Here is a 53333-nt window from a genome sequence, read left to right as displayed (position 1 = left end):
GCCGAGCAGACGGTGCAGCCACATTCGTGCAAGATGGCTCCCCTCTGATCCTTTCGGATCTGCTGGAGTGGGGATTTCCATGCGTCAAGTGATTGCCGATCTGTCGGCATCTCGCATCCGTGAAGTGGCCAATGCGGGCCTGGGCCGCAGCGATGTGCTGGCCTTCTGGTTCGGCGAGAGCGACGAGATCACGCCGATGGGCGTGCGCGATGCCGCCGTGACCTCGATCGAGGCGGGCGAGACGTTCTACGCCCACAACCTCGGGTTGCCGGCGCTGCGCGAGGCGCTGTCGGGCTACATCTCCGCGCTGCACCGACCGGTGGGTGTCGAACGCATCGCTGTCACCTCGTCGGGTGTCAGCGCGCTGATGCTGGCGCAGCAGGCGCTGGTGGACGCGGGCGACGAGGTGGTGGTGGTCGTGCCGGTGTGGCCGAACCTGACTGCGCAGCCGGCGATCCTGGGTGCGCGGGTGCGGCGGGTCAGCCTGCGGGCTGAAGCCGGTGCGTGGCGGCTCGACCTGGACGAGCTGCTCGCAGCGGTGACGCCGGCCACGCGGGTGCTGGTGCTCAATGCACCGAACAACCCGACCGGCTGGACGCTGACCCGCGCCGAGCAGCAGGTGATCCTGGACCACTGCCGCCGCACGGGGACCTGGATCCTGTCGGACGAGGTGTACGAACGGCTGTACTACCCGGACGCTGCGCCCTTGCCGGGGCAGGTCGTCTGCGCGCCGAGCTTTCTCGATCTGGCCGATCCCGATGACCGGCTGGTGGTCGTCCACAGTTTCTCGAAGTCCTTCCTGATGACGGGCTGGCGGCTGGGTAATCTGGTGGCGCCGGCGTCGCTCATCGAGCAGCTCGGCAAGCTCATCGAGTTCAACACCTCGTGCACGCCGGTGTTCGTGCAGCGGGCCGGTCTGGCGGCACTGGCGGATGCGCCGGTGTCGGTGCCGGCCTTGCAGGCGCGGCTGCGGGTGTGCCGGGACACGCTGATCGGCGCGCTGCAGACGCTGCCGCGGGTCGAGGTGGCCACGCCGCCGGGGGCGATGTATGCCTTCCTGCGCATCGACGGCGAGCGCGACGCACTGTCGCTGGCCAAGCGGCTGGTGTCCGACCATGGGCTGGGGCTGGCGCCGGGCACTGCCTTCGGTGACGAGGCCGAGGGCTGGCTGCGCTGGTGTTTCGCGTCCCGCCAGCCGCAGCGGCTGCTTCAGGGAGTGGATCGGCTGGCGCGCGCCTTGGCGCTATAATCGCCGGCTTCGCTGCTGGTTCTGGTGGCGATGACACGCGCATCGGCGCGTACACGGCGCGGGGCGGTTTCCCCCACGGCCGCAAGTGAACCTCGAAACCCAAGGAAATTTGACATGTCCGAAATCAACAAGGCAGAAGTCGTTGCCGCCAACGCCCGCGGCGTCGCCGACACCGGATCGCCGGAAGTCCAGGTCGCCCTGCTGACCGCCCGCATCAACCACCTGACCCCGCACTTCAAGACCCACAAGAAGGACCACCACGGTCGCCGCGGTCTGCTGCGCATGGTCAGCCGCCGCCGCAAGCTGCTGGACTACCTGAAGGACCGTGACGCCAGCCGTTACCTGTCCCTGATCCAGAAGCTGGGCCTGCGCAAGTAACACCGGCAAGCATGCAAAGAGCCTGTCTGGACCCTCCAGCACAGGCTCTTTGTTTTTGAGCCACCGTGCTCACCACCCTGTTTTTCCCCGGCCACGCGTGGGCGCTGCTGTGTCATTCCATCAAGATCCGACAGACCGGGTCTTGATGGAATGGCATCCCGCCGCGGTGACCGATAACCCCAGACGGAGATTTCCATGAGCCTGTTCAACAAAGTTACCAAGACCTTTCAATGGGGTCAGCACACCGTCACGCTCGAAACCGGTGAAATCGCCCGCCAGGCCAGCGGTGCCGTGATCGTCAACATGGACGACACCGTGGTGCTCGCCACCGTCGTCGCCCGCAAGGAAGCCAAGCAGGGCCAGGACTTCTTCCCCCTGACGGTGGACTACATCGAGAAGACCTACGCCGCCGGCAAGATCCCCGGCAGCTTCTTCAAGCGTGAAGCCAAGCCGAGCGAGCTGGAAGTGCTGACCAGCCGCCTGATCGACCGCCCGCTGCGCCCGCTGTTCCCGGAAGGCTTCTACAACGAAGTTCAGGTCGTCATCCACGTCCTGTCGCTGAACCCGGAAGCCTCGGCTGACATCGCCGCGCTGATCGGTTCGTCCGCCGCGCTGGCCATCTCCGGCATCCCGTTCAACGGCCCGGTCGGTGCCGCCCGCGTGGGCTACATCAACGGCGAATACGTCCTGAACCCGGGCCCGACGCAGCTCAAGCAGTCGTCGCTGGATCTGGTCGTCGCGGGTACCGAAGCCGCCGTGCTGATGGTCGAGTCCGAAGCGCAGCAGCTCACCGAAGAAGTCATGCTGGGTGGCATCGTGTACGGCCACGAGCAGGCCAAGGTCGCCATCGCCGCGATCAACGAGCTGGTGCGTGACGCCGGCAAGCCGGAATGGACCTGGCAGGCCCCCGCCAAGAACGAACCGCTGATCGCCAAGATCGCCGAGTTCGGTCAGGCCAAGATCGAAGCGGCTTACCAGATCCGTTCGAAGCAAGCCCGCACCGACGCCTGCCGCACGGCCTTCGCTGAAGTCAAGGCCGCACTGAAGGCCGATGGCGTCGAGTTCGACGGCGTTGAGGTCGATAACCTGCTGTTCGAGATCGAGGCCAAGACCGTTCGCGGCCAGATCCTGGCCGGCGAGCCGCGCATCGACGGCCGCGACACCCGCACCGTGCGCCCGATCGAGATCCGCACTGGCGTGCTGCCGCGCACCCACGGCTCGGCGCTGTTCACCCGTGGCGAAACGCAAGCCCTCGTCGTCGCCACGCTCGGCACCGACCAGGACTCGCAGCGCATCGACGCGCTGGCCGGCGATTTCCGCGACACCTTCCTGTTCCACTACAACATGCCCCCCTTCGCCACCGGCGAAGCCGGCCGCATGGGCACGCCGAAGCGCCGCGAAACCGGCCACGGCCGTCTGGCCAAGCGCGCCCTGGTGCCGCTGCTGCCGAACCGCGAAGACTTTGCCTACACGATCCGCGTCGTCTCCGAGATCACCGAGTCCAACGGCTCGTCGTCGATGGCCTCCGTCTGCGGCGGCTGCCTGGCGCTGATGGACGCCGGTGTGCCGATGAAGGCGCACGTCGCCGGCATCGCCATGGGCCTGATCAAGGACGGCAACCGCTTCGCCGTGCTGACCGACATCCTGGGTGACGAGGACCACCTCGGCGACATGGACTTCAAGGTGGCAGGCACGACCGTCGGTGTGACCGCCCTGCAGATGGACATCAAGATCCAGGGCATCACCAAGGAAATCATGCAGGTCGCGCTGGCGCAGGCCAAGGAAGCGCGTCTGCACATCCTGGGCAAGATGACCGAAGCGGTCGCGGGTGCCAGCACCGAGGTGTCGGACTTCGCGCCGCGCCTGTATACGATGAAGATCAACCCGGAAAAGATCCGTGACGTCATCGGCAAGGGTGGCTCCGTCATCCGCGCCCTGACCGAAGAGACCGGCTGCCAGATCAACATCGACGAAAACGGCACCATCACGATCGCATCCACCGACAGCGCCAAGGCCGATGTCGCCAAGAAGCGCATCGCCGACATCACCGCCGAAGCCGAGATCGGCAAGGTCTACGAAGGCCCGGTTGTCAAGATCCTGGACTTCGGCGCCCTGGTCAACGTGCTGCCGGGCAAGGATGGCCTGCTGCACATCAGCCAGATCGCCCACCAGCGTGTCGAGAAGGTCACCGACTTCCTGACCGAAGGCCAGATCGTCAAGGTCAAGGTCCTGGAGACGGACGAGAAGGGCCGCATCAAGCTGTCGATGAAGGCGCTGCTGGAGCGTCCGGAAGGCATGGAAGAAGAGCGTTTCGAACGTGCGCCGCGCCGTGAATTCGGTGATCGCAATGACCGTGGCGACCGTGGTCCGCGTCGCGAACGCGCACCGCGCAGCGAGCAGTCGGCCGCCGATGCGGCTGCGCCGGTTGCCGCCGCGCCGGACGCTGGTTCGGAGCCGTCGCAGTCTTGATCCGTCGCTGAACCGCTCAGAGGATTCCGCACATGAAAGCCATTGAAATCTCTCGCCCGGGTCCACCAGACGTGCTGATGCTGGTCGATCGTGCGGACCCGGTGCCGGGGGCAGGCGAGGTGCTGATTCGCGTGGCGGCCAGCGGGGTGAACCGCCCCGACGTGCTGCAGCGCATGGGTGCGTACCCGCCGCCGCCGGGTGCTTCGGATCTGCCGGGGCTGGAGGTGGCGGGGGTCGTCGTCGCGGGTGATGCCGCGGCGATGGCGTCGGCTGGGTTGTCCATCGGGCAGCGCGTCTGTGCGTTGACGCCGGGTGGTGGCTACGCCGAGTTGTGCGTGACCCCCGCGGTCCAGTGTCTGCCTGTGCCGGACGGTCTGAGTGATACCGAGGCGGCCAGCCTGCCCGAGACCTGCTTCACCGTGTGGTCGAACGTGTTCATGCGCGCGGCGCTGCAGCCGGGCGAGACGCTGCTGATCCAGGGTGGCACCAGCGGCATCGGTGTCACCGCCATCCAGATGGCCAAAGCGTTCGGCGCCACGGTGATCGCCACGGCGGGCAGTGATGCCAAGTGCCAGGCGTGCCTCGACCTCGGCGCTGACCACGCGATCAACTACCGCACGGCCGATTTCGCTGAAGAGTCGCGCCGGCTCACGGGCGGGTGGGGCGTGGACGTGATCCTCGACATGGTGGCCGGTGACTATGTTGCCCGTGAAGTGATGGCGCTGGCCGAAGACGGTCGGCTGGTCATCATCGCGGTGCAGGGTGGCGTGAAGGCGCAGTTCGACGCCGGGCTCGTGCTGCGTCGACGCCTGACGGTCACGGGCTCGACGCTGCGGCCGCGCCCGGTGGCGTTCAAGGGGGCCGTGGCGACCGCGCTGCGCGAGCGGGTGTGGCCACTGATCGGATCGGGGCGCATCCGGCCGGTGCTGCACAGCGTGTTGCCTGCCGCCGAGGCGGTGCAGGCGCATGCCCTGATGGAGTCCAATCAGCACGTCGGCAAGATCGTGCTGACTTGGTGACTTGGTGAGATGACCTAACTTGATCGAAGAGCAATCATCATGACGACACGTCACAAGCTGGTGGTGGGTAACTGGAAGATGCACGGCAGCCACGCGGCGAATGCCGAGTTGCTGCAGGGCATCCTGGCGGCCCGGCCCTTCGTGGCCGAAGTGGCGGTGTGCGTGCCGTTTCCCTACCTGTCCGAAGTCGCGGTGACGCTGTCCAACGGCAGCGTGGCCTGGGGTTCGCAGGATTGTTCCGCTCACGCGCAGGGTGCTTACACCGGTGAGGTGTCGGCGGCGATGCTGGCTGAATTCGGTTGTCGCTATGCGATCGTCGGACACTCCGAGCGCCGCGCCTTGCATGGCGAGTCTGATCAGCTCGTGGCCGACAAGGCCAAGGCCGCACTCGCCAAGGGGATCACGCCGATCGTCTGTGTCGGCGAAACGCTGGCGCAGCGCGAGGCTGGCGAAACCGAGGCGGTCGTGAAGCGGCAGTTGTCGGCTGTCATCCACACGCTCGGGCAGTGCATTGGTGAAGTGGTCGTGGCCTATGAGCCGGTGTGGGCGATCGGCACTGGCCGAACCGCTTCACCAGAGCAGGCGCAGGCGGTTCATGCCGTACTGCGTGCGCAATTGGCGGCGGCAACACCACGCGCCGGTGACATGAAGCTGTTGTACGGGGGCAGCGTCAAACCTGACAACGCCGCAATTCTCTTTTCTCAGACCGACATCGACGGTGGCTTGATCGGTGGCGCGGCACTCAAGGTGGCGGATTTCGTCGCTGTGGTCCGCGCGGCGAGCTGATCCGCGTCAGGTCGGTCCAGTCGAGTTCCTACGGAGTTTTTCCAATGCAAGTGATGATGAATCTGGTGCTGCTGTTGCAGCTGGTGACGGCCATTGTGATGATCGGGCTGGTCCTGATGCAGCACGGCAAGGGTGCTGACATGGGTGCAGCCTTCGGTGGAGGCTCGTCTGGCAGCTTGTTTGGCGCGACTGGTAGTGCCAACTTCCTGTCACGCTCGACGGCCGTTGCTGCAACGTTGTTTTTTGTCTGCACACTGGCGTTGGCCTACTTCGGCAACCTGCGCAGCGCCGGGGGCTCCGGTGGCAGCATCCTGGACCGAGCGGCTGCGCCTGTCGCGGTGGCCAGCGGTCCCGCTGCAGCCCAGATTCCGGGGTTGGTGGCGGCGCCTGCAGCGTCGGCCATCGCCGCTTCGGCGCCTGCCTCGCGCTGAATTGCGCGAAAAATCAGGCTGGGTACTTGAGGCAAACCCTCATTGGCATTAGAATTCAAGGCTGTGCTGCAAGGGCTTTCCTGCGGTAGATCAGCATAAACAGGGTCTTAATCAGGTCCAGCTGCAGAGATGTGGTGTGAATGCTGGTTGTAGAATGATGGTTTGCACGTGCCGACGTGGTGAAATTGGTAGACACGCTATCTTGAGGGGGTAGTGGCGAAAGCTGTGCGAGTTCGAGTCTCGCCGTCGGCACCATACAAAATGACATGTGGATCAAATTCTCCTTGGGGGTTTGATTCGGCGCCCTGGCAATATTAGGCGCAGGAAGCAGGTGGGCGCGCTAAGCACGCGGTTAAGCACGAAAGTGGTTTCCCGGGCGGCGCGCTTTATTTTTGCCGCATGAGGGGCTGACAAGTCGATTGACATGAATCTGGAACAATACCTCCCCGTCATTCTGTTCATTCTTGTTGGCGTCGGCGTCGGCGTTGCGCCTCAGTTGCTGGGCGCGCTGCTGGGGCCGCATCGGCCCTACGCGGCCAAGAACTCCCCCTACGAGTGCGGCTTTGAAGCGTTCGAGGATGCGCGCATGAAGTTTGATGTGCGCTACTACCTGGTGGCGATTCTCTTCATTCTGTTCGATCTTGAAATCGCGTTCCTGTTTCCGTGGGCGGTGTCGCTGCGTGAAATCGGGGCGACAGGTTTCTGGGCGATGATGATCTTTCTGGGCATTCTGGTGGTCGGATTCGTGTACGAATGGAAAAAAGGCGCCCTCGATTGGGAATGATTCGGTCCAGACCACGAGAGCCACTGAAAGCACACCATGGGCATTGAAGGCGTACTCAAGGAAGGTTTCGTCACGACCAGTGTCGATACCCTGATCAACTGGTCCAAGACCGGATCACTCTGGCCGATGACCTTCGGTCTGGCCTGCTGTGCTGTCGAGATGATGCATGCGGGTGCCTCCCGCTACGACATCGACCGCTTCGGCATGCTGTTCCGACCCAGTCCGCGCCAATCCGATCTGATGATCGTGGCCGGCACGCTGTGCAACAAGATGGCGCCAGCCTTGCGCAAGGTCTACGACCAGATGGCCGAGCCGCGCTGGGTGTTGAGCATGGGTTCCTGTGCCAATGGGGGCGGCTACTATCACTACAGCTACTCGGTGGTGCGGGGTTGTGACCGGGTTGTGCCAGTCGACGTCTATGTGCCGGGCTGTCCGCCCACGGCCGAGGCACTGCTGTACGGCATCCTGCAGTTGCAGGCCAAGATTCGCCGCGAAAACACCATCGCCCGCTGAGCAGGTGCATCCGACATGACGCAGAAACTCGATACCCTGCAGGCCGCGCTGGAGCGTGTGTTCGCCGATCGCCTTGTGAGCTTGGTGCGCGCGCGTGGCGAAATCACGGTCACCGTCAAGGCGGCTGACTCCTTGTCCATTGCCAAGACGCTGCGCGATCACCCGGATCTCGGGTTCGAGCAGCTGATCGATCTCTGTGGTGTCGATTACAGCGGCTACCGGGACGCTCCGTACGAAGGTCTGCGCTATGCAGTGGTGACCCATCTGCTGTCGGTGCGTCTGAACTGGCGCCTGCGCCTCAAGGTGTTCGCGGCCGACGATGACTTCCCCGTCGTGCCGGCGTTTACCCCGCTGTGGTCCTCGGCCAACTGGTTCGAGCGCGAGGCATTCGACATGTATGGCATCGTGTTCGACGGGCACGACGACCTGCGCCGCATCCTGACCGACTACGGTTTCATTGGACATCCGATGCGCAAGGATTTCCCTGTCACGGGTCACGTCGAGATGCGCTACGACCCCGAGCAGAAACGTGTCATCTACCAGCCGGTCACCATCGAGCCGCGCGAGATCACGCCGCGCATCATCCGCGAAGACAACTATGGCGGCCTGCACTGAGCTGGCGCAGCGCCGAACCTGAGGTTGATCCATGGCTGAAATCAAGAACTACACCCTGAACTTCGGTCCGCAGCACCCGGCTGCGCACGGCGTCCTGCGGCTGGTGCTGGAGCTGGACGGCGAAGTCATCCAGCGTGCCGATCCCCACATCGGTCTGCTGCACCGCGCCACTGAAAAGCTGGCCGAGAGCAAGACGTTCATCCAGTCGCTGCCCTACATGGACCGTCTCGACTACGTGTCGATGATGTCCAACGAACATGCCTACTGCTTGGCGATCGAGAAGCTGCTGGGTGTGGATGTGCCCATTCGGGCGCAGTACATCCGCGTGCTGTTCAGCGAGATCACCCGTCTGCTGAACCACCTGCTATGGCTGGGTTGCCACGGCATGGACTGCGGCGCCATGAACTTGCTGATCTACTGCTTCCGCGAGCGGGAAGATCTGTTCGATATGTACGAGGCCGTGTCCGGCGCACGCATGCACGCGGCCTACTTCCGTCCGGGCGGTGTCTACCGTGACCTGCCGGACACGATGCCGCAGTACAAGTACAGCAAGATCCGCAACGCCAAGGCGATGGCGCGTCTGAACGAGAATCGCCAGGGTTCGTTGCTCGACTTCATCGAAGACTTCACCACCCGCTTCCCGACGCTGATCGACGAGTACGAGACGCTGCTCACCGACAACCGCATATGGAAGCAGCGCACGGTCGGCATCGGTGTCGTGTCGCCGGAGCGGGCATTGAATCTGGGCTTCACCGGTCCGATGCTGCGTGGTTCTGGCATCGCCTGGGACTTGCGCAAGAACCAGCCCTACGAAGTCTATGACCGCATGGACTTCGACATCCCGCTGGGTGTCAACGGCGATACCTACGACCGCTATCTGGTGCGTGTCGAGGAAATGCGCCAGTCCAACCGCATCATCAAGCAGTGCGTCGATTGGCTGCGCAAGAACCCCGGCCCGGTCATCACCAGCAACCACAAGGTCGCACCGCCGTCCCGCGTCGAGATGAAGACCTCGATGGAAGAGCTGATCCACCACTTCAAGCTCTTCACCGAAGGTTTCCACGTGCCCGAAGGCGAGGCGTATGCCGCCGTCGAGCACCCGAAGGGCGAGTTCGGCATCTACCTGATCAGCGACGGTGCCAACAAGCCCTACCGCATGAAGATTCGCCCGCCTGGCTACGTGCATCTGGCGGCGCTCGACGAAATGTCGCGTGGTCACATGATCGCGGATGCGGTGGCCATCATCGGCACGATGGACATCGTGTTTGGCGAGATCGACCGCTGAACCACTGCGGCTACCCGGAAGCGACCACATCCATGTTCAGTGAAGCCACCCTGGCGCGCTTTGCGCGCGAAGTTGCCAAATATCCCGCCGACCAGAAGCAGTCGGCTGTGATGGCTTGTCTGTCGATTGCCCAGCAGGAGCTGGGCTGGATTTCGCCCGAGGCTGAAAAGGCCATTGCCGGTGTGCTCGGCATGGCACCTGTCGCAGTGCGCGAGGTCACGACCTTCTACAACATGTACAACCAGCGTCCGGTCGGACAGTTCAAGCTGAACGTCTGCACCAACCTGCCGTGCCAGTTGCGCAACGGGCAGCAGGCAATGGACTACCTGTGCGAGAAGCTGGGTGTCGAAGACGGTGGCACCACCGCCGATGGCCTGTTCACCGTCCAGAAGTGCGAATGCCTGGGCGCTTGCGCCGATGCGCCGGTGATGCTCGTCAATGACCGCCAGATGATCAGCTACATGAGCAACGACCGACTCGACGATCTGGTCGCCACGCTCAAGGCCCAGTCCAGGGCTGCGGCCAACTGAACCCAGGGGCGGACAAGCACATGACTCTTGATCTCTCCAAATTCCAGGCAACGGGCTTCGAAACCTGTTTCCATGATCGGCACATCGATCCGCAGATCCTTGCCGGCCTGAACGGCAGCAACTGGCGTCTCAAGGACTACGAGGCGCGTGGTGGCTACCAGGCGCTGCGCAAGATCCTGTCCCAGGGTGAAGGCGAGGGCATGACGCCGGACCAGGTGGTCGCGGATGTGAAGGCCTCGGGCCTGCGTGGTCGAGGTGGTGCGGGATTCCCGACCGGCCTGAAGTGGAGCTTCATGCCGCGCGCGCTGCCGGTGCAAAAGTATCTGGTCTGCAACTCCGACGAAGGTGAGCCGGGTACGTGCAAGGACCGCGACATCCTGCGCTTCAATCCGCACATCGTCATCGAGGGCATGATCATCGCGGCCTACGCGATGGGCATCTCGGTGGGCTACAACTACATCCACGGTGAAATCTTCGACGCCTACGACCGCTTCGAGGACGCACTGGAAGAGGCACGTGCCGCTGGTTATCTGGGTGCCAGCATTCTGGGCAGCAAACACAGCTTCCAGCTCCACGCCTTCCACGGTTTCGGCGCTTACATTTGCGGCGAAGAAACCGCGCTCCTGGAGTCGCTTGAAGGCAAGAAAGGCCAGCCCCGCTTCAAGCCGCCGTTCCCCGCGAGCTTCGGTCTGTACGGTCGTCCGACAACGATCAACAACACCGAGACCTTCGCGGCCGTGCCCTGGATCATCCGCAACGGTGGTCAGGCTTACCTGGAATGCGGCAAGCCGAACAACGGCGGTACCAAGATCTACTCGATGGTCGGCGACGTCGAGCGTCCCGGCAACTACGAGATCCCGATGGGTACGCCGTTCTCGAAGCTGCTGGAACTTGCTGGCGGTGTCAAGGGTGGAAAGAAGCTCAAGGCGGTGATCCCTGGTGGCTCGTCATCGCCGGTGCTGCCGGCGGATGTGATGATGAACTGCACGATGGACTATGACTCCATCAGCAAGGCTGGTTCCATGCTGGGTTCAGGCGCCGTCATCGTGATGGACGAGACCCGCTGCATGGTCAAGAGCTTGCAGCGTCTGTCGTATTTCTACGCGCACGAGTCGTGCGGTCAGTGCACGCCGTGCCGCGAAGGCACCGGCTGGCTGTCGAAGATGGTCGATCGCATCGAGACCGGCCGCGGCCGTCCGGACGATCTGGCCCTGCTCGACAACGTGGCCGAGAACATCATGGGCCGCACCATCTGTGCGCTGGGGGATGCGGCAGCGATGCCGGTACGCGGCATGCTCAAGCATTTCCGCGATGAATTTGTCCACCACATCGAACACAAGACCTGCATCGCCGGGACGAACGAACATGGTTGAAATCGAACTCGACGGCAAGAAGGTTTCGGTGCTCGAAGGCAGCATGGTGATGCATGCCGCCGAAGCCGCTGGCACCTACATTCCGCACTTCTGCTACCACAAGAAGCTTTCGATCGCCGCGAACTGCCGCATGTGCCTCGTGGATGTCGAGAAGGCGCCCAAGCCCATGCCGGCCTGCGCCACGCCGGTGACGCAGGGCATGATCGTGCGCACCAAGAGCGAGAAAGCGCTGAAAGCCCAGCAGTCGGTGATGGAGTTTCTCCTCATCAACCACCCGCTGGACTGCCCGATCTGCGACCAGGGCGGCGAGTGCCAGTTGCAGGATCTGGCCGTGGGCTACGGCAAGTCCGCCTCGCGCTATGAAGAAGAAAAGCGCGTCGTCTTCCACAAGGAGGTCGGTCCGCTGATCTCGATGGAAGAGATGAGCCGTTGCATCCACTGCACGCGCTGCGTCCGCTTCGGCCAGGAGATCGCTGGCCAAATGGAGCTGGGCATGCTCCAGCGTGGCGAACATGCCGAGATCACGACCTTTGTCGGTCAGACGATCGACTCCGAGCTGTCTGGCAACATGATCGACATCTGCCCGGTCGGCGCGCTGACGAGCAAGCCTTTCCGCTACAGCGCCCGCACCTGGGAGCTGTCGCGCCGCAAGAGCGTCAGCCCGCACGACTCGACGGGTGCGAACCTGGTCGTGCAGGTCAAGAACCACAAGGTGCTGCGCGTGGTGCCGCTGGAAAACGACGCCGTCAACGAGTGCTGGATCGCTGACCGCGACCGCTTCAGCTACGAGGCGCTCAACAGCGACGCCCGCCTGACGCAGCCGATGCTCAAGCAGGGCGGCCAGTGGAAGCCGGTGGACTGGACCACGGCGCTCGAATACGTCGCCAACGGTCTGAAGCAGATCAAGACGCAACACGGTGCTGCCTCGATCGGTGCGCTGGTCTCCGCCACCAGCACCAGCGAAGAGCTGTTCCTGCTGGGTGAGTTCATGCGTGGCCTGGGCAGCCAGAACATCGACCACCGCCTGCGTCATGCCGACTTCCGCACGGAAGCTGGTGCCGTGCGCTGGCTGGGTCTGCCGATCGCGGAGCTGTCCACGCTGGACCGTGCGCTGGTGATCGGTTCCTTCCTGCGCAAGGACCACCCGCTGTTTGCACAGCGCCTGCGCCAGGCGACCCGCCGCGGTGGCCGCGTCATGCGCATCGGTGCGATGTCGGACGATTGGGCCATGAACGTTGCAGGCGAGATCATCGCGGCGCCGTCGGACTGGCTGTCGGTGCTGATTGAAGTGGCCGCTGCTGTGGCTACCGCCAAGGGTGTGACCGCACCGCTGTCGGTGACGCCGGGCGAGCAGGCACAAGCCATCGCCAACGCACTGTTGTCGGGTGAGCGCAAGGCCGTGCTGCTGGGCAACGCCGCCGCCGCGCACCCGCAGGCGGCCGAACTGCTGGCCATCGCTAACTGGATCGCCGAGCAGGCGGGCGCCCGTTGCGGCTACCTGGGCGATTCGGGCAACGGCGTCGGCGCGCAACTGGTCGGCGCGCAGCCGGGGCAGGGTGGTCTGGACGCGGGTCAGATGCTGACCAAGTCGCTCAAGGCGTATCTGCTGTTCAACACCGAGCCGGTGCTGGACGCTGCCAACGCCACGCAGGCCGCCAAGTCGCTTCAGACCGCAGAAATGGTTGTCGCGTTCAGCCCGTTCCAGGCGAATGTCGAGTTTGCCGACGTGATGCTGCCGATCGCACCGTTCACCGAAACCGGTGGCAGCTTCGTCAATGCTGATGGCCACGTGCAGAGTTTCCACGGTGTCGTGCGTCCGCTGGGCGACACCCGCCCAGGCTGGAAAGTGCTGCGTGTGCTGGGTAACCTGCTGGGTTTGGACGGCTTCGCGCAGGAGTCGGTCGAGGACGTTCGCGCGGCCGCCGGTCTGAACGACGCTGGCCAAATCGCTGCACGGCTGTCCAACACCAGCAATGCCACTCCCCAGATCGTGGCGGCACCGGATGGTCTGCAACGCATCGCCAACGTGCCGGTCTACGCCACGGACTCGACCGTGCGCCGCGCTCCGTCGTTGCAACAGACGGCAGATGCCAATGCGCCGCTGGTCGCGCTCAACGCTGCACTCTGGGCGCAACTGGGTTTGCAGGACGGTGCCAAGGTGCGGGTCCAGCAGGGCGAAGGCAGTGCCGTGCTGCCGGCTTCACTGGATACCACGCTGGCGGCCAACACCGTCCGAGTGAGCGCCGGGCATCCCTCCACCGCTGCGCTGGGCGCCGTCTTCGGCAGCCTGAGCATCGAACGCGCCTGAGCCGCAGAAGGACCGAATGATGCTGGACACCCTGCAAACCATTGGCGCCTCCACGCTGGGCGTCACTGCCTGGGCCGTAGTCTGGACGCTGCTCAAGATCGTGGCCGTGCTGCTGCCGCTGCTCGGTTGCGTGGCCTACCTGACGCTCTGGGAACGCAAAGCCATCGGTTGGACCCAGATCCGTCCCGGCCCGAACCGCGTGGGTCCGTGGGGCCTGCTGACGCCCATCGCCGACGCCGTGAAGCTGATCTTCAAGGAGATCATCGCTCCGACCGCCGCGAACAAGGGCCTGTTCTTCCTCGGCCCCGTCATGACGATCATGCCGGCGCTGGCCGCGTGGGCGGTTGTGCCATTCGGGCCGGAAGTCGCGCTGGCCAACGTCAACGCCGGCTTGCTGTTCCTGATGGCGATCACCTCGATGGAAGTCTACGGCGTGATCATCGCCGGCTGGGCGTCCAACTCGAAGTACGCCTTCCTGGGTGCCATGCGTGCGTCGGCCCAGATGGTCAGCTATGAAATCGCGATGGGCTTCTGCTTTGTTGTCGTGCTGATGGTCGCAGGCAGCCTGAACATGACCGACATCGTGGTCAGCCAGACCAAGGGCCAGTTCGCCGACATGGGCTTGAACTTCCTGTCCTGGAACTGGTTGCCGCTGTTCCCGATCTTCATCGTCTACTTCATCTCTGGCTTGGCTGAGACCAACCGCCACCCCTTCGACGTGGTGGAAGGCGAAGCGGAAATCGTGGCCGGTCACATGATCGAGTACTCGGGCATGTCGTTCGCCATGTTCTTCCTGGCCGAATACGCCAACATGATTCTGGTGTCGATGCTGGCCGTGCTGCTGTTCCTCGGCGGCTGGGATGCGCCGATCGGTGCGCTGTCCTTCCTGCCGGGCTGGATCTGGTTGGGCATCAAGACCTTCTGCGTCGCGACCATGTTTCTGTGGGTGCGCGCGACCTTCCCGCGCTACCGCTATGACCAGATCATGCGGTTGGGCTGGAAGATCTTCATTCCGATCACGCTGGTGTGGCTGGTGGTGGTGGGTCTGTGGATCCAGTCGCCCTGGAACATCTGGAAATAACCCGAGCGAGCGAGGAAAACAACCATGTCCGCCGTGGCCAGTGTCAAGGATTTTGTCTCCAGTTTCATGCTGCTTGAGTTGCTCAAGGGCATGAAACTGACCGGGCGTCACTTCTTCCAGCGCAGTGTGACTGTGCAGTTCCCGGAAGAAAAGACGCCGCTTTCACCGCGTTTCCGCGGTCTGCATGCCCTGCGTCGTTACGACAACGGTGAAGAGCGCTGCATCGCCTGCAAGTTGTGCGAGGCCGTCTGTCCTGCGATGGCGATCACCATCGAGTCGGACGTCCGTGCCGATGGCAGCCGTCGCACGACGCGCTACGACATCGATCTGACCAAGTGCATCTTCTGCGGTTTCTGCGAAGAGAGCTGCCCGGTCGATTCGATCGTCGAGACCCACATTTTCGAATACCACGGCGAAAAACGCGGTGACCTGTACTTCACGAAGGACATGTTGCTGGCCGTCGGTGACCGCTACGAAAAAGAGATTGCAGCCAACAAGGAGGCGGACGCCAAGTACCGCTGATGCCGGCCAATCTGCCGGTCCACCGCGTACCCGACCACGACATGGACACCACCTCCGCGCTTTTTTACGTCTTTTCCGCCGTGCTGCTGCTCTCGGCTTTCCGAGTCATCACGGCCAACAGCCCAGTGCATTCCGCGCTGTTCCTGGTGCTGTCCTTCTTCAGCGCCTCGTGCATCTGGATGATGCTGCACGCCGAGTTCCTGGCGATTTCACTGGTGCTGGTGTATGTCGGCGCCGTCATGGTGCTGTTCCTGTTCGTCGTGATGATGCTCGACATCAACATCGAACTGCTGAAGCAGGGATTCTGGAAACACTTTCCCCTGGCCGCACTCGTTGGTGTCGTGATTGCACTGGAGATGGCCTGGGTGCTGCAGCGGGGCTTCAATACCTCCGTGGTCAAGCCGATGGAAGGCACTGTCGGCATGCCCAACACCAAGCTGCTGGGTATCGAGCTGTACACCGATTACCTCTATCCGCTGGAAATCGCTGCGGTGCTGCTGCTGGTGGCGATCATTGCGGCCATCGCGCTGACGCTGCGCCGCCGCAAGGATGTGCGCGGGCAGAACCCGTCGGAGCAGGTCAAGGCGAAGAAGGCCGATCGCCTGCGCATCGTGAAGATGGAGCCGGTGCGCGAGTTGGCCTCCGTGCCCGCTGTCGCACCCGCCAGCGACGCCGCCCCGAAAGGAACCGCATGATCTCGCTCGGACACTACCTGACGCTCGGCGCGATCCTGTTCGCGATCTCCGTGGTCGGCATCTTCCTGAACCGCAAGAACCTGATCGTGCTGCTGATGGCCATCGAGCTGATGCTGCTGGCGGTCAATCTGAATTTCGTGGCCTTCTCCCATTACCTGGGTGACATGGCCGGCCAGGTGTTCGTGTTCTTCATCCTGACGGTGGCCGCGGCCGAGTCTGCGATCGGTCTGGCCATTCTGGTCGTGCTGTTCCGCAACCGCGCCACGATCAATGTCGATGAGCTGGACTCGCTGAAGGGCTGACGCCAAGGGGAACAACAGAAAATGTCTCAGCTCTCGCAATCGATGCTGTTGGCCGTGCCGCTCGCGCCCCTCGCGGGTGCCGTGCTGGCAGGCTTCTTCGGCAAGTCCATCGGCCGGACGGGTTCGCACGTCGCCACCATCCTGGGCGTGCTGATCGCCTTCATCCTGTCGGCCATCACGCTCAAGGCCGTCGCCCTCGAAGGCGCGCGCTACAACCAGACCGTCTATGAATGGATGGTGCTGGGTGGCATGAAGATGGAGGTCGGTTTCCTGATCGACGGTCTGACGGCGATGATGATGTGCGTGGTGACCTTCGTGTCGCTGATGGTGCACATCTACACCATCGGCTACATGGAAGAGGATCCGGGCTACCAGCGCTTCTTTTCCTACATCTCGCTGTTCACGTTCTCGATGTTGATGCTCGTCATGAGCAACAACTTCCTGCAACTGTTCTTCGGCTGGGAGGCGGTGGGCCTGGTGTCCTACCTGCTGATCGGTTTCTGGTTCAAGAAGCCGACCGCGGTGTTTGCCAACATGAAGGCGTTCCTGGTCAATCGGGTCGGCGACTTCGGTTTCATCCTGGGCATCGGCCTGATCGCGGCCTACGCGGGCACGCTGAGCTACACCGAGACCTTTGCCAAGGCGGGCGAACTGTCGAAGATCGTCTTCCCGTATGACACCTGGGGTGGCGACTGGATGCTGATCACGGTGATCTGCATCTGCCTGTTCATCGGCGCGATGGGCAAGTCGGCGCAGTTCCCGCTGCACGTCTGGCTGCCCGACTCCATGGAAGGCCCGACCCCGATCTCCGCGTTGATCCACGCAGCGACCATGGTGACGGCCGGCATCTTCATGGTGGCGCGCATGTCGCCGTTGTTCGAGTTGTCGGACACCGCACTGAACTTCATCCTGGTCATCGGTTCGATCACGGCGCTGTTCATGGGTTTTCTGGGCATCATCCAGAACGACATCAAGCGCGTGGTCGCCTACTCGACGCTGTCGCAGCTCGGCTACATGACGATGGCGCTGGGTGCCTCGGCCTACTCGGTCGCCGTGTTCCACCTGATGACGCATGCGTTCTTCAAGGCGTTGCTGTTCCTGGGTGCCGGCTCGGTGATCATCGGCATGCACCATGACCAGGACATCCGCAACATGGGCGGGCTGCGCAAGTACATGCCCCTTACCTGGATCACGTCGCTGCTGGGTTCGCTCGCGCTGATCGGCACGCCGTTCTTCTCGGGCTTCTACTCGAAGGATTCGATCATCGAGGCGCTGCACGCCAGCCACCTGCCGGCTGCACCGTGGGCGTATGCGGCTGCGGTCATCGGTGTCTTCGTGACAGCGTTCTATTCGTTCCGGATGTACTTCCTGGTCTTCCATGGCAAGGAGCATTTCCACCACAAGCCTTTCCCTGGCGAACACGATCACCACGAAGAAGATGGTCACGGCCATGGGCACGACGCCCATGCCCACACGCCGCACGAATCGCCCTGGGTCGTGACCGTGCCGCTGCTGTTGCTGGCGATTCCGTCGGTCGTGATCGGCTACCTCACCATCCAGCCCATGCTGTATGGAGACTTCCTCAAGGACGCGATCTCCGTGAATCTGCACGCGCATCCGGCGATGGAGGAGCTGGCGCATGAATTCCACGGTGCGGCGGCGATGGCGATGCATGCGTTCAGCACGCTGCCCTTCCTGCTGGCTCTGGGTGGCGTCGTGACGGCTTACGTGTTCTACATGCTGGTTCCGGCGGTTCCGGCGTTCTTCGCCCGGGTGCTGGCACCGCTGGTGACGGTGATGGAAAACAAGTACTACATGGACTGGATCAACGAGAACATCCTCGCTGCAGGCGCCCGGATGCTGGGACGCGGCCTGTGGAAGATCGGCGACGTGGCGATCATCGACGGACTGGCCGTCAATGGCTCGGCGCGCCTGGTGGGCTGGATCGGCTCGCTCGTGCGGCTGTTCCAGACCGGCTACATCTACCACTACGCACTGGTCATGCTTGTCGGCGTCTTCGCGCTGGTGACGTGGTTCGTGTGGCTGCATCGCTGAGCGGAGGTAACACCCCATGGCATACCTCTCTCTTGCAATCTGGATCCCCATCGCCTTCGGCGTGCTGCTGCTGGCGATCGGACGTGACGACCAACCCCAGGCGGCCCGCTGGATCGGCCTGATCGGCGCGCTGATTGGCTTCGCAGTGACGCTGCCGCTGATCGGCGGTTTCGACAGCACCACGGCTGCCCTGCAGTTCCAGGAAAACATCGCCTGGATTCCGCGCTTCAACATCCGCTACCACCTGGGTGTCGATGGCATCTCGGTGTGGTTCGTGCTGCTGACGGCCTTCATCTCGATCATTGTCGTGCTGGCGGGCTGGGAAGTCATCACCGACCGCGCGCACCAGTACATCGGGGCCTTCCTGATCATGTCGGGCCTGACGGTCGGCGTGTTCTCGGCCGCCGACGGCATGCTGTTCTACGTGTTCTTCGAAGCGACCCTGATCCCGATGTACATCATCATCGGCATCTGGGGCGGACAGCGCCGTGTCTACGCCGCGATCAAGTTCTTCCTGTACACGCTGGCCGGCTCGCTGCTGCTGCTGCTCGCGCTGATCTTCCTGTACTACAAGTCGGGGGGCAGCTTCGACATCCTGACCTGGCACAAGCTCCCGCTCCCGGCCGATGCGCAGACGATGCTGTTCTTCGCATTCCTGGCGGCGTTTGCGGTGAAGGTGCCGATGTGGCCGGTGCATACCTGGTTGCCGGATGCCCACGTCGAAGCACCTACCGGCGGCTCCATCGTGCTGGCGGCCATCATGCTGAAGCTCGGCGCCTACGGTTTCCTGCGTTTCTCGCTGCCGATCGCTCCGGACGCCGCGCACGAATGGTCCGGCCTGCTCGTCACGCTGTCGCTGATCGCGGTGGTCTACGTCGGGCTGGTCGCGATGGTGCAGACCGACATGAAGAAGCTGGTCGCGTATTCGTCGATTGCGCACATGGGTTTCGTCACCCTCGGCTTCTTCATCTTCAGCGAGCTGGGCATTTCCGGCGGACTGGTGCAGATGATCTCGCACGGCTTCGTCTCCGGCGCGATGTTCCTGTCGATCGGTGTCCTGTACGACCGCATGCATTCGCGTGAAATTGCCTCTTACGGCGGCGTGGCCAACACGATGCCCAAGTTTGCTGCCTTCGCGGTGTTCTTCGGCATGGCCAATGCGGGCTTGCCGGGCACGGCGGGGTTCATCGGTGAGTGGATGGTGATCCTGGGTGCTGTGCAATTCAACTTCTGGATTGGCATGCTGGCGGCGTCGGCACTGATCTTTGGTGCGGCTTACACGCTGTGGATGGTCAAGCGGGTCTACTTCGGCGAGATTGCCAACGACCACGTGCGCGAACTCACCGACATCAACGCCCGCGAGTACCTGCTGCTGGCCGTGCTGGCGGTCTGTACCCTCGCGATGGGCCTGTACCCCAAGCCGTTCACCGACGTGATGCACGTGTCGGTGACCGAGCTGATCCGCCATGTTGGCGTGTCGAAACTGTGATCCTGGAGCGCTGCACCCCATGACTGCAATGAATTGGCTCGCGGTGTATCCCGAGATCTTCCTGCTGGTGATGGCCTGCGTGGTCGCGCTGGCCGACCTGTTCGTCACCGACCCCAAGCGCACGCCGACCCATGTGCTGTCCCTGCTGACTCTGGTCTGCCTGGGTGCCATGCACTGGGTGTCGTTCAACGAGGGGCAGACCTACTACGCGATGAACCGCATGGTGGTCACCGACCCGATGGGTCACCTGCTGGCCCTGTTCGCAACGATCGCGGTTGCTGTGACGCTGGTCTACGCACGGCCCTACGCCGAGAGCCGCGAGATGCTCAAGGGCGAGCTGTACTCGCTCAGCCTGTTCTCGCTGCTGGGCATCTCGATCATGGTGTCGGGCAACAATTTGCTGACGCTGTACCTCGGCCTCGAAGTGATGAGCCTGTCGCTGTACTCGCTGGTCGCGCTGCGCCGTGACCATGCGCAGTCCACCGAAGCGGCGATGAAGTACTTCGTGCTCGGTGCGCTGGCGTCGGGCTTCCTGCTCTACGGCATGTCGATGATGTACGGCGCCACCGGCTCGCTCGATCTGGGCAAGATCTTCGACGCCATCGGCAAGGGCGAAGTGAACCGCCAGGTGCTGGTGTTCGGGCTGGTGTTCATCGTTTCCGGTCTCGCGTTCAAGCTGGGTGCTGTGCCGTTCCATATGTGGCTGCCAGACGTGTACCAAGGCGCGCCGACCGCTGCGACGCTGCTGATCGCCGGTGCGCCAAAGATTGCTGCCTTCGGCATGACGATCCGCCTGCTGGTGGACGGCATGCTGGGCCTCGCGGTGGACTGGCAGCAGATGTTTGTCGTGCTGGCCGTGTGCTCGCTGCTGGTGGGCAACCTGGCCGCCATCGCGCAGACCAACCTCAAGCGGATGCTGGCCTACTCGACCATTGCGCAGATGGGCTTTCTGCTGCTGGGTCTGCTGGCGGGTGTGGTCAACGGCAACACGCTGTCGGCCGCCAACGCCTACAGCTCGGCCATGTTCTACATCATCACCTACGTGGTGACGACGCTGGGCACCTTCGGCCTGATCATGCTGATGGCCCGTGCCGGCTTCGAAGCGGAAGAAATTGCCGACTTGGCGGGTCTGCACCGCCGCAGCCCCATGCTGGCGGCCGTGATGGGCATCTTCATGTTCTCGCTGGCGGGCGTGCCGCCGATGGTCGGCTTCTACGCCAAGTTGGCCGTGCTGCAGTCGCTGATCTCGACCAATGACGGCATGCACCTGCAACTGGCCATCTTCGCGGTGGTGATGTCGCTGATCGGTGCCTTCTACTACCTGCGCATCGTCAAGGTCATGTACTTCGACGAGCCGACCGACACGTCCCCGATCGTCACACCCACCGGTGCGCGCACGGTGCTGTCGCTGAACGGCGCGGCCGTCCTGATCCTTGGCATCCTGCCGGGTGGCCTGATGGCGATGTGCGCCCAAGCCATCGTCAAGGCGCTGGCGACCTGATGTCGGCGGCGGCGTCGGTCTGGCTGGTGTTGCTGCTCGCAGCCGTACTGGCCAATCTGCCGTTCTTCAACGAACGGCTTTTTGCCTTCGGACCCCGCAAGGTGCACAAGGGCATCGCGTTGCGCCTGGTGGAGTTGATGCTCTACACCGCGTTGACGATCGGACTGGGGCGCTGGCTGGAAGGCCGCAACAGCCAGATGGCCGAGCAGGGCTGGCAGTTCTATGCGGTGCTGTCCTGCGTGATGCTGACGCTCGCTTTCCCGGGATTCGTGTGGCGGCATCTGCGCCGGCAGCACTGAACGACGCATGCCTATGCCCATGGTCTTGCCGGAACTGAACAATCTGCCCGCGGACGACGCCCATCTGCGCGAGGTCTGCGTGCAGTCGCGCGAGGTCTACTGCGGGCGTTTCCTGCAGGTGCGCCAGGACGACGTGTCTCTGCCCGACGGTAGCACCTCGTACCGCGAGTACATCGTTCACCCCGGCGCGGTGATGGTCGTGCCGGTTCTGGACGATGGGCGTCTGGTGATGGAGCGGCAATACCGCTATCCCACGCACCGTGCCTACCTGGAGTTCCCCGCCGGCAAGCTCGAAGCTGGCGAGCCGGGCATTGTCTGCGGTGTGCGCGAGCTTTTCGAGGAAACCGGATTCCGTGCTGCCGAGTGGGCGTATGCGGGCGAACTGCACAACGCGATTGCCTACTCCAGCGAGCGGATCGAGGTCTGGTTTGCGCGCGGGCTGGTCGCCGGAGAGCGGCAACTGGATGCCGGGGAGTTCCTCGACGTGTTCGTTGCGTCCGAAGAAGAACTGTCGAACTGGGTGGCCGATGGTTCCGTCACCGACGCCAAGACCATGATCGCCTTGCTCTGGCTGCAGCAATGGCGTGCCGGCCGTTGGGCTTTGACCTGGAAACCTGCGGACGCCTGGGGCTGCGACCGATAATCGTTCGGTCATGAAAGTACTCAACCTGCAGTGTGCGGCGGGCCATCCCTTCGAGGGCTGGTTCGGCTCGGAAGACGACTACCAGTCGCAGCAGTCCCGCGGACTGTTGACCTGTCCGGTCTGCGGGCATGTCGATGTCGTGCGGCTGCCGTCGGCACCCCGTCTGAATTTGTCCGGTGCCAAGGCGCCGGCATTGGTTGCGCCCGTGCCAGCAAAACCGGAGACTCCTCGGCCCACCGTGTCACTGACGCCCGAGCGCGCGCAGGCCGAGGCCGTGCTGTTGCAGGCCATGCGCCATGTGCTGGCCAACACCGAAGACGTCGGGCCGCACTTCGCCCAGGAAGTCCGCCGCATCCACCACGGCGAGATCGATCACCGCAACATCCGTGGGGAAACCACGCCCACCGAAGCACGGGCCTTGCGCGACGAGGGGATCGAAATCTTCCACCTGCCGATCCCCGACGGACTCAAGGGACCGTTGCAGTAGGGTCGCCGGGGTCCAGCATCCGGCCGGGGTTCATCCGCAGACCGGGATCCAGCGCCCGCTTGATCGCCCGCATTAGCGACAGCGCAACCGGTGACTTGCGCCGTGCCAGTTCCTCCCGCTTCAGTGCGCCGATGCCGTGCTCGGCCGAAATCGATCCGCCGTGTGCCTGTACCGCGTCATAGACCAGCGCATTGACCGCGTGTTCATGCTGCGCCAGAAAATTCGCCGCAGATCCACCGACCGGCACCTGCACGTTGTAGTGCAGGTTGCCGTCGCCCAGGTGTCCGAAGTTGACGAGCCGCGCGCCCGGAAACGCCTGCTCCAGCGCCGCATCCGTGCTGGCGACGAATGTGGGGATGCGCGAGACGGGCAGGGCGATGTCGTGCTTGATGTTGAGACCTTCCTCGGCCTGCGCCATCGAGATCGATTCGCGCAGGTGCCACATCGAGCGCGACTGCGCGACAGACGAGGCCACCGCTGCGTCCGTGATGACACCGGCCTCCAGCGCCGCTTCCAGCAGACCCTCGAAGATCGTCCGGGCGTGGTCGGCGCTTTCGGCATCCGAGATTTCCAGCAATACGGTCCACGGCGAAGGCGGCAGCGGCTGCGGGATCTGCGGAAAATGCTTGCGGACCAGCGACAGCGCGAAGTCGCTCATCACCTCGAACCCGGTCAGCGAGGCCGCGGCACGGGCCTGTGCCAGTTGCAGCAGCGCCACGCACTGGTCCACCGACTCGCAGACTGCCAGCGCCGTCATCGACGCGGCCGGTTGCGGATGCAGGCGCATCACCGCTGCGGTGATCACGCCGAGCGTGCCTTCGCTGCCGATGTAGAGGTGACGCAGGTCGTAGCCGGTGTTGTCCTTGCGCAGGCCGCTCAGACCTTCCCAGACCTCGCCGTGCGGCGTCACTACCTCCAGCCCGAGGCAGAGTTCGCGTGCGTTGCCGTAGCGCAGCACCTGCGTGCCGCCTGCGTTGGTCGAGAGGTTGCCGCCGATGGTGCAACTGCCTTCCGCTGCCAGACTCAGCGGCAGCAGCAGGCCAGCCGCTTCGGCCGCCTCCTGCGCCGCCTGCAGCACGCATCCGGCTTCGACCGTCATCGTCAGATTGGCCACGTCGATGGCGCGGACCCGGTTCATCCGTCCCAGGTTCAGCAGCACCTGCGTGCCCGTGTCGTCCGGCACCGAACCGCCGACCAGCCCGGTGTTGCCGCCTTGTGGCACCACCGCTACGCCGTGGCCTGCACAGGCGCGCAGGACCGCAGCCACTTCGGCCGTGCTGCCGGGTCGCACCACCGCGAACGCGCGGCCGTGCCAGCGTTTGCGCCAGTCCCGTTCGTAGGCGCTCAGGTCACCGCCTTGCAGCACATGGGCTTCGCCAACGGCGGCGCGCAGATCGGCCAGCAGCGTGGGCAGGGTGGACGCATTGAATGGCATGGTGGACACGCTCCGTTTTCAGGCCGCAGCGGCTGCCGCCGGTGCTTGGCGACCGGCCGCGAGTCGCGCCCGCACATGCCAGGCGCAGGCCGTGAACAGCAGCACCGACAGCACGATCTCGGCGCCCGCCAGCAGCACTTCCCGGCCGGGTGCGCTGTTGATACGCACAGCCCCTTCGGCCGCGTAGAGCCAGACCGCCAGACTCAGCCAGCGGTAGGTGTAGAGCTTCATGCGCCACAGGCCGGGCAGGGCGAACACCAACGGAACGACCTTGATGGCGAGCGTGCCGGCGCCCGTGCGTGCCAGCGACAGCTCCCAGAGCAGGCCCAGCACGAGCAGCGCCAGGCACGTGCCGAAAGAGAGCCAGCGGCTGCGCTGCACGGCGGAGGTGGGGACTTGGGCAGAAGGTTCGGTCATCGTGAGGGGTTCGGTTCAGCTTTGGCATGATAGCCACATGAATCCACTCAGCAGTCGCTGGGCCGCCTTTCAGCGCTGGCCCTGGCTCGACACCCTGCGCACCTTGCGCCAGCGTTTCCGCGAAGACCGCCTCGGCATCACCGCTGGCAGCCTGACCTTCACCACCATGATTTCGCTGGTGCCACTGGCCACGGTGACCTTCGCGCTGTTCACGGCGTTTCCGATGTTCGCGAGCTTCCGCAAGGCGCTGGAGGTGTATTTCCTGCAGAACCTGGTGCCGGACGCCATCGCCCGCCCGGTGCTCAAGCAACTGACGCTGTTTGCCAGCAAGGCCAGCCAGGTCGGGGCGGTGGGTCTGGTGGTGCTGGTGTTGACGGCCATTGCGCTGCTGCTGACCATTGACCGCTCGCTCAACGCCATCTGGCGCGTGCGTCAGACGCGGCCACTCGCGCAGCGGGTGCTGGTGTACTGGGCGACGGCCACGCTGGCGCCGTTGGTGCTCGGGGTCAGCCTGTCGATGACCTCGTACGCCGTGTCGGCCTCCAGCGGCCTGGTCCAGACCTTGCCGGGCGGGGTGTCCTTCCTGCTCGGGCTGGTCGAACTGGGCTTGATGGCGGCGGGCATGTCGGCACTGTTCAAGTTCGTGCCCAACACGCAGGTGCGCTGGAGCCACGCGGCGCTCGGCGGTGTGTTCGTGGCCATCGGGTTCGAGCTGGCCAAGCGCGGTCTGGCCTGGTACCTCGGCCTCGCACCCACCTACACCACGATTTACGGCGCCTTCGCCGCGCTGCCGATCCTGCTGAGCTGGATCTACCTCGGCTGGGTGATCGTGCTGCTGGGCGCCGTGGTCGCCGCCTACGCACCGAGCCTGCAGATGCGCGTGGTGCGCCATGCGGTCACGCCGGGCTGGCGCTTCATGCTGGCGCTGACCGTCCTGCGCGAGCTGGCACAGGCGCAGCAGAGCCCGTCGCGTGGCATTGCATTGGTCGAGTTGTGCGAACGCCTGCGCCTTGATCCCTTGCAGGTCGAGCCTGTGGTCGAGCAACTGCAGCGCCTCGACTGGGTCGGCGCGCTGGCGGAGCCAGGGCTGGCGCGGCATGTGCTGCTGGTCGATCCGGCCTGCACGCCGGTGGCGCCGCTGGTGCAGGCGCTGTTGCTGGCCGCGCGCTGGCAGGACGAGCCGTTCTGGCAGCACGCGGGCCTCGCAGACATGCGTCTCGCGGACGCACTTGGGTCGGCTGCGCCAGCGATTCCTTGAAACCCCCAGTGTCGATGCCGAACAACTGCATTTAGTCGGCTGTTTTGCGCAGTTCGTGTTGGCCCGGACTCTCTAACCTCTCGCCAGACCGTCAACCGACGGAATTGAGCCAAGCGTGTTACCGGGGGGTATCGAATGCGCAGCAACTTGCCAGTCACCCAGGCTGAATATCCTTTTCCGGCAGGACGGGCACTGGTGTCGACCACCGACCTGCAGGGCCGCATCCTCTATTGCAATCCGGCGTTCATCGAGGTCAGCGGCTTCGTTCGCGAGGAACTGCTCGGACAGCCGCACAACCTGATCCGGCACCCCGACATGCCCGAGGAGGCCTTCCGCGACATGTGGGCCACGATCGCCGGCGGCGAGCCATGGTCCGGGATGGTGAAGAACCGCCGCAAGAACGGCGACCACTACTGGGTGCTGGCCAACGTCACGCCGCTGCTGGACGGTGACCGGCCAGCCGGCTACATGTCGGTGCGCACCGAAGCCAGCCGGCAGCAGATCGAGGCGGCCGAGCAACTCTATGCATCGATGCGCGAGGGTTCGGCCTCGGGCGGTCCGCCCCGGCTTCACCTCCAGAGTGGCCGGGTCGAGCTGGACACCTGGTGGGCACGCAGCCGGCGGCGGCTGGCGGTCAGCGCCAGTACACGCCTGTTCCTGATCTGCCTGGGCTGCGGGGCGTCTGGGGTGGCCGCCGGGCAACTGGGCGCCATGGCCGAGGGCCTGAGCGTGGTCGGCGGGCTGGCCGGCGCTGTCTTGCTGGCCGGTTCTGCGGCCATCGCCGCGTGGCGCATTGGCGCCACGACTGTCCAGCCCATGCAGCGGCTGCTGCAGTTTGCCAACCGCATGGCGGCGGGCGATCTGAGCCGCCGGTTGCCGGCCGACCAGGCGGGGCTCGCAGGCCGGCTGGAGCGTGCGCTCAACCAGCTTGCGGTCAATCTGCTGGCCATCGTCGGTGACACCCGTGCCGGCGTGGATTCGCTGCGCGGCACGGCGGGCGAGCTGGCCCGGGGCAATCTGGACCTGTCCGAACGCACCGAGTCCCAGGCGTCCAGCCTCGTCGAGACCTCGGCGTCGATGACCCAGATCACCGCCACGGTCCGCCAGAGCGCCGAGAGCGCCCACGGCGTGGCCGGCATGGCGCTGCAGGCGGCCGAGATCACCTCGCGCAGCACGGCGGCTGTGCACCGCGTCACCGAGACGATGCAGACCATCAGCCAGGCCTCGCGGCGCATCCAGGAAATCGTGCAGGTCATTGACGGCATTGCACTGCAGACCAATCTGCTGGCGCTGAACGCGGCCGTCGAAGCGGCCCGTGCCGGGGAGCAGGGCCGTGGATTTGCCGTGGTGGCCGGCGAGGTGCGCCAGCTCGCCAAGCGCACCTCAGTGGCGGCCCAGGAGATCAAGGAGCTGATCCTGGACGCTGCCAGCAAGGTGGAAACCGGCACGGTCCAGACCGATCTGGCCTGCACCACCATGGACGAAGCCCTCGCCGCCGTGCGTCAGATGAGCAAGCTGGTCGGCGGCATTGGCGATGGGGCGGCCGAGCAACTGGTCGGCATCTCGCAGATCAACGAGGCCGTGGCCAACATGGAAACGCTGACCCAGCAGAACGCCACGCTGGTGCAGGAGCTGACCGGCGCGGCCGGATCGGTCGGCACCCAGGCGGAGATGGTGGCCGAGGCGGTGCGCATCTTCCGTCTGGAGCAGCACGAGCGGCCCGCTGCTACCTCGGCCGTTGCACTGCGGCGCCAGATGAAGTCGGTGGTGCCTGCCCGCCGCGCCGCACTTTCGCGCTGACGCACGGGTCCGGCCACGGCGGGCTGTTCACGCCAGCGCTGTGCGCAGCGCGGCGAGCAGTCCGTCCGGGTCTTCCATCATCAGCACGTGGCCGGCGGTCGGCAGCGTGTGTACCTCGGCGCCCAGGGCCTTTGCCATCGCGGTGGCTTGCTTCGGCACGGTCATGCGGTCCCGGGCACCGACGATGAGGCTGCAGCGGACACCCTGCAGTTGCGCGGCGGCGTCCAGTCCATGGGCGTAGCGGTCGCAGGCAGAGAAGTCGTGGTGGAAGAGGTTGTGTTCCACCCCGGCCACGCCTTCGCTGCGTGCGAGCACCTGGCGCATCAGGGCCCGGCTGACGCCGTGCAGCCACGCACCCGGTCCAGGGTACGAAGGCTTGGCTGCCATCGACGCGTGCGAGAACGTCACCACCTGGTCGATGGCCACCAGCGGCTGCCGCGCCGCCGTGTCCAGCAGGGCCGGTGACACCCGCATCGGGTAGGCGGTGCCGACCAGAACGAGGTGGCTGACCGTGCCCGGCGCTGCGCGGCTGGCCGCCTCCAGCGCGATCAGCGACCCCATGCTGTGCCCGACCAGCGCCGCCCGGCGCACGCCGCGCTCGGCCAGCAGTGCGAGCACGGCGTCGGCCATCGCCTCGATGTCCGGCAGCGCTGGCCCGGCGCTGCGGCCATGTCCCGGCAGATCGACCGCCAGCACGCTGTGGCCGTGGTGCGCGAACCAGCGCGCCGCCAGCGTCCAGACGCTGTGGTCGTGGAGCGCACCGTGGAGGAACACGACACAGGGCAGGGCGGCATCGAAGGGGCGGCCGCCGGTGTAGGCGTAGAGGGGCGCAGAGGTGGGCATGGACATCACGCGGCTTTCTGCGCCACCTTGAGGGCGCGCTGGAGATCGTCGATGAGGTCGGCGGAGTCTTCGAGCCCCACCGACAGCCGAACCGTGCCGGGGCCGATGCCGGCAGCGGCCAGCGCCGCGTCGTCCATGCGGAAATGGGTGGTCGAGGCCGGGTGGATCACCAGCGAGCGCGCATCGCCCACATTGGCCAGGTGCGAGAACAGCTCCAGCGCCTCGATGAAGGCCTGTCCTTGCCGACGAGAGCCCTGCAGGTCGAAACTGAACACGGCGCCGCAGCCCTTGGGCAGCAGCCGCTGTGCCAGGGCATGGTCCGGGTGGTCGGACCGCGAGGGGTGGCGGATGGTGCCAACCAGTGGCTGCGTGGCGAGGAACTCGACGATGCGCTGTGTGTTCTCGACATGGCGTGCCATGCGCAGCGGCAGCGTCTCGACGCCCTGCAGGATCAGCCAGGCGGTGTGCGGGCTCATGCAGGCGCCGAGGTCGCGCAGGCCCTCGCGCCGCGCCCGCAGGCCGAAGGCGCCGACGGAGCTTTCCTCGGTGAACACCATGCCGTGGAAGCCGTCGTAGGGCGTGCAGAGCGTCGCACCACGGCCGTGCACCGCGTGGGCGGCTTCCCAGTCGAAGTTGCCCCCATCGACCAGCAGCCCGCCCACGACCGTGCCGTGGCCGCAGAGGAACTTGGTCGCCGAATGCAGGACCAGCGATGCGCCGAGGTCCAGCGGGCGCTGCAGCCAGGGCGTCGTCAGCGTGGCGTCCACCAGCAGCGGCAGGCCTTGGTCGCGGCCGAGCTGCGCCAGCGCGGGGATGTCGAGCACGTCCAGCCCCGGGTTGCCCAGCGTCTCGCCGAACAGCAGCTTCGTTTCGGGCCGGATGGCCGCGCGCCAGCCGTCGTGGTCGCCGGGCCGCACGAAGGTGGTGTGGATGCCCAGGCGCGGCAGCGTGTAGTGCAGCAGGTTGTGCGAGCCACCGTAGAGCGAGCTGCTGGCGACGATGTGGTCACCGGCGCCGGCCAGCGTCGTGATGGCCAGCACCAGACCCGCCTGTCCGCTGGCGGTGGCCAGACCGCCGACGCCGCCTTCCAGCGCGGCGATGCGCTCTTCCAGCACGGCGGTGGTCGGGTTGGACAGCCGGCTGTAGACGTGGCCCGGACGCTCCAGGTTGAACAGCGAGGCGGCGTGTTCCGCGGACTCGAAGACGAAGGAGGTGCTCAGGTGCAGCGGGACAGCGCGGGCCCCGGTGACCGGGTCGGGCGCACTGCCGGCGTGCAGCGCGAGGGTGTCGAATCCGGGGGCGGCGTATCCGGCCATCGGGGGCTCCTCAGGGTGATTTTTGCGCGCATTGTGGGCTATATTGGCGCAACAGCTCCTGTAGTTTCCGCATCCGTTCCAGCATTCGAGAGGCCCCCATGAAAGTCAGCGACATCCTGCGTGTGAAGGGAAACACGCTCTTCACCGTCACCCCGGACCACCCGCTGGCCGACGCCATCAACGCCATGGCCGAGAATGACATCGGCTCCCTGGTGGTGATGGAGCACGGCGACCTGGCCGGCATGCTCACTTTCCGGGAAGTGATCCAGGCGATCGTCCGCAATGGGGGCGTGGTGGGCAAGTTGCTGGTGCGCGGCGTGATGGACGACCACCCGCTGACCTGCACGCCCGAGACCGAGATCGACGAGGTCCGCCGCATGATGCTGGAGCGCCATGCGCGCTACATGCCCGTGATGAGCGCGCGCATGCTGATGGGTGTGATCTCGTTCTATGACGTCGCCAAGGCCGTGGTGGACAGCCAGGACTTCGAGAACCGCATGCTCAAGGCCTACATCCGCGACTGGCCGGTCGAGGCCACCGAGCCGACCACGACCGATTCGGCCAGCGGTCAGGCCTGACGGGCGACCAGACGCAGGCGCGCTGTGGACCGGGCCGGTACTGGCGCTGGCCGGTCGACTGGCGCGCTGGTCGACAGGATGGGCGTTTCCCCGCCCTGGTGCAGGCGCTCGGCGATCCGTTCCAGCGAGCCCGTCGGTACGGACAGTCGCTGGCTGCGCGGTGTGTCGTCCTTCTCTTCCGGCAGCACGACGGCCAGATAGTCGCCCAACGCCTCCAGCGCGACCAGCAGACGGCCGACCTCGTCCAGCCGATCCACCCGAACGCGCACCCCGTAGTTGCCCAGCACCAGCGCCTGGGTCACCCGTTGCGCGCTTTCCAATGGGCGAACAATCGTCCGCGCATTGATCTGCAGCAGCACCAGGCCGCTGCTGATCGCCGCGAACAACAGCGCACCCGAAAGCAACGCCATTCCGATTGCAGGAGCCGAACCCTCGGCGATCGACGACCAAGCCAGCACCTGCGAGGCGGCTGCCAGTCCGAGTGGAACCAGGGTGCCGAACGCCAGACGCGCCCGGATGGACAGGTGTTGAAAGTGATGGACCACAGCACATTCCCTCTTTCTGCCGCGCTGCACCGACAGGTGATGCAGTCGTAACAAAATGTATTTATGTGCACCATGCCACAAAAAAGGCACGCTACCCTTAAGGTAACGTGCCTGAAACGAGTCACTGGCGGACTCGCGGCTGGAATCAACGGGGAAAGTTCACATGTCGGATGTCGCAGAACTGAGGCCGAGATCGGCGCTGCCCATGAGGCGTTCGATGTCGAGCAGGATCAGCATGCGGTCCTGCAGGCTGGCGATGCCGGTGATGAAGCTGGTGTCTTGGCTGGTGTCCATGTCCGGGGCGGGGCGCACGGCCTCGCCAGGCAGTTCCAGCACGTCTGACACCGAATCCACCACCGCGCCGACCACCCGCCCGCGGATGTTCAGCACGATCACCACCGTGAAGCCGTTGTACTCGGCGCTCTCGCAGCCGAACTTGATGCGCAGATCCACGATCGGCACGATCACGCCGCGCAGGTTCACGACGCCCTTGAAGCAGGACGCCGCATTGGCGATGCGCGTCGGCGCTTCATAGGAGCGGATTTCCTGCACCTTGAGGATGTCGATGCCGTATTCCTCCTGGCCGAGGCGGAAGGTCAGGTACTCGCCCCGCAGGTGGCTGGTGTCGCCGGCTTTGCTGCCGGCCTCGCCGTGGCGCTGGGTGGAGGAACTGCCGCCGCTGGTCATTGACCGGGGGGATGTCTGGTGTTTGAGGGCCGTGCTCATCTTGATCCTTGATGTGCGATTCGGTTGAATTCTCACGGGCGGCGGCAGCGGCAATGGCTGGAGCAGCAGGGCATAGGGGGCTCAGTTCGCCGCGCGGCGGCCGCCTACAATCAGCCGATTCCTCCCGACCCTACCCGCGCAAGCAGTCACCCATCCGCACCATGTCCGGCAGCACCTTCGGTCTCCTGTTTCGAGTCACCAATTTTGGCGAAAGCCATGGTCCGGCCATTGGCTGCGTCATCGACGGCTGCCCGCCCGGGATGGCGCTGTCCGAGTCCGACATTCAGCCTGACCTCGACCGCCGTCGCCCCGGCACGAGCCGCCATGTCACCCAGCGCAACGAGCCGGACCAGGTCGAGATCCTCTCTGGCGTCTACGAGGGCCTGACCACCGGCACACCGATCTGCCTGCTGATCCGCAACACCGACCAGCGCAGCAAGGACTACGGCAACATCCTCGACACCTTCCGCCCGGGCCATGCCGACTACACCTACTGGCGCAAGTACGGCCTGCGCGATCCGCGTGGTGGCGGGCGATCGTCGGCGCGGCTGACGGCGCCGATGGTGGCGGCGGGTGCCGTAGCCAAGCAATGGCTGAAGGCGCAGCACGGCACCACGTTCCTCGGCTGGATGAGCCAGCTCGGTCCGATCGAGATTCCATTCGAGGACGAGGCGCAGATTCCCTTGAATCCATTCTTCGCGCCGGGTCGCTCGAAGATCGAGGCGCTTGAGACCTACATGGACGATCTGCGCCGGGCAGGGGACTCCTGCGGCGCGCGCATTCAGGTGGTGGCCCGTGGCATGCCGGTCGGCCTGGGCGATCCGCTGTTCGACAAGCTCGACGCCGATGTGGCCTACGCGATGATGGGCATCAACGCGGTCAAGGGCGTGGAGATCGGCGCCGGCTTCGCGTCGGTGGCCCAGCGCGGCACCGAGCACGGCGACGAGATGACCCCGGCGGGTTTTCGCAGCAACAACGCGGGCGGTGTCCTCGGCGGGATATCGACCGGACAGGATCTGGTGGTGTCGATCGCCATCAAGCCGACCAGCTCGATTCGCACGCCCCGCGATTCGGTCAACCGCGCTGGCGAGCCGACGACGGTGGAAACCTTCGGCCGGCACGATCCCTGCGTCGGCATCCGTGCCACGCCGATCGCCGAAGCGATGTTGGCGCTGGTGGTGATGGACCATGTGCTTCGGCACCGCGCACAGTGCGGTGATGTGGTGCTGCCCATCGGGCCGCTGTCGGGTGCCGTGTCCGTGGCGGATTGAGTGCCGCCGTGATCCTAGGTGCGGGCCAGCGCTGCGGGATCAAGCACAGCAGGCAGGTCCAGCTCCGGCATCGCCTCGCCCCGCACGCGCACGAGGCTGCGCAGGTAGCGCGGCTCCACGGCGGTGCCCAGTGGCGGGACCGCCTCGTGCTCGGCATCGCTGGCCGTGAACACCTCATCCACGGCATCGACCAGCATGCCCATGGGCGGTGATTCGTCCCCCGCGGCACCGCCCAGCTCCACCATCACGATGCAGGTTCGTCGCCCGATCCGGACCGCGCCCAGCCCGAGCCGGCGACCAAGGTCGATCACCGGTACCACCGCACCGCGCAGGTTCATCACCCCGCGCACGCAGTCCGGCATCAGCGGGACGGGCGTCAGCGCGCCGACTTCGAGGATTTCCTTCACCCGGTCCAGCCCTAAGGCGTAGCGGCCCTGGCCCAGTGCGAAGCGCAGGTACTGGCCCATGCCCCTCAGCCCCGGCGTCCGGTGTCGGGCAGCAGATTGCCCAGACCGCTGCGCTGCAGCACGTCCGACAGCCCGGGTGTGGCGTTGCACAGGCGCAGACCGCGGTTTTGCTCCGCGCGGCTGCGGCGCAGCGCCAGCAGCAGTTGCAGCCCCGCCGTGTCGCAGGCCGACACCTGCGCCAGGTCCAGCGCATCGTCCGGCCCGGCCTCGGCCAGCCAGTCGAGCAACTGCGTGCGGCGCCGGGCCGCGTGGCGGATGGTCAGGTCTCCGTCGATCACGGGCACAGCCGTGCAACCGCGTCCACGAGCTGCGAAGGCTGGAACGGCTTGGTGATCCAGGCCCGCACACCCGCTGCGCGACCCTCGGTTTTCTTCGCTTCCTGCGACTCGGTGGTCAGCATGATGATGGGCGTGAACCGGTGGTCGGCCATCGTCTTGACGTGGCGCGCGAAGCTCAGCCCGTCCATGCGCGGCATGTTGACGTCGCAGACGATGAGCGCCGGGGGATGGGTGTCGAGCCGGGCCACGGCGTCCTCCCCGTCCACGGCTTCCACCACCGTGTAGCCGGCCTTCTGCAGCGCAAGCTTGGCGACGGTGCGGAAACTGCTCGAATCGTCGATCACCAGGATGGTCTTGCCGGTCGACAGGAGGAGGGGCGTGTGCATGGGAAAGGCCTCGGTCCAGGTCAGAAAAACTCGACACTTCCGCCCTGAGACGGCGCGTCGGGCAGGCCGTTGTGGCGCGCACGCTGCTCCTGCGTCGTGTAGGAGCGCTCCAGCTCGGCCAGCCAGCGCATGGCGTCGGCGTGGCTCGCATGTTCATTGCGGCGCATCCACTCGGTGAATCGCTGCATGTCGTGGGCGACGTTGGTCAGGGTCTGATTCAGCCGGTCCTGGAACTGCATGCCCAGCAGCACGCGCTCCAGGTCTTTCTCGATGCGCGCGCTCAGGGACTGCAGCGCGCAGGCCGCGATCTCGGGCGCGGCGCGTTCCACGGCCAGTTCGACCAGCGACTGTCGGGCTTGTGCGAGGGCCCGGTCCTGGCGCGCGTGGTCGCTGCGGGTGTCCGCGGCCACCTGCTGCGACAGCAGCGCCAGCGCCGAGCGCGTGTCGTCCAGACGTTGCAGCGGGCGAGCGTCCTCAGGCAGCGCGCCGCGCAGATCGGCCTCGATGGCATCGAGCTGCACCAGCGACTCGGCGAGCTGCGCCAGGAGTTGCTCGCGGCGCTGGTGGGTGATGTCGACGGCGTCGAGCAGCTGGGTCAGCACGTGGTCCTGGCGCTCGCTCGTCACCGACAGCCCGGCGGGCAGGGTGTCGTCGGATGCCGCGCCGGGTGGGCGCTGGCTGGCGGCCATCACGCCGTCGCACAGCCGCGAGAAGGATTCAAGCAGGTCGCCGATGCCACTTTCCACGGCCAACCGCGAGGCCTCGACATGGCGTTGCCATACCGGCACCACCTCGGCCACCATCATGCGTGGTCCCTCGGCGAGGAGGGCGTTGCCTGGCGATGGAGCGCAATCGCAGTCGGACCGGGGATGCAGCGGCATGGGGATGGCAGGCAAAGTGGAGGGCAGAGCCCGCACTGTCGCGTTTGTCCTGCTTGCCTGATCCCCGAAATTCAGCGCCGATCGAAGGGCAGTTCGTCCCGGATCGCCGTGTTCACGCGGATCCGGTCGGCGCGCCCGCCAGGCTCATCGCTTCGCGCCACAGCCGCGGCGGCACATGGTGCGTGAGGCGAAAGACGGCCCGCTCCAGCAGCGCAGGGTGCAGCTCGTGGCCCACTTCGTCGGCGATGTCGAGGGTCGCGTCGCCGCCGTCGAGGGCTGCCACGTGCTCGAAGGCCGCGGTGGCGTGCAGCGCAGGGATGACGGCGTCCTGGCCGCCATGGAAAAAGTGGAAGGTGGTCAGCGGCGGCGCGGCTTCGGGCAGTTGCGCAAAGCGGCCCGAGAACGCCAGCACCCGCCCGACCAGATCCGGCGCCGCGACGGCCGCTTCGAGCGACACGATGCTGCCTTGCGAAAACCCGACCAGCGCCGTCGCCGCGGCCCCCACGCCGAGGTGCTGCTGGTGGCCGCGCACCCAGTCGATCAGCGTGGGGACGACGGCCTGCACACGCTCCGCTCGGTTCTCCTCGGTCACGCCGGCAATCGAAAACCACTGCCGACCCTGCGCAGTGGGCGCGGCGTCAAAGGCGTCGAAGCCGTCCGGCAGCAGCAGCGCGGCCTGCGGGAACGACGCCCGCAGCACCTTGGCCAGTGGCACCAGGTCATCGGCCGAAGCGCCCACGCCGTGCAGCAGGATGAAGAGTTGGGCGGGTGGGCCAGCGTCGGGCAGGCTCTGCAGCAGTCGGGCAGTCATGGCAATCCTTGGAACTTGGAGAAGCGGGCGATGCGGAAGGGACAGTGCGGAAGGTCAGGCGCAGGCGCGCGCGATGTCGGCAGCGAAGGCATCGACCGACTCGGGCGTGGTGTCCCACGAACACATGAACCGGCAGCCCCCGCCCGCGATGAATTGGTAGAAGCGCCAGCCCTGGGCCTGGACCCGGGCGATGGCCGTCGGCGACAGACGGGCGAACACCGCGTTGGCCTGCGGTGCGTGCAGGCGCTCGACACCCGCCACGCCATCCAGTGCCCGGTACAGGCGCAGCGCCATGGCATTGGCGTGGCGCGCGTTGGCCAGCCAGGTGTCGTTTTCCAGCAGCCCGAGCCACGGCGCCGAGATGAAGCGCATCTTGGACGCGAGCTGCCCCGCCTGCTTGACGCGGTAGGCGAAGTCCTCCGACAGCGCCCGGTCGAAGAACACCACGGCCTCGCCGATCGGCAGCCCGTTCTTGGTGCCGCCGAAACACAGCACGTCGACCCCGGCACGCCAGGTGATGTCGCTCGGGTGGCAGCCCAGCGTGGCCACCGCGTTGGCGAAGCGCGCGCCGTCCATGTGGACCTTGAGGTGGCGGCGCTTGGCGATGGCCGCGATGGCGCGGACTTCCTCGACGCTGTAGACGGTGCCGAGTTCGGTGGCCTGGGTGAGGCTGACCACCTTGGGCTTGGGGTAATGCAGGTCGTTGCGCTTGGTGACCAGCGCCTCCACCGCGTCGGGCGTGAGCTTGCCGAGCCGGGCGGAAGCACTTTCTCCCTCGGCGGTCAGCAGCTTCGAGCCGTTGGAGAAGAACTCCGGCCCGCCGCATTCATCCGTCTCGATGTGCGCGACCGGGGTGCAGATCACTGAGTGGTAGCTCTGGCACAGCGAGGCCAGCGCCAGCGAGTTGGCCGCCGTGCCGTTGAAGACGAAGTAGACATCGCAGTCGGTCTGGAACAGCTCGCGCAGGGCTTCCGAGACCTGCTGCGTCCAGCGGTCGTCGCCGTAGGCGGGTTCGTGGCCGCTGGTCTGGGCCTCCATGAACCAGCGCGCGGCGTTCGGGCACATGCCGGCGTAGTTGTCGCTGGCGAAATGCTGGCGGGTGGGTGTGGCCACGGCGGCGGGGGCAGGGTGCAGGGAACTCATGGGCGGAGATTGTCGCGCTGTTTATTTATTTGGCGATGGCGGGAATGAAGCGGGTGCATCCTGTGTTCACCGGGTTGTGGGCTGGCATCCCTGCCATCCCTCCAGCCAGGAGATAACGCCATGACCTCGATTTCTTCCTCGATCCGCCGTGTCAGCCTCGCGCTCACCGTCTCGGCCACGCTGGTGCTCGGTGCCTGCGCGATGATGGCGCCGCCGCCGCCGGCCATGACTGCCGGTGGCATGCTGACCGACGCGGCCGGCATGACGCTCTACACCTTCGACAGGGATGCCGCCGGCCGCAGCGCCTGCAACGGTCCCTGCGCGAAGAACTGGCCGCCGCTGATGGCTCCCGCCGACGCCAAGGCCCGCGGTGACTACAGCGTCGTCACCCGCGACGATGGCACGCGCCAGTGGGCCTACAAGGGCCAGCCGCTCTACACCTGGGTCAAGGACATGAAGGCGGGCGACACCACCGGCGACGGCGTCAACGGCGTCTGGCACACCGCCCGCCCGTGAACCGCCGTTCCTGAGCGCCCAGGCTGCATGTCCGATCCGCCGGACCTGATCGTGCATCTGCCGCGCCTGCGGCGGTACGCGCGAGCCCTGACCGGCGGGAACGCTGCCAGTGCGGACGATCTGGTCCAGGACACGCTGGAGCGGGCCTGGGCGCGGCTGCACCAGTGGCAGGCACCGGCCGAGGGTGACCCGACGGATCCGGCCGAGCGGCTGCGGGCGTGGTTGTTCACGCTGATGCACAACCTGTACCTGAACCAGGTGCGCCAGCCCCGGCTGCCCACCGATCCGCTCGACGATGTGCAGGACGATCCGTCCGCGCCGTCCGTCAGCGGTGGGCAGCTGGAGACGCTGGCGCTGCGGGACATCCACGCCGCGCTGGCGAATCTGCCCGTGCCGCAGCGCGAGGTGCTGCTGCTGGTCGGTCTGGAGGAGTTCAGCTACGCCGAGGCTGCGGCGGTGCTCGATGTGCCGGTGGGCACCGTGATGTCGCGGCTGTCGCGTGCGCGGGCGGCGATGCGGGTGGCGCTGTCGCATCCGGTGGTGGTGCGGCCGGGTGCTGCGGCCGGCTGGAAAGTGGTGAAGTGAACCGACATGGGCACTGACGTACAAGCCGACGAACTCCACGCCTACGCCGACGGTCGCCTGCCGCCCGAGCGTCGGCTGGCCGTGCAGGCGTGGCTGGCAGCGCATCCGGACGAGGCCGCGCAGGTGCAGCAGTGGCAATCGCTGAACCAGGCGCTGCACCTCGGGTTTGACGATGTGCTCAACGAGCCGCTGCCGCTGCGGCTGGTCCGGGCCGCACAGGGCGATGCTGCGCCGCCGGTGCTGGCCGCTGCCGTGCAGGCGCGCTGGCGGCTGGGGTCGCGCCCCGGACCGGGCTGGGCGACGGCGGCGCTGCTGTTCGGGCTGGTGGTGGGCGGTGGTCTGGGCTACCAGCTGGGGCAGGGCCGGCAGACAGCCTTGGTTTCCGCGGGGGTGTCCGGTCGATTCGTGCATGACGCTGCCTTGGCCCATGCCGTGTACGTGCCGGAGCAGCGCCACCCTGTCGAGGTCGATGCCCGGCAGGCGGATCACCTCGTCGCCTGGCTGTCGAAGCGGCTCGGCACGCCGCTCCACGCGCCGCAGCTCGCACCGCTCGGCTTCGAGCTGCTGGGCGGGCGCCTGCTGGCGGCGGGTGAAGGGCCAGTCGCGCAGTTCATGTACCAGGACGCGGCGGGTGTGCGGCTCACGCTCTACGTGCGCCGCGCCGCGCCGGCCGGGGCCAGACCCGCGGACACGCTGACCGCCTTCCAGGTCGCCCGGGAAGGCGATGTCGAGGTGTTCTACTGGGTCGAGGACGGCTTCGGCTACGCGCTGTCCGGCCGTGTGGACCGCCCGCAGCTGCAGGCGGTGGCCGAGGTGGTCTACCACCAGCTCACCGCCCCGGCGCAGTCTCAGTCGCCCGCGTATTCGCCCACGGGCAAGCAGGAGCAGAACAGGTTGCGGTCGCCGTAGACGTTGTCCACGCGGCCGACCGGCGACCAGTACTTGCCACGCCGCAGGCTCGCCACCGGGTAGGCGGCGGTTTCACGGGCGTAGGCGTGGGCCCAGTCGCTGGCGAGCAGGCTGGCCGCCGTGTGCGGGGCGTGTTTCAGCGGGTTGTCCTCGCGCGGCCAGGCGCCGGACTCGACCTGCGCGATCTCGCCGCGGATGGCGACCATCGCGTCGCAGAAGCGGTCCAGCTCGACCAGCGGCTCGCTCTCGGTCGGCTCCACCATCAGCGTGCCAGCGACCGGGAAGCTCAGCGTCGGCGCGTGGAAACCGTAGTCGATCAGGCGCTTGGCGACGTCCTCGGCGCTGATGCCGGACGAATCCTTGAGCGGGCGCAGGTCGAGGATGCACTCGTGCGCCACGCCGCCGCCCTTCACGCCATCGATGCCGCCGCTGAAGTGGATGTCGTAGTGGTCGGCCAGCCGGGCGGCGATGTAGTTGGCGCTGAGGATGGCGATTTCGGTCGCCGACTTCAGGCCGTCCGCGCCCATCATGCGGATGTACATCCACGAGATCGGCAGCACCGCCGCGTTGCCCAGCGGCGCCGCCGACACCGCCCCGACGCCGCCAGCCCGGTGTTCGCCCGCCGTCGCATGGCCCGGCAGGAAGGGCACGAGGTCTTCCACGACACACACCGGCCCGACACCCGGCCCGCCACCACCGTGCGGGATGCAGAAGGTCTTGTGCAGGTTCAGGTGCGACACGTCGCCGCCGAACTCGCCCGGCGCGGCCAGCCCGACCAGCGCATTCATGTTGGCGCCGTCCACGTAGACCCGGCCGCCGTGGGCATGGACCATCGCGCACAGCTCGCGCACCCGCGGCTCGAACACGCCGTAGGTGGACGGGTAGGTGATCATGATCGCGGCGAGGTCGGCCGCGTGCTTCGCGCACTTGGCGCGCAGGTCGTCCAGATCGACGTTGCCGTCCGCGTCGCACTTGACGACCACCACCTGCATCCCGGCCATCTGCGCCGAGGCCGGGTTGGTGCCGTGGGCACTCTCGGGGATCAGGCAGACCTTGCGGTGGGCGTCGCCGCGCGAGGCGTGCCAACCCATGATGGCGAGCAGGCCGGCGTATTCGCCCTGCGAGCCGGCGTTGGGCTGCAGGCTGATGCCGGCGTAACCCGTGGCCTGGGCGAGCCAGGCGGTGAGCTGCGCGTTCAGTGCGGCGTAGCCGGCGAGCTGTTCGGCAGGCGCGAAGGGGTGGATGTGGGCGAACTCGGGCCAGGTGATCGGGATCATCTCCGAGGTCGCATTGAGCTTCATCGTGCAGGAACCCAGCGGGATCATGCTGCGATCGAGCGCCAGATCCTTGTCCGACAGCATGCGGAGGTAGCGCAGCATCTCCGTCTCGCTGTGGTGCGTGTTGAAGACCGGGTGCGTCAGGTAGGTGGACGTGCGCTGCAGCGCCGACGGGATCATCGGCACCACCTCGTCGGCGTATTGGGCGACGGTCGGCGTGGTGGCGCCTTGGGCGAACACGGCCCACAGCGCCTCGACATCGGCGCGGGTGCTCGTCTCGTCCAGGCTGATGCCGAGCGTGTCGTGGCTGGCGGCGCGCAGGTTGCGGCCCGACGCGACGGCGGCGGCCATCAGCGCGTCGCGCCGGTCGCCCGCTTCGACGTGCAGCGTGTCGAAGGCCGTGTCGTGCAGCAGGCGCCAGCCCATCGCCTTCAGCCCTTCGGCGAGGATCGCGGTCAGCACGGCCACGCGCTGCGCGATGCGCTTCAGGCCGACCGGGCCGTGGTAGACCGCGTACAGGCTGGCGACGACGGCGGGCAGCACCTGCGCGGTGCAGATGTTCGAGGTGGCTTTCTCGCGGCGGATGTGCTGCTCGCGGGTCTGCAGCGACAGGCGGTAGGCGGGCGCGCCGTGGCTGTCGATGCTCACGCCCACCAGACGGCCGGGCAGCGAGCGCTTGAAGGCGTCCTGCGTGGCCAGATAGGCTGCGTGCGGGCCGCCGGCGCCCATCGGCATCCCGAAGCGCTGCGTGGTGCCGAAGGCGATGTCGGCGCCGAGTTCGCCGGGCGAGACCAGCAGCGTCAGCGCCAGCAGGTCCGCGCCGACGATCGCCATGGCGCCTGCGGCGTGCGCGGCGTCGATGATCGGCTTCAGGTCACGGAGCTGCCCGTTGACGCCGGGGTATTGCAGCAGCACGGCGAACGCGGGCGCCGCGGCCAGCGAGGCGGCGATCTCGGTGGCATGCACTTGATCGACCGTGATGCCCAGCGGCTTGGCGCGGGTGCGGATGACTTCGAGCGACTGCGGCAGCACGTCGTGCGCGACGACGAAGCGCGTGGCCTTCGACTTGCCCACGCGGGCGGCCAGCGTCATCGCCTCGGCGGCGGCGGTGGCCTCGTCGAGCATCGAGGCGTTGGCGATCGCCATGCCGGTCAAGTCGGTGACCATGGTCTGGAAGTTGACCAGCGCCTCCATGCGGCCTTGGCTGATCTCGGCCTGGTAGGGCGTGTAGGCGGTGTACCAGGCGGGGTTTTCCAGCACGTTGCGCAGGATGACGCCGGGTGTCAACGTGCCGAAGTAGCCGCAGCCGAGGTGGCTGGTCAGCACGCGGTTCTGCGATGCCAGCGCCTTGAGTTCGGCCAGCGCCTGCGCCTCGGTCAGCGGGGCGGGCAGCTCCATCGGCGCGGGACGGGCGATCGCGCGCGGGATGATCGCGTCGATCAGCGCGCGGCGGCTGGCCGGGCCGATGGCCGCCAGCATGCGCGCCTCGTCGGCCGCGCCCGGGCCGATGTGGCGGGCGGTGAATTCGCTGGCGTTCTCGAGATCGGCGAGGCTTGGCGGCCGGGGCGGCGGGGCGGGGTATGACATGGATCACTCGCCTTACACGAGGAGGGCCATGTAGGCGTCGGCGTCCATGAGCGCGTCGAGTTGTGACGGGTCGGACAGCTTGATCTTGAAGAGCCAGCCTTCACCTTCTGGATCGTCGTTCACCAACGCGGGGTTATCGACCACGTCCGCATTGACGGCGACGATTTCACCCGACACCGGGGTATAGATGCTGGCGGCGGCCTTGACCGACTCGATCACGCCGGTTTCATCACCTTGTGCGAAGACGGTGCCGATTTTGGGCAACTCGACGAAGACCACTTCACCGAGCTGTTGCTGCGCGTAGTGGGTGATGCCGACGACCGCAACGTCGGTGTCGGCGGCGTTGATCCATTCGTTTTCGACGGTGAACTTGATCATGAAAGACTCCAGGATGAAATGAAAAACAAAAATGAAAAACAACGCTGAGAGGTCAGCCGCGGAAGTATCGGTGAAGTGCGAAGGGCATCGCCGTGACGCGCATCGGCACCCGTCGGCCACGCACCTCGGCGAAGAGTTCACTCCCGGCGGCGGCGTGCGTCGCGGCGACGTAACCCATGGCGACCGGCTGGCCGACGGACGGGCCGACGGTGCCACTGGTGACGTGGCCGACGGGCTGGCCCTGCGCATCGACGAGGGGGGCGCCTTCGCGGACGGGCGTGCGCTCCAGCCCGGTCAGGCCGATGCGTTTGGTGGTGGCGCCCTGGGTGAGCTGTGCGCCGATGGTGGCATCGCCGGGATAGCCGCCCGCCCGCGCACCGCCGGGGCGGCGCACCTTCTGGATCGCCCAGATCAGGCCGGCTTCCACCGGGGTGGTCGTGGTGTCGATGTCGTGGCCGTAGAGGCACAGGCCCGCTTCGAGGCGCAGCGTGTCGCGGGCGCCGAGACCCGCAGGGGCGACTTCGGGAAGCGCGAGCAGGGCGCGGGCCAGCGTTTCGGCCTGCGCTGCCGGCACGGAAATCTCGAAACCGTCCTCGCCCGTGTAGCCCGAGCGGGTGATGAAGCACTCGGCGCCGGCCAGCGTGAACGTGCCGCCGGACATGAAGGTCAGCGCAGCGACGCCCGCGTCCAGCCGCGCCAGTGCCTCGGCCGCCTTCGGACCCTGCAGAGCCAGCAGCGCGTGGTCCGGCATCGGGATGACCTGGCAGCGCCCGCCGATGCGCTCGACGAGGTGGCGCGTGTCCGCGTCCTTGCAGCCCGCATTGACGATGAGGAAGAGGTCGTCTGCCCGGCGCGTCACCATCAGGTCGTCGAGCAGACCGCCCGCCTCGTTCGTGAAGAAGGCATAACGCTGCTTGCCGACCGGCAGATCCTGGATGTCCTGCGGCACCAGCGACTCCAGCGCAGCAGCGGCGTCCGCGCCAACAAGGCGAAGCTGCCCCATGTGCGAGACATCGAACAGCGCGGCCGACTCGCGGCACTGGCGGTGCTCGGCCATGATCCCGGCAGGGTACTGCACCGGCATCGCGTAGCCGGCGAAGGGCACCATGCGGGCACCGAGTTCGAGGTGCAGGTTGTGCAGCGGCGTTTGCAGCAATGCGGTGGGCGTGGCGTCTGCGGACATGGGCAGGTTTCTCGAAGGCAACGGATCTTGAACGGATCGGTCCACCGGTGTCGGTGGTGGTGCCCTCGCTGTCCGCTTTACCTGAGAGATTGACGCGACCCCGGTGTGGCCGGTGTCGCGCTTGCCCCTTCGGTGGACCGCGATCGCTGCTGACCTGTTGGTCGAAGCACCGCGCGGTCTCTCTCCAGTGAGGTGACGCCACCCTGCGGGCGACGTTTGCCAGTCCTTTTGCCTGAGCGTTCGAAACCCCGTTTCACGGGGGCCTCTGCGCCTTCGGCGGCCGGCTCTGGGCGCGGCTCTCTCCTGGCGGCATGAAGTTTAACCGCAGATTCTCGGTTTCAGGCGCCTGGCCTGGCCGCTTTGTACGCGGCCAGATACGGCGCCAGCCGCTGGCCCATCTCGTCGCCGAGGGCCTGCAGGCCGCTCAGCGGGCGCACCATCACCTCGAACTCGGTGATCTTGCCCTCGGCATCGAACTGGATCAGGTCCACGCCCTTGAGCGACTTGCCGCTGACGCTGGCGCTGAACTCCAGCATCACGCTCTGCCCGTCCGCGCTGGCCATCTCGCGGTGGTAGGTGAAGCCTTCGAAGACCTTGCTCACGGTGCTCAGGATCAACTGGACGACCTGCGCGCTGGGATAGGGCGTGTGCGCCATCGGCGAGCGGAAGACGGCCTTGCGGTGCAGGATCGCGCCGAGTTCGCTCAGGTCGCCCTGCGCCACCATGCGGTGCCAGTGCGCGAGACTCTGCGCGACGGGGGCGGGCAGGCGCTCGGTCAGCGTGGCGGCAGGCGCGACCGAAGGCGCTGCTTCGGCAGCGGCCGGATCGAAGGCCAGCGCCAGCTCGGTGCCCTGCTTGATGGCGCGCTTGGCGTCCAGCTCGACGGCCACATCGGCGCCGCCGATCAGGTGGACGGCACAGCCCGCCGCCTGCAGTGCGGCCTGTAATTCGCGCTGCGGATCCTGTCCCGCGCACAGCACCACGGTGTCCACCGCCAGCGTGAGGTCGCGCTCCCCGACCGTGATGTGCAGCCCCTCGTCGTCGATGCGGCGGTACGTCACGCCGGGCACCATCTCGACCTGCCGGTTCTTCAGCGAGGTGCGGTGGATCCAGCCGGTGGTCTTGCCCAGGCCATCGCCGACCTTGCTGGCCTTGCGCTGGAGCAGCGTCACCTTGCGCGGGCTGGGTTCGATGTGTGCAGGGGTCAGTCCGCCTCGGTGGGCATAGGCCGTGTCCACGCCCCACTCGGCGAAGAACTTGGCCTTGTCGAGGCTCGGGCTGGTGCCTTCGTGCAGCAGGTATTCGGCCACGTCGAAGCCGATGCCGCCCGCGCCGATCAGCGCCACCTTGTGCCCCACGGCGCACTTGTCGCGCAGCACGTCGAGGTAGCCGACCACCTTGGGATGGTCGATGCCGGGGATGTCCGGCGTGCGCGGCGTGACCCCGGTGGCGAGCACGACGTGGCGGAAACCGGCGTCCAGCAACTCCTGCGCGGCGACGCGGTGGTTCAGCTTCAGCGTCACGCCGGTGAGTTCGATCTGCTTGCCGAAGTAACGCAGCGTTTCAAAGAACTCCTCCTTGCCCGGCACCTGCTTGGCGATGTTGAACTGCCCGCCGATCTCGCGGCCCGCATCGAACAGCGTCACGTCGAACCCGCGCCGCGCCGCCGTCGTCGCGAACGCCAGCCCCGCCGGCCCGGCGCCGACCACGGCGACCCGCGCTTTCGTGGTGGCAGGACGCTCGATCAGGAGCGTCTCGTGGCAGGCCCGCGGGTTCACCAGGCACGAGGTGATCTTGCCGCCGAAGGTGTGGTCCAGGCAGGCCTGGTTGCAGCCGATGCAGGTGTTGATCTCGTCGGCACGGCCCTCGGCGGCCTTGCGCACGAAGTCGGCGTCGGCGAGGAAGGGCCGCGCCATCGACACCATGTCGGCCATGTCATCCGCCAGGATCTGCTCGGCGACCTCGGGCGTGTTGATGCGGTTGGTGGTGATCAGCGGGATGCCGACCTTGCCCTTGAGGCCCTGCGTCACCCAGGCGAAGGCGGCCCGTGGCACCTTGGTGGCGATGGTCGGGATGCGCGCTTCGTGCCAGCCGATGCCGGTGTTCAGGAGGGTGACGCCCGCGGCCTCCAGCGCCTGCGCGAGCTGCACGACCTCGGCCTGCGTCGAGCCACCCTCGATCAGGTCCAGCATCGACAGCCGGAAGATCAGGATGAAGTTCGCCCCAACCCGTGCCCGCGTCCGCCGCACGATCTCCAGCGCGAAACGGATGCGGTTTTCGTACGCACCGCCCCAGTCGTCGTCGCGCTGGTTGGTCTGCGCGGCGATGAACTCGTTGATCAGGTAGCCCTCGGAACCCATGATCTCCACGCCGTCGTAGCCGGCGCTCTGTGCGAGGGCGGCGGCGCGCACGTAGTCCTCAATGGTCTGCTCGATCTCGTCGCCTGTCAGCGCCCGCGGACGGAAGGGGCTGATCGGCGCCTTCAGGGCACTCGGCGCGACCAGCTCGGGGTGGTAGGCGTAGCGGCCGAAGTGCAGGATCTGCATCGCGATCTTGCCGCCCGCATCGTGTACCGCCTGCGTCACGACCCGGTGCTTGTCGGCCTCGGCCTGCGTGGTCATGCAGGCGCCCCCGGGCATGGGGCGGCCCGCATCGTTGGGTGCGATGCCGCCCGTGACGATCAGGCTGACCCCGCCTCGGGCACGCTCGGCGTAGAACGCGGCCATGCGGGCGAAGCCGTCCTTGGCCTCCTCCAGTCCGACGTGCATGGAACCCATGAGCACGCGGTTCTTCAGCGTGGTGAAACCGAGGTCGAGCGGGGCGAGCAGGTGGGGATAGGTGGCCATGGAGGTGTCCTGAGCGTCAGTCAGCGGTAGAGCGAGAGCGGTAGATGCAGGGATGCAGGGATGCGCAAGCGTGCCGGATCAGGCGGTGTTCCGTACCGTGCCCAGCAGACGGTCGATCTGCGCTTTCGGGCAGGCCTGTACCCGCATCAGCCAATCGTGATCGGCCCGCCCGGTGCCTGACGGTCCACGCAGGTCGTGCTGGATGCGGGCCAGCAGCGCAGCGGCCATCTCCGCATCCGCCATGGCCCGGTGCGCCTGGCCAGTGCGCGGCAGGCCGTGGAAGTCGATCAGCGTGCCGAGCTTGTGGTTGGGGGCGTGGGGATACAGGCGCCGCGACAGCATCACCGTGCAGGCGTAGGGCTGCGGCGCCGCGACTCCCGCCAGGGCCAGCTCGGCCTGCCAGAACTTGCGGTCGAACGCGGCGTTGTGGGCCACCATCGGCGCGTCGCCGACGAAGCGCGCCGCCTCTGTCATGACCTGCACGGCAGTTGGTGCGCTGCGCACCATGTCGTTGGTGATGCCCGTGAGCTGGCTGATGAAGGGCGGGATGTACATGCCGGTGAACATCAGGCTCTGGTAGCGATCGACCACCCGGCCAGCCTCCAGCAGCACGATGGCCACCTCGGTGGCGCGGTCGCCCATGGCGGGCGAGATGCCGGTGGTTTCGAAGTCGATGACGGCGATGCGGGACATGGCAGGGGCGGCGCGGCAGCGTGGCGTTGGCAGGGATGCGGATGATGGCAGGTCTGCCGAGCGGAACCTGATCGGACGGGGTGCCAGCCAAGGCCGGCAAAGGGCAGAAATGGTGGTCGCTTCCGGGGTTTTTCTCGGCATCGACTGCCGGGAATGGCAGTTTCGCGTCAAGGCGTGGGTCCGATGTGCCGAAGGACGGTTCGGATGTGCCGTTCCGTTCCGTGGGCGGCCCTTGCGTTGCCGTCATCGAGGGAGCTGTCGTGAACCACCCTAAAACCGTCCTTGCGCCGCTTTGGCGCCTCGTGCAGCCGCTCGTGCGCGTGCTGATCCTGCTCATTGCCGGCGCTCTTCCGGCCTGGGCGCTGGCGCCGCCCAGCGACGCGGAGCGCGCGCAGTTGCAGGCCAGCGGTGAGCTGGCCACCCAGGCCCAGGAGGCCCGGGCGCTGGGCAACCACCTGCTCGATCCGGCCTCGGTCGCCGCGCTCGCCTACCGCATGGGCCGCTCGGACGGCACCGTCTCGATCGATACCCCGCCGCCGGCCTGGCGTGGCGGGCTGCCGACGACGGGCAATCCGAAGGTGCTGGTGCTGCTGGTGGATTTTGCCGACCAGCCCCACGTGGCGGCCAACACACCCGAGCTGATCGCCGAGCGCATGTTCGGCGCGGGTGGCCCGTCGGTGTCCGGCTATCCCTATGAGAGCCTGCGCGCGTTCTATCTGCGCTCCTCCTATGGCCAGCTGGACCTGCGCGGCCATGTGACACCGTGGTACCGGGCGCGTTACAGCCGGTCGCACTACCAGGGGCTGGGCGGCGGGGCGGGCGTCACCGCGGTCATCGACGAGGCGCTGGGCGCGCTGCAGGCCAGCGGCCATCCGCTGGCCCAGTACGACAACGACGGTGATGGCGCCATCGACACCCTGTTCGTCAAGTGGGCCGGACCGGCCGGCGCCTGGGCCTCGTTCTGGTGGGCGAAGCAGACCGGCTACAGCGGCACGCGCACCTACGATGGCAAGCGCCTGCGCAAGGTGGTCTGGTCCTGGGCGGGCGGACGCTACAACGCAGATCCGCTCTACGAGCCGCGGGTCGACATCCACGAGACCGGCCATGCACTCGGTTTGCCGGACTACTACGACTACGACGCTGCGGTCGGCCCCAAGGGGGGAACGGGTGGCTACGACATGATGGACAGCAACCTGGGCGACCACAACGCGTTCTCGAAGTTCGTGCTGGGCTGGCTGACCCCGCGCATCGTGGCGTCCGACAGCGCCAGCGTGACGCTGCGGCCTGCGGGCAGCAGCCCCGATGCGGTGATGTTCATGCCCGGCATTTCCGGCGCCTATCCCTTTGGCGAGTATTTCCTTGCCGAGTACCGGCAACGAACGGCCGGCAATGACGCCGGTTTCCCCGCCGACGGCATCTCGCTGTGGCATGTCGACGCGCGCCTGGACGCAGCAGGCAGCAACTACCAGTACAACAACTCCTACACCGCGCACAAGTTGCTGGCGCTGGTCGAGGCCGACGGCCTGAACCAGATCGCGCAGGGCCGGGGCGCCGACACAGGCGATCTGTACACGGCCTCGCACCTGTTCGGCCCGGACACGGTGCCGAACTCGCGGCGCCATGACGGCAGCACCACGGGCGCCGCGATGAACGGCATCGGCACCGCGGGTGCAACGATCGCCGCGACCTTTTCGGTCTCGGCGCCTGTGGTGGTCCGGGTGGTCCGCCAGGGCCAAGGCAGTGGCGTGGTGACCGGTGCGCCCGCTGATCTCCAATGCGGCAGCCTCTGCACCGCCAGCGTGGGCGCCGGCACCAAGGTGACGCTGTCCGCGAAGCCAGCCACTGGCTCGGTCTTCACCGGCTGGAGCGGCGCCTGCAGCGGCACGCGGACGGTCTGCGTGATCAGCCCGCGTGCGGCAGCCACGGTGACGGCCACGTTCGACCTGCCGAGCTTCGTGCTGGCGGTAGCCCGGACCGGCCGTGGCCTCGGTGCCGTGCGTGCAGGCACCGGACTCGATTGCGGCAAGGCCTGCGTCGCGCGTTACACGACTGGCACTTCGGTCACGCTGACCGCCTCGGCTTCCGTGTCGTCGGAGTTCACAGGCTGGTCCGGGCACTGCAGTGGCACAGCGCCCACCTGCACCGTGGCGATGGGGGCGGCCCGCGCGGTCCGGGCCGAGTTCCAGCCCAAGGTCCACGTGGTGACGGTGCGGCAGGCGGGCAGTACCGGGCGCATTGCCGGGTTGCCGTACGGCGTGTCCTGCCTGAGCGGTTGCCGCTTTGCGCGCGATGCTGGCAGCGTGCTCCAGCTGTCGCCTGTTCCGGTACGCGGCCAGCGCTTCGTCGGCTGGGGTGGTGCATGTACCGGCGCCAGCGCCTGCCGGCTGGCGATCGACGGCGCCAAGTCGGTCACCGCGACCTTCGCCGGCCCGTGATCGGTCGCGGAGCGGCCATCGACGCTGTGGCATCATCCGGCGCCCTCAATCGGAACCCCTGAACACATGGACCTGAAACTGCCCATCGCCATCATCGACGAACTGTCCGACAGCCTCATCAAGTCCACTGGACTGCTGGACATGGCCAGCGGCGAAATCGGCAACGTTCGCTACGAGGACCACGACCTGGAGGCAGATGGCTTCCCGGCCCATGACGAGGACTACGAGTTCACGTCGGGGTTGCTGACCAATGGCAAGAAGGACGTCGAGTTCAGCGTCACGGTCGACGTGATGGCGGCGCGCTACTCGGTCACGCCGACCGAGTTGCTCGAAATCAAGAGCCGGGCCGCCAAGCTGTTCACCGCAGCCCCGGAGTCTGCCGTGGCGGACAAGCCGGTCGCCAAGACCAAACCTGCCGGACGCCGCCCGGCGCGCTGACCGGAACGCTGCATGCAGGCGCTTGCCCGCTCCGGCCCGGTCGCGGCGCTGCTGGTGGCGGCGCTGCTGGGCGGTTGTGCTGGCTCGCCCGGTACATCGAACAAGACCGCGAGCCGGGTTTACCTGAACGAAGCCTTCGCCTCGACCGAGACCTACTCGCGCGTGTTCACGTCGGGCGTTTCCGCCACCTGCGAAGCGGCCCGGCGCGCCTTGCTCAGCCAGGGCTACGTCATCACCTCAGCCGCGCACGCTGATGCAGTGAATGGCCGCAAGAGCTTCCAGCCCGAGGCGGAAGTGCATGTGCAGATCGAATTCCACATCGTCTGTGTGCCCGAGGTGACCGCTGCGTCGGCCGCCGCGAGCGATCCGCCGTCCACGATCGCCTTCGTCAACGCGGTGCAGGACCGCTACTCGCTCAAGAAGAACCCCAACTCTGCCAGCCTGGGTGTCAGTGCGATCGGCTCCCTGTCTCTGCCGGTGTCCTCCAGCGACGACTCGCTGGTCAAGGTGGCCAGCGAGACCATTCCGGCCGGCGTGTTCTACGACCGCTTCTTCAGCCTGATCGAACGTTACCTGGACGCTCCTTAGGGACCGTGCCGAGGCGGGTCAGGCATGAATGGTGCTATCGTTTCGCAACGACTGGAGAGCACCATGACCGGTTCACGGCATCCGACCGCTCAGACCGGAATGGATGGGCAACGATTGCACCTGGATGTACTGCGGTCTGCGTTGCTGCCGACGGTCGAGTTCCTGAGCCGGCGGCGCGCCGACCTGATCGACACCGCCCTCATCGAGGACTACGTGGCGCTGAACTGGATGGAGTGGCATGGCGGCAGCCTGCGGCTCACCGTCACGGGCCGCAATGTCTGTGCGCAATTGGCCACCCGGGCAAAATGACCATCGGGTCTGTCAATTTGTCAAGATGGCAATGCCAGAGTAAACTGTGCCAAGGCGCTGCAAAGTCGTTTCGACTTTGCAGCGGTTTTGTTTTTGCATCGCACTAGCGCCCATTCACTGGCCGTGTCCCTTTCTGTCGGGTCTCGGCGGCCCAAGAGGACACGCCCCGCATGCCGGGATATTTGCTCAAGCACGAGATCATCAAGGTGATCGGTGCAGCGGCGCTCAACATCCGCTCGTTGCTGGACCGCCAGCAATTTGCCGACCCGACAGGCGCTGCGCAGGGGCTGGGTATCTCATCGGCTGCTTGGCCACTGTTCGGTCTGGTCTGGCCGTCCGGGCTGCATCTGGCGGCGGCGATGGCCATCCGGCCGTTGGTGGTCGCCGAGCGCATCCTGGAAATCGGCTGTGGCCTCGGTCTGGCCAGTCTGGTGGTGCACCGGCGCGGCGGTGATGTCACGGCAAGCGACTGCCATCCACTGGCTGGCGGTTTTCTGCGCGAGAATCTGAGGTTGAACGAACTGCCGCCGATGCCGTATTGCCACGGGCATTGGGGTGGGCAGGAGGCGTCGACGGATTTCGGGCCGAAGGTCAATGGACTGTTCGACCTGATCATCGGCAGCGACGTGCTCTATGAGCGGGATGACGCAGGGGTGCTGTCGTCCTTCATTGGTCGCCACGGGGCTCCCGTGTGCGAGGTGATGATCATTGATCCCAACCGTGGCAACCGATCGCCGTTTCACCGCCGCATGGCGGCGATGGGTTATGCGCTGCACGAGACACCGATCCGCCGGCTCTTGTCGGCGACGGAAGATGCGTACAGCGGCCGATTGCTGCATTACCGCCGAATCGCTTCGGCGGCGGGTTCGCTTGGCGGACCCGTGTTTTGCTCTTGAATTCCATCCATTTCACAGGAGGCCCCGTTTGGCCAAAGAAGAACTGATCGCCATGAATGGCAGCGTCACCGAAGTGCTCCCTGACTCGCGTTTTCGCGTGACGCTGGAGAACGGCCATCAACTGATTGCCTACACCTCCGGCAAGATGCGCAAGCACCACATCCGCATCCTCGCCGGGGATGCCGTGTCGCTGGAGTTGTCGCCCTACGACATGACCAAGGGCCGGATCACCTTCCGCCACATCGAGCGCCGCGGCCCTGCGCCGTCGCATGGTGGCGCGCGGCGCTGACCTTGCTTGATCCCGGATTGGTCCCGGGGCTGGGGTGATCTCCAGACAAGGAAACGATCGATGATGTGAATTTTTCACATCAAGCGATCTTGCTGACCGAAAAGTGTGTGGAAGTCCCTGTTCGGGGGGGTGTGGAGCGGGTGAGCAATGCCTAGTCTCGGGGGTATGAACACGGTCTGATTTTTTCAGATCGGTCGAATTAACCCAGATCGCTCTCACTCATGTCCACTTCTAACCGCTCGTTCAAGTTGCTTGTCCTGGCCTTGTTGCCAGTGTCCGGACTGGTTCACGCTGGCGGCGCGTCTTTCGTCGATAGCCTGTCCAGCGAAGACACTGCCCGCTGGGCCCGGACGAATGACGTTTTCCCGGGCGAGCCGGTGAACAACGGCTGGCGGGCTGACCACATTGCCTTCTCTGCAGGGCAGATGGAATTGCGCCTGAATACCCAGCCGTGTGCGACGGCGCCGGAGCAGTGCGCCAGTCGCCCCTCGGCCTCTGGCCAACTCCGCAGCAACGATACCTATGGCTTTGGTCGTTACACCGCCGTGCTGAAGGCGGCCGCGGGGCAAGGCGTGGTCACGGATTTCATGAAATACACCGGTGCCGTCGTGGGCGTCCCGACCGAATTGGTCGGCATGCACATTCAGGGCCAGGATCCGACGCGGATGCAGGTCAGCTATTTTCTGTCCGGGACCGGTGCTCAGTACCACACAGTCAGTCTGGGGTTCAATGCTTCGGCAGGCTTGCACACCTACGCCTTTGATTGGAGCGCTAGTTCGCTGCGCTGGTATGTCGACAACAGCGAAGTCTTCAGCGTGGTCAGCGGCTTGTTGCCGTCGGCCGAAGGCGCCATCGTGAGCGATGTCTGGGCGGCCAGCCCGAGCACCGCACCCCTGTTTGGTACCTACTCGGGCACGGCCACACGCGCCTACTTCGATAGCATCGCTTTCGAGGTCGCCGCTGCACCTGTGCCGGAGCCCGCTTCGGCCTTGCTGCTGACCGCCGGCGGCGGTCTGCTGGCCTGGCGCCGTCGACGCGAAACCCTGTCTGCTATTCGTGGGGCTTAATGGCCGGGGCAGGAACGGGCGCTGCGCCTGATCTCACCGCTCATGGGTGACGCGTCTCGGCAGCGTGGCCCGATCAGAGGTGTTGCACCTCAGGGTTGATACCGTCCCCCAGTCCCCAGGACAAATGGGGAGTGACAGTGGGAACCATGCTTGCCATGGGACCAATGAAAAACGCCAAGTGCCTTTGAAATCAAGCACTTGGCGTTGTTGCATGTGGAAGAGGAAAACCGGCTTTGTTGCACAACCCACCCAGCCGGCCGGTGGTCGAGCGGTGAGGTAGGCTGACGGGATGAGCAAGCCGGCGAAGAAGAAGTACACGACGAAGAACTGGTCGCCCTACACGAAGGCGCTGAGAGCCAGGGGGTCGC

General features: G+C 66.2%; 53 protein-coding genes, 1 tRNA gene, 1 pseudogene and 2 riboswitches. Of the genes and pseudogenes, 38 read left to right on the top strand and 17 right to left on the bottom strand.

The genetic code is table 11. The annotated features are described in order from the left end of the window. The first annotated feature begins 79 nt into the window (after positions 1-79). From RMP06_RS02355 to RMP06_RS02240, 24 genes are all read left to right on the top strand, one after another. Positions 80-1249, top strand: coding sequence for a pyridoxal phosphate-dependent aminotransferase (locus tag RMP06_RS02355; protein WP_310460174.1), 1170 nt, complete (start codon positions 80-82; stop codon positions 1247-1249). 114 nt (positions 1250-1363) lie between these two features. Then, on the top strand, positions 1364-1627 hold the full coding sequence (gene rpsO, locus RMP06_RS02350) for a 30S ribosomal protein S15 (protein WP_310460173.1): 264 nt from the start codon (positions 1364-1366) through the stop codon (positions 1625-1627). A gap of 195 nt (positions 1628-1822) precedes the next feature. Beyond that, positions 1823-4096: a polyribonucleotide nucleotidyltransferase gene (gene pnp, locus RMP06_RS02345; RefSeq protein ID WP_310460172.1), complete on the top strand. Its 2274-nt coding sequence runs from the start codon at positions 1823-1825 to the stop codon at positions 4094-4096. A 32-nt stretch (positions 4097-4128) separates the two neighbouring features. Beyond that, complete coding sequence (locus tag RMP06_RS02340; RefSeq protein WP_310460171.1) at positions 4129-5115, top strand: NAD(P)H-quinone oxidoreductase; 987 nt, start codon at positions 4129-4131, stop codon at positions 5113-5115. Positions 5116-5154: 39 nt separating this feature from the next. Further along, a complete protein-coding gene (gene tpiA / locus RMP06_RS02335; protein WP_310460170.1) occupies positions 5155-5901 on the top strand; it encodes a triose-phosphate isomerase in 747 nt (248 codons plus the stop codon). Positions 5902-5945: 44 nt separating this feature from the next. After that, complete coding sequence (gene secG, locus RMP06_RS02330) at positions 5946-6332, top strand: preprotein translocase subunit SecG (RefSeq protein WP_310460169.1); 387 nt, start codon at positions 5946-5948, stop codon at positions 6330-6332. A 170-nt stretch (positions 6333-6502) separates the two neighbouring features. Further along, positions 6503-6587: transfer RNA gene (locus tag RMP06_RS02325), tRNA-Leu, on the top strand. 169 nt (positions 6588-6756) lie between these two features. After that, the gene (locus RMP06_RS02320; protein WP_310460168.1) at positions 6757-7116 is read left to right on the top strand and encodes an NADH-quinone oxidoreductase subunit A; all 360 of its coding nucleotides are present in this window, start codon (positions 6757-6759) and stop codon (positions 7114-7116) included. 36 nt (positions 7117-7152) lie between these two features. After that, entirely contained in the window at positions 7153-7629 is a 477-nt protein-coding gene (locus tag RMP06_RS02315) for a NuoB/complex I 20 kDa subunit family protein (RefSeq protein WP_012346532.1), read from the top strand. A gap of 15 nt (positions 7630-7644) precedes the next feature. Next, complete coding sequence (locus tag RMP06_RS02310; protein ID WP_310460167.1) at positions 7645-8244, top strand: NADH-quinone oxidoreductase subunit C; 600 nt, start codon at positions 7645-7647, stop codon at positions 8242-8244. Positions 8245-8275: 31 nt separating this feature from the next. After that, positions 8276-9529, top strand: coding sequence for an NADH-quinone oxidoreductase subunit D (locus RMP06_RS02305; protein ID WP_310460166.1), 1254 nt, complete (start codon positions 8276-8278; stop codon positions 9527-9529). Positions 9530-9561: 32 nt separating this feature from the next. Then, positions 9562-10059, top strand: a complete 498-nt coding sequence (nuoE, locus tag RMP06_RS02300; RefSeq protein WP_310460165.1) for an NADH-quinone oxidoreductase subunit NuoE — start codon at positions 9562-9564, stop codon at positions 10057-10059. Between the two features lie 20 nt (positions 10060-10079). Further along, positions 10080-11432: an NADH-quinone oxidoreductase subunit NuoF gene (gene nuoF / locus RMP06_RS02295; protein ID WP_310460164.1), complete on the top strand. Its 1353-nt coding sequence runs from the start codon at positions 10080-10082 to the stop codon at positions 11430-11432. After that, positions 11425-13740 (top strand): NADH-quinone oxidoreductase subunit NuoG, encoded by a 2316-nt coding sequence (gene nuoG / locus RMP06_RS02290; RefSeq protein ID WP_310460163.1) that lies wholly within the window; start codon positions 11425-11427, stop codon positions 13738-13740. Before nuoF ends, nuoG begins: the two co-directional genes overlap by 8 nt. Before the next feature lie 19 nt (positions 13741-13759). Continuing rightward, the gene (gene nuoH / locus RMP06_RS02285; RefSeq protein ID WP_310460162.1) at positions 13760-14821 is read left to right on the top strand and encodes an NADH-quinone oxidoreductase subunit NuoH; all 1062 of its coding nucleotides are present in this window, start codon (positions 13760-13762) and stop codon (positions 14819-14821) included. Positions 14822-14845: 24 nt separating this feature from the next. Then, positions 14846-15343 carry an NADH-quinone oxidoreductase subunit NuoI gene (gene nuoI, locus RMP06_RS02280; RefSeq protein WP_310460161.1) on the top strand — a complete coding sequence of 166 codons (498 nt, stop codon included), beginning with the start codon at positions 14846-14848 and terminating at the stop codon, positions 15341-15343. 41 nt (positions 15344-15384) lie between these two features. Continuing rightward, positions 15385-16038, top strand: a complete 654-nt coding sequence (locus tag RMP06_RS02275) for an NADH-quinone oxidoreductase subunit J (protein WP_310460160.1) — start codon at positions 15385-15387, stop codon at positions 16036-16038. Beyond that, on the top strand, positions 16035-16340 hold the full coding sequence (gene nuoK / locus RMP06_RS02270; protein WP_179634872.1) for an NADH-quinone oxidoreductase subunit NuoK: 306 nt from the start codon (positions 16035-16037) through the stop codon (positions 16338-16340). The genes RMP06_RS02275 and nuoK overlap by 4 nt, the downstream gene beginning before the upstream one ends. A gap of 21 nt (positions 16341-16361) precedes the next feature. Next, positions 16362-18395 carry an NADH-quinone oxidoreductase subunit L gene (gene nuoL / locus RMP06_RS02265; RefSeq protein WP_310460159.1) on the top strand — a complete coding sequence of 678 codons (2034 nt, stop codon included), beginning with the start codon at positions 16362-16364 and terminating at the stop codon, positions 18393-18395. A gap of 16 nt (positions 18396-18411) precedes the next feature. Next, positions 18412-19884: an NADH-quinone oxidoreductase subunit M gene (locus RMP06_RS02260; RefSeq protein WP_310460158.1), complete on the top strand. Its 1473-nt coding sequence runs from the start codon at positions 18412-18414 to the stop codon at positions 19882-19884. A 19-nt stretch (positions 19885-19903) separates the two neighbouring features. Next, entirely contained in the window at positions 19904-21385 is a 1482-nt protein-coding gene (gene nuoN, locus RMP06_RS02255; RefSeq protein ID WP_310460157.1) for an NADH-quinone oxidoreductase subunit NuoN, read from the top strand. Beyond that, a complete protein-coding gene (locus RMP06_RS02250; RefSeq protein ID WP_310460156.1) occupies positions 21385-21684 on the top strand; it encodes a DUF2818 family protein in 300 nt (99 codons plus the stop codon). The genes nuoN and RMP06_RS02250 overlap by 1 nt, the downstream gene beginning before the upstream one ends. Positions 21685-21691: 7 nt before the next feature. Next, positions 21692-22327, top strand: coding sequence for an NUDIX domain-containing protein (locus RMP06_RS02245; RefSeq protein WP_310460155.1), 636 nt, complete (start codon positions 21692-21694; stop codon positions 22325-22327). A 10-nt stretch (positions 22328-22337) separates the two neighbouring features. After that, positions 22338-22814, top strand: coding sequence for a DUF1178 family protein (locus tag RMP06_RS02240; protein WP_310460154.1), 477 nt, complete (start codon positions 22338-22340; stop codon positions 22812-22814). On the opposite strand, the gene RMP06_RS02235 is transcribed toward RMP06_RS02240, so the two are convergent. Then, a complete protein-coding gene (locus tag RMP06_RS02235) occupies positions 22795-24249 on the bottom strand; it encodes an FAD-binding oxidoreductase (RefSeq protein WP_310460153.1) in 1455 nt (484 codons plus the stop codon). The genes RMP06_RS02240 and RMP06_RS02235 overlap by 20 nt on opposite strands. Before the next feature lie 18 nt (positions 24250-24267). Further along, positions 24268-24666 (bottom strand): DUF2069 domain-containing protein, encoded by a 399-nt coding sequence (locus RMP06_RS02230; RefSeq protein WP_310460152.1) that lies wholly within the window; start codon positions 24664-24666, stop codon positions 24268-24270. A 37-nt stretch (positions 24667-24703) separates the two neighbouring features. Here RMP06_RS02230 and RMP06_RS02225 point away from each other — a divergent pair, with 37 nt between their 5' ends. Both RMP06_RS02225 and RMP06_RS02220 read left to right on the top strand, forming a co-directional pair. Continuing rightward, positions 24704-25924, top strand: a complete 1221-nt coding sequence (locus RMP06_RS02225) for a YihY family inner membrane protein (protein WP_310460151.1) — start codon at positions 24704-24706, stop codon at positions 25922-25924. 195 nt (positions 25925-26119) lie between these two features. After that, positions 26120-27724 carry a methyl-accepting chemotaxis protein gene (locus RMP06_RS02220; protein WP_310460150.1) on the top strand — a complete coding sequence of 535 codons (1605 nt, stop codon included), beginning with the start codon at positions 26120-26122 and terminating at the stop codon, positions 27722-27724. Positions 27725-27751: 27 nt separating this feature from the next. On the opposite strand, the gene RMP06_RS02215 is transcribed toward RMP06_RS02220, so the two are convergent. Both RMP06_RS02215 and RMP06_RS02210 read right to left on the bottom strand, forming a co-directional pair. Continuing rightward, entirely contained in the window at positions 27752-28573 is an 822-nt protein-coding gene (locus tag RMP06_RS02215) for an alpha/beta fold hydrolase (RefSeq protein ID WP_310460149.1), read from the bottom strand. Continuing rightward, on the bottom strand, positions 28573-29883 hold the full coding sequence (locus tag RMP06_RS02210; protein ID WP_310460148.1) for an O-acetylhomoserine aminocarboxypropyltransferase: 1311 nt from the start codon (positions 29881-29883) through the stop codon (positions 28573-28575). Before RMP06_RS02210 ends, RMP06_RS02215 begins: the two co-directional genes overlap by 1 nt. A 98-nt stretch (positions 29884-29981) precedes the next feature. Between RMP06_RS02210 and RMP06_RS02205 the strand changes: the two genes are divergently transcribed. Continuing rightward, positions 29982-30461, top strand: a complete 480-nt coding sequence (locus tag RMP06_RS02205) for a CBS domain-containing protein (RefSeq protein WP_310460147.1) — start codon at positions 29982-29984, stop codon at positions 30459-30461. Here RMP06_RS02205 and RMP06_RS02200 read toward each other — a convergent pair. Both RMP06_RS02200 and RMP06_RS02195 read right to left on the bottom strand, forming a co-directional pair. Next, positions 30452-31060, bottom strand: coding sequence for a HAMP domain-containing protein (locus tag RMP06_RS02200; protein ID WP_310460146.1), 609 nt, complete (start codon positions 31058-31060; stop codon positions 30452-30454). The genes RMP06_RS02205 and RMP06_RS02200 overlap by 10 nt on opposite strands. Before the next feature lie 105 nt (positions 31061-31165). Then, entirely contained in the window at positions 31166-31693 is a 528-nt protein-coding gene (locus tag RMP06_RS02195) for a chemotaxis protein CheW (protein WP_409050080.1), read from the bottom strand. Positions 31694-31893: 200 nt separating this feature from the next. Between RMP06_RS02195 and aroC the strand changes: the two genes are divergently transcribed. Beyond that, complete coding sequence (aroC, locus tag RMP06_RS02190; RefSeq protein WP_310460144.1) at positions 31894-33003, top strand: chorismate synthase; 1110 nt, start codon at positions 31894-31896, stop codon at positions 33001-33003. A 14-nt stretch (positions 33004-33017) separates the two neighbouring features. Here the strand turns inward: aroC and RMP06_RS02185 are convergent, their stop codons facing one another. From RMP06_RS02185 to RMP06_RS02160, 6 genes are all read right to left on the bottom strand, one after another. Beyond that, positions 33018-33470, bottom strand: coding sequence for a chemotaxis protein CheW (locus RMP06_RS02185; RefSeq protein WP_310460143.1), 453 nt, complete (start codon positions 33468-33470; stop codon positions 33018-33020). A 5-nt stretch (positions 33471-33475) separates the two neighbouring features. After that, entirely contained in the window at positions 33476-33748 is a 273-nt protein-coding gene (locus tag RMP06_RS02180; protein ID WP_310460142.1) for an STAS domain-containing protein, read from the bottom strand. Further along, positions 33745-34134 carry a response regulator gene (locus RMP06_RS02175; RefSeq protein WP_310460141.1) on the bottom strand — a complete coding sequence of 130 codons (390 nt, stop codon included), beginning with the start codon at positions 34132-34134 and terminating at the stop codon, positions 33745-33747. Before RMP06_RS02175 ends, RMP06_RS02180 begins: the two co-directional genes overlap by 4 nt. A 20-nt stretch (positions 34135-34154) precedes the next feature. After that, positions 34155-34940, bottom strand: coding sequence for a hypothetical protein (locus tag RMP06_RS02170; protein ID WP_310460140.1), 786 nt, complete (start codon positions 34938-34940; stop codon positions 34155-34157). Between the two features lie 187 nt (positions 34941-35127). Beyond that, positions 35128-35826, bottom strand: a complete 699-nt coding sequence (gene ypfH, locus RMP06_RS02165; protein ID WP_310460139.1) for an esterase — start codon at positions 35824-35826, stop codon at positions 35128-35130. 54 nt (positions 35827-35880) lie between these two features. Beyond that, on the bottom strand, positions 35881-36969 hold the full coding sequence (locus RMP06_RS02160) for a threonine aldolase family protein (protein WP_310460138.1): 1089 nt from the start codon (positions 36967-36969) through the stop codon (positions 35881-35883). A 120-nt stretch (positions 36970-37089) separates the two neighbouring features. Between RMP06_RS02160 and RMP06_RS02155 the strand changes: the two genes are divergently transcribed. The 3 genes from RMP06_RS02155 to RMP06_RS02145 are packed head-to-tail and all read left to right on the top strand — an operon-like array spanning position 37090 to position 38979. After that, positions 37090-37485: a COG4315 family predicted lipoprotein gene (locus tag RMP06_RS02155; RefSeq protein ID WP_310460137.1), complete on the top strand. Its 396-nt coding sequence runs from the start codon at positions 37090-37092 to the stop codon at positions 37483-37485. 27 nt (positions 37486-37512) lie between these two features. Beyond that, positions 37513-38070, top strand: coding sequence for an RNA polymerase sigma factor (locus tag RMP06_RS02150; protein WP_310460136.1), 558 nt, complete (start codon positions 37513-37515; stop codon positions 38068-38070). 6 nt (positions 38071-38076) lie between these two features. Further along, positions 38077-38979 carry an anti-sigma factor family protein gene (locus tag RMP06_RS02145; RefSeq protein WP_310460135.1) on the top strand — a complete coding sequence of 301 codons (903 nt, stop codon included), beginning with the start codon at positions 38077-38079 and terminating at the stop codon, positions 38977-38979. Here the strand turns inward: RMP06_RS02145 and gcvP are convergent. The 5 genes and pseudogenes from gcvP to RMP06_RS02120 form a co-directional block, all read right to left on the bottom strand. Then, positions 38919-41843, bottom strand: a complete 2925-nt coding sequence (gene gcvP / locus RMP06_RS02140) for an aminomethyl-transferring glycine dehydrogenase (RefSeq protein WP_310460134.1) — start codon at positions 41841-41843, stop codon at positions 38919-38921. The genes RMP06_RS02145 and gcvP overlap by 61 nt on opposite strands. Before the next feature lie 12 nt (positions 41844-41855). Continuing rightward, a complete protein-coding gene (gene gcvH / locus RMP06_RS02135) occupies positions 41856-42221 on the bottom strand; it encodes a glycine cleavage system protein GcvH (protein ID WP_310460133.1) in 366 nt (121 codons plus the stop codon). Between the two features lie 52 nt (positions 42222-42273). Next, positions 42274-43404 carry a glycine cleavage system aminomethyltransferase GcvT gene (gene gcvT, locus RMP06_RS02130; protein WP_310460132.1) on the bottom strand — a complete coding sequence of 377 codons (1131 nt, stop codon included), beginning with the start codon at positions 43402-43404 and terminating at the stop codon, positions 42274-42276. A 58-nt stretch (positions 43405-43462) separates the two neighbouring features. Beyond that, positions 43463-43602: riboswitch (glycine riboswitch) on the bottom strand. A 12-nt stretch (positions 43603-43614) separates the two neighbouring features. Further along, a riboswitch (glycine riboswitch) is annotated at positions 43615-43720 on the bottom strand. A gap of 520 nt (positions 43721-44240) precedes the next feature. Then, positions 44241-46250: pseudogene (locus RMP06_RS02125) on the bottom strand (NADPH-dependent 2,4-dienoyl-CoA reductase); the annotation flags it as partial. A 78-nt stretch (positions 46251-46328) separates the two neighbouring features. Further along, entirely contained in the window at positions 46329-46943 is a 615-nt protein-coding gene (locus tag RMP06_RS02120; RefSeq protein WP_310460131.1) for a 3'-5' exonuclease, read from the bottom strand. Positions 46944-47203: 260 nt separating this feature from the next. On the opposite strand from RMP06_RS02120, the gene RMP06_RS02115 reads away from it, so the two are divergent. The 7 genes from RMP06_RS02115 (at position 47204) to RMP06_RS02085 (ending at position 52965) form a co-directional block, all read left to right on the top strand. After that, positions 47204-49378 (top strand): M6 family metalloprotease domain-containing protein, encoded by a 2175-nt coding sequence (locus tag RMP06_RS02115; RefSeq protein ID WP_310460130.1) that lies wholly within the window; start codon positions 47204-47206, stop codon positions 49376-49378. Positions 49379-49444: 66 nt separating this feature from the next. Then, positions 49445-49816: a hypothetical protein gene (locus RMP06_RS02110; RefSeq protein ID WP_310460129.1), complete on the top strand. Its 372-nt coding sequence runs from the start codon at positions 49445-49447 to the stop codon at positions 49814-49816. 12 nt (positions 49817-49828) lie between these two features. Beyond that, complete coding sequence (locus tag RMP06_RS02105) at positions 49829-50404, top strand: DUF2242 domain-containing protein (RefSeq protein WP_310460128.1); 576 nt, start codon at positions 49829-49831, stop codon at positions 50402-50404. 63 nt (positions 50405-50467) lie between these two features. Further along, entirely contained in the window at positions 50468-50713 is a 246-nt protein-coding gene (locus RMP06_RS02100; RefSeq protein WP_310460127.1) for a hypothetical protein, read from the top strand. A gap of 182 nt (positions 50714-50895) precedes the next feature. After that, the gene (locus tag RMP06_RS02095; protein WP_310460126.1) at positions 50896-51609 is read left to right on the top strand and encodes a class I SAM-dependent methyltransferase; all 714 of its coding nucleotides are present in this window, start codon (positions 50896-50898) and stop codon (positions 51607-51609) included. Between the two features lie 28 nt (positions 51610-51637). Beyond that, positions 51638-51898, top strand: a complete 261-nt coding sequence (gene infA, locus RMP06_RS02090) for a translation initiation factor IF-1 (protein WP_179634929.1) — start codon at positions 51638-51640, stop codon at positions 51896-51898. Positions 51899-52119: 221 nt separating this feature from the next. Further along, positions 52120-52965 (top strand): family 16 glycosylhydrolase, encoded by an 846-nt coding sequence (locus RMP06_RS02085; RefSeq protein WP_310460125.1) that lies wholly within the window; start codon positions 52120-52122, stop codon positions 52963-52965. Positions 52966-53333: the final 368 nt, after the last annotated feature.

Origin of the sequence: Sphaerotilus sp. (genome assembly GCF_031429695.1) — a bacterium.
GTDB lineage: Bacteria > Pseudomonadota > Gammaproteobacteria > Burkholderiales > Burkholderiaceae_C > Sphaerotilus.
The sequence above is the reverse complement of the archived record's forward strand: the minus strand, read 5'-3'. Positions and strand labels throughout refer to the sequence as shown.

Excerpts from the sequence above, each read along its gene's own strand:
- RMP06_RS02150 (WP_310460136.1), top strand. The coding sequence starts at position 37,513 with ATGTCCGATCCGCCGGACCTGATCGTGCATCTGCCGCGCCTGCGGCGG.
- aroC (WP_310460144.1), top strand. The coding sequence starts at position 31,894 with ATGTCCGGCAGCACCTTCGGTCTCCTGTTTCGAGTCACCAATTTTGGC.
- RMP06_RS02185 (WP_310460143.1), bottom strand. The coding sequence starts at position 33,470 with ATGGGCCAGTACCTGCGCTTCGCACTGGGCCAGGGCCGCTACGCCTTA.
- RMP06_RS02310 (WP_310460167.1), top strand. The coding sequence starts at position 7,645 with ATGACGCAGAAACTCGATACCCTGCAGGCCGCGCTGGAGCGTGTGTTC.
- RMP06_RS02155 (WP_310460137.1), top strand. The coding sequence starts at position 37,090 with ATGACCTCGATTTCTTCCTCGATCCGCCGTGTCAGCCTCGCGCTCACC.
- tpiA (WP_310460170.1), top strand. The coding sequence starts at position 5,155 with ATGACGACACGTCACAAGCTGGTGGTGGGTAACTGGAAGATGCACGGC.
- RMP06_RS02170 (WP_310460140.1), bottom strand. The coding sequence starts at position 34,940 with ATGATGGTGGCCGAGGTGGTGCCGGTATGGCAACGCCATGTCGAGGCC.
- nuoG (WP_310460163.1), top strand. The coding sequence starts at position 11,425 with ATGGTTGAAATCGAACTCGACGGCAAGAAGGTTTCGGTGCTCGAAGGC.
- nuoH (WP_310460162.1), top strand. The coding sequence starts at position 13,760 with ATGCTGGACACCCTGCAAACCATTGGCGCCTCCACGCTGGGCGTCACT.
- RMP06_RS02205 (WP_310460147.1), top strand. The coding sequence starts at position 29,982 with ATGAAAGTCAGCGACATCCTGCGTGTGAAGGGAAACACGCTCTTCACC.
- RMP06_RS02215 (WP_310460149.1), bottom strand. The coding sequence starts at position 28,573 with ATGTCCATGCCCACCTCTGCGCCCCTCTACGCCTACACCGGCGGCCGC.
- RMP06_RS02355 (WP_310460174.1), top strand. The coding sequence starts at position 80 with ATGCGTCAAGTGATTGCCGATCTGTCGGCATCTCGCATCCGTGAAGTG.
- gcvH (WP_310460133.1), bottom strand. The coding sequence starts at position 42,221 with ATGATCAAGTTCACCGTCGAAAACGAATGGATCAACGCCGCCGACACC.
- nuoK (WP_179634872.1), top strand. The coding sequence starts at position 16,035 with ATGATCTCGCTCGGACACTACCTGACGCTCGGCGCGATCCTGTTCGCG.
- RMP06_RS02110 (WP_310460129.1), top strand. The coding sequence starts at position 49,445 with ATGGACCTGAAACTGCCCATCGCCATCATCGACGAACTGTCCGACAGC.
- nuoN (WP_310460157.1), top strand. The coding sequence starts at position 19,904 with ATGACTGCAATGAATTGGCTCGCGGTGTATCCCGAGATCTTCCTGCTG.
- RMP06_RS02340 (WP_310460171.1), top strand. The coding sequence starts at position 4,129 with ATGAAAGCCATTGAAATCTCTCGCCCGGGTCCACCAGACGTGCTGATG.
- RMP06_RS02175 (WP_310460141.1), bottom strand. The coding sequence starts at position 34,134 with ATGCACACGCCCCTCCTCCTGTCGACCGGCAAGACCATCCTGGTGATC.
- RMP06_RS02100 (WP_310460127.1), top strand. The coding sequence starts at position 50,468 with ATGACCGGTTCACGGCATCCGACCGCTCAGACCGGAATGGATGGGCAA.
- RMP06_RS02235 (WP_310460153.1), bottom strand. The coding sequence starts at position 24,249 with ATGCCATTCAATGCGTCCACCCTGCCCACGCTGCTGGCCGATCTGCGC.
- RMP06_RS02105 (WP_310460128.1), top strand. The coding sequence starts at position 49,829 with ATGCAGGCGCTTGCCCGCTCCGGCCCGGTCGCGGCGCTGCTGGTGGCG.
- RMP06_RS02085 (WP_310460125.1), top strand. The coding sequence starts at position 52,120 with ATGTCCACTTCTAACCGCTCGTTCAAGTTGCTTGTCCTGGCCTTGTTG.
- nuoF (WP_310460164.1), top strand. The coding sequence starts at position 10,080 with ATGACTCTTGATCTCTCCAAATTCCAGGCAACGGGCTTCGAAACCTGT.
- RMP06_RS02230 (WP_310460152.1), bottom strand. The coding sequence starts at position 24,666 with ATGACCGAACCTTCTGCCCAAGTCCCCACCTCCGCCGTGCAGCGCAGC.
- pnp (WP_310460172.1), top strand. The coding sequence starts at position 1,823 with ATGAGCCTGTTCAACAAAGTTACCAAGACCTTTCAATGGGGTCAGCAC.
- RMP06_RS02250 (WP_310460156.1), top strand. The coding sequence starts at position 21,385 with ATGTCGGCGGCGGCGTCGGTCTGGCTGGTGTTGCTGCTCGCAGCCGTA.
- rpsO (WP_310460173.1), top strand. The coding sequence starts at position 1,364 with ATGTCCGAAATCAACAAGGCAGAAGTCGTTGCCGCCAACGCCCGCGGC.
- RMP06_RS02160 (WP_310460138.1), bottom strand. The coding sequence starts at position 36,969 with ATGAGTTCCCTGCACCCTGCCCCCGCCGCCGTGGCCACACCCACCCGC.
- gcvT (WP_310460132.1), bottom strand. The coding sequence starts at position 43,404 with ATGTCCGCAGACGCCACGCCCACCGCATTGCTGCAAACGCCGCTGCAC.
- RMP06_RS02275 (WP_310460160.1), top strand. The coding sequence starts at position 15,385 with ATGGACACCACCTCCGCGCTTTTTTACGTCTTTTCCGCCGTGCTGCTG.
- secG (WP_310460169.1), top strand. The coding sequence starts at position 5,946 with ATGCAAGTGATGATGAATCTGGTGCTGCTGTTGCAGCTGGTGACGGCC.
- RMP06_RS02195 (WP_409050080.1), bottom strand. The coding sequence starts at position 31,693 with ATGACCAGCGGCGGCAGTTCCTCCACCCAGCGCCACGGCGAGGCCGGC.
- nuoL (WP_310460159.1), top strand. The coding sequence starts at position 16,362 with ATGTCTCAGCTCTCGCAATCGATGCTGTTGGCCGTGCCGCTCGCGCCC.
- RMP06_RS02320 (WP_310460168.1), top strand. The coding sequence starts at position 6,757 with ATGAATCTGGAACAATACCTCCCCGTCATTCTGTTCATTCTTGTTGGC.
- RMP06_RS02240 (WP_310460154.1), top strand. The coding sequence starts at position 22,338 with ATGAAAGTACTCAACCTGCAGTGTGCGGCGGGCCATCCCTTCGAGGGC.
- RMP06_RS02305 (WP_310460166.1), top strand. The coding sequence starts at position 8,276 with ATGGCTGAAATCAAGAACTACACCCTGAACTTCGGTCCGCAGCACCCG.
- RMP06_RS02245 (WP_310460155.1), top strand. The coding sequence starts at position 21,692 with ATGCCTATGCCCATGGTCTTGCCGGAACTGAACAATCTGCCCGCGGAC.
- nuoE (WP_310460165.1), top strand. The coding sequence starts at position 9,562 with ATGTTCAGTGAAGCCACCCTGGCGCGCTTTGCGCGCGAAGTTGCCAAA.
- RMP06_RS02120 (WP_310460131.1), bottom strand. The coding sequence starts at position 46,943 with ATGTCCCGCATCGCCGTCATCGACTTCGAAACCACCGGCATCTCGCCC.
- RMP06_RS02210 (WP_310460148.1), bottom strand. The coding sequence starts at position 29,883 with ATGGCCGGATACGCCGCCCCCGGATTCGACACCCTCGCGCTGCACGCC.
- nuoI (WP_310460161.1), top strand. The coding sequence starts at position 14,846 with ATGTCCGCCGTGGCCAGTGTCAAGGATTTTGTCTCCAGTTTCATGCTG.
- RMP06_RS02315 (WP_012346532.1), top strand. The coding sequence starts at position 7,153 with ATGGGCATTGAAGGCGTACTCAAGGAAGGTTTCGTCACGACCAGTGTC.
- RMP06_RS02145 (WP_310460135.1), top strand. The coding sequence starts at position 38,077 with ATGGGCACTGACGTACAAGCCGACGAACTCCACGCCTACGCCGACGGT.
- RMP06_RS02225 (WP_310460151.1), top strand. The coding sequence starts at position 24,704 with ATGAATCCACTCAGCAGTCGCTGGGCCGCCTTTCAGCGCTGGCCCTGG.
- ypfH (WP_310460139.1), bottom strand. The coding sequence starts at position 35,826 with ATGACTGCCCGACTGCTGCAGAGCCTGCCCGACGCTGGCCCACCCGCC.
- RMP06_RS02260 (WP_310460158.1), top strand. The coding sequence starts at position 18,412 with ATGGCATACCTCTCTCTTGCAATCTGGATCCCCATCGCCTTCGGCGTG.
- gcvP (WP_310460134.1), bottom strand. The coding sequence starts at position 41,843 with ATGTCATACCCCGCCCCGCCGCCCCGGCCGCCAAGCCTCGCCGATCTC.